Below are 57,671 nucleotides of genomic sequence, written 5' to 3'. Positions count from 1 at the left end.
TCGATTGGGATATGCAGTGGGAGTGCTCACTGGATCCAGAAACAGCAAAATCAATTCGTGCAGACCGTTCACCAGAGTTTGATGACACATGCTCAATGTGTGGAAAGTTTTGCGCAGTGCGAAGCATGAATAAGGCATTGTCTGGAGAATACATTGATATTCTAGGATAGTGGATTTTGTGGTATCATGAGTTCATAAAGAGTAATTAGAGGTGAACTCATGGAACACTACAAATTTTTTCAAAATAGGGAATGTGAATATTTCCCTTGTCATAAAACTGATAATCCAGAGGACTTTAACTGTTTATTCTGTTATTGTCCTCTTTATTGTCTTGGGGATAAATGTGGTGGAAATTTTAAATATACAGAATCAGGTGTGAAATCCTGTGTAGATTGCCTGCGACCTCATTTTCGTGAGAATTATAAAGAAATCACTGGTCAGCTTGGTGAAGTGATGAAGCTGATTGAAAAGGATAAGTCAGAAAATTTATAAACTAAATATTAAATAATTATAAATTATTAGCACTCTCTATTGACGAGTGCTAATTGCGGGTGTATAACGTAATTACAACAAGGGAAGGAAAAGAAAAGCTTCCCAAACCAACCTGGCTGGGCAGGCACAAGATAAGCTTGCAGCAGCAAAGTAACCGGGATTAAAACTATATTTCATATAATAAAGAGGAGGTAGTAATTATGTTAATGCCTAGTATTTTATCAAATGATTTTATGGATGATTTCTTCGGAGTACCACGTATGACAGGTTTTGGTCACCACTACGACAATGATTTCGCAAGAATGATGACCACAGATGTTAAGGAAAACGAGAATGACTACACTGTAGATATGAACCTTCCAGGATTTGCAAAGGAAGACATCAAAGCTGAATTGAAAGATGGTTATCTTACAATCAAGGCTGAGACAAATCAGAACAATGATGAGCAGGATGATGACGGTAAGTACATCCGCCGCGAGCGTTACACAGGCTCTTGCAGCAGAAGCTTCTACGTAGGAGATAACGTAACACAGGAAGACATTCATGCAGCCTTTAAGGACGGTGTACTTACACTTAGCATTCCTAAGAAAGAAGCACTTCCAGAGAAGGAGGAGAGTAAGTATATTGCTATTGAAGGTTAAATGATATAAAAAACTACGGGAAGGCAGCGCCCATAAATGATTGCCTTCGGCAATGGGGCGCGCCGTGGCAAACAAAAAGGACTATCAATTTGATAGTCCTTTTAATTTGCATATTAGGCAAAAAAGAATAAGTAAAAAGCCTGTGCCCAAAGAGCTACGAGTGTAGTAACGCTTACGATGATTGCGCCAACTGCTCTTGTAAGGCAGTGTGAATCTTCGATTTCAGCTGATCTCTTTGCATATGCAACGCTTGAAACAATATAATTAACGAAAAATAATGTAACTGCGGAAAAAACTACTAATACAATAAGGTTTAACATTTCTGACCTCTCCTTAAAACAAATAATAATTGCTTGATACCGAAGGGTATTTTACAAGGTCAGAGATGATAACACAATAGTTATAATTAACATAAATATTCAATATGCACAATTTATTATAATGATTATGTACAATATGGCAAATTAGCCAAGCAATCATCTACTTATTCAGATAATCGAAAGTACTTAAATCATAGTGTGTGGAATACATATCTTCCAGAGATTCAATCTGGAGAGTGCCACTAAACAAAAGCTTATCAAAGGAATCATTGAACTTTCCACCTAGATGGTCGTGGTAGCTCATGTATGCAAATACTTCCATCATAGAAGCATTTGCCTTATAGATTGTACTCAAATCAATAATATCAATATTAGGAAGGTAAGTGTTTGTGTTCAGAGAGAATGCTCTGACAGAAACAATTGGTCGTTCCTCTGTACTGCTGGCATGTAATGTGGCAGCAATTTTTACCGCCTCTGCATTGCCGCCGCCTACAACACAGCTTCCGATTTCCTGAAAGGTGTTAGGAGTATCAGCTACAAAGTAGTTGTTATAGTCCTGAAAAGAAAGAACATTTCCTACTTTTTTTTCATGTGGCTCAGCTACATGATAATTAAACTGCTCAGCGGCACTGGCAATTTTCTGAAGCTCGCTAAAAAGAGTCATATTGCCGATAGTGATGGCAGTGTGCTTGGCATAGTCTGTAAGCTCAACAAAATCATATTTCTTACCTTCTGAGAAATCTGCAGGAGCAGGCTTTACAGCGTCGATTGTGAAATCGCTATAATTGTAGTCTGGGTTATTCTCCCTGATGTATATCATTGCCTTTTTAAAGTCTGCAAAAAGACATCTGTGAAGATCAATGTGCTTTACATCTTCTATATTTAATGAGTCGTCTTCTAGCTCGTCCATGGCAGCTTGAATTTGGTAGTTTAGTTGAGTTTTAAACATAATATCATTAATAACCATAAAATTATCCTCCACTACTAGCTAAATAATAGCATATTTAGTATCGAACTAACAGAATAATCACTATATTTAGTGATAATTTATTGAAAACTACTAAAATTGAATGAGTTTTGTTATGCAGAAATGTGAAAATTCTGTGAATAACTACTCAACTGAGGTGAAATAGTGTATTATATATCTTGCCTGCGTTGACGGTCCCGAGATTACAGATGAGTTAATGGTAGAGATTGATTGATAGGAGGTAAGGGTTCATGAATAAAGATGATATACAAAGCATTTCCAAGTTGATTCACGAGTTAGATCAGAGAGCAGAGAAAGCAGTAGCTGTCAAAGATTATGATGAGGCCTTTACCATTTATCAGGAGATTCTTGGTGCCTATGAAACCTTGAGGCTGGAAAAAAGCTGCGGTCGCACTTTGCTTAACATGGCAAATGTTATGTTGCTTAAAGGTGACACAGAAAAGGCAAAGGAGTATATAGATATCGCTTCAGATATTAATGATTTGCAGAATGATTACATGGATTGTGTAAACATTCAAATCCTTAGATCTAACATGTATCTTCCATCAGCTTATCGCTGCATAGAAGTTTAATTGATAATAGAAAACATGGTGCCATATCCTAAATAAGGGTATGGCATTTTTTATACAAACAAGAAACTCATTGTGTGTGATTTAGTTTATTGTTACAATACTATTTAGTATTAAAATAGTATTGGAGAAGGTTTGTGAAAGATTTAAAGCATTTATATTATTTCGAAAAGTTATTGGAGGACTCTTATAACGACTTGTGCAGACAGGCTCAGGCTGAAGGTTATAAGGCAATCGGACACGTTTGCTTTCAGATTCCAGAGCCACTTTTAAATTTGCCAGGTTGTTTTTCTACTCGTCTTCGTGCACCTCGCACAGGTTCCATTGAAATGGGTACATACTACATGAGCTCTACTTTGTGTGAAGCATGTCGTGCTTATTTAGAAAGAGCAATTGAGGGCGGTTTTAATTTCCTGGATTGTATATTGGCGCCAGATGCTTGTGCTCAGATGAACCGCTGCGTAGAAAATATAGAAAGACTTAAGACTAATCCTAAGGATTCATTCTTTGTTACCTATGCAGATGTTCCTATGAAGTCTGATGAGACAGCACTTAAACACTATGTAAAACAGATGCGAATCAGAGTGCTTGAGCCACTGCAGAAAAACTTTGGCATCGACATTTCTGATGAGGCACTTCGTAAATCCGTGGAGGAGCAAAATGAGATTAGCAGACTGATTACTGCTATTGGAGAATATCGTAAATACGAATCACCTAGAATTACAGGATATGAGTTTGCAGTGTTATGTTTAGCAACTTACTGCTGCCCTAAATATCTTCTTAAGGAAAAGCTTCAGGAGACATTAGACGAGCTCAAAACACGTGAGCCAGACCCAGCAGGAAAATATCGTATACGCGTAGTGATGGTTGGTTCGGAGATTGATGATCCAGAATTCATTCAGCTGGCAGAAGAGTGTGGTGCTCTTGTAGTAGCTGACAGATTCTGCTTTGGCTCATTGCCAGGCAGACAGGAAATCATTTTAAATGATGAAGAAGACGTGCTTACTCAGATTTGCCGCACTTATCTTCAGTGGGGCAAGTGTCCTCGTTTCTTTAATCAGGACAAGATTATGGAACGTCGTGATTACGTGGATCAGCTGGCAAAGGAATATCATGCTGACGGTCTTATCTATGAGCAGATAAAATTCTGCGATTACTGGGGCTACGAGCGAGCTTCTGCATTCCATATTATGGAAGAGGAATATGGTTACCCAGTTCTTTCTGTAGACAGACCATATGCCGTGCGTTCCTCAGGACAGCTTCGTACTAGAATTCAGGCTTTTGTGGAGCGAGTAGAAATGAAAAAGCTTGCAGAGGCTAAGGCAGAAAGGAGGGCACAGTAATGGGTAGAGCACTTGGAAGTGAACCACTTGGAACAACTCTTTATTCAGGAAAGCGCCCTAGAAGACGTAGAGAGTGGAGAGGATTAAAAGACACCTGGTACGATTACACCAGATGGCTTTACTACTTATTTATACTTGCAAAGTTTATGATGAAGCCTAACAATTTCAAAGGCTTCTTTAGATATCGTTGGATGAGTAACTACCTGGCTGTTCCAGATTTTATGGACCGCCACACAGAGGGGTTAAGAGGTACAGCCCTTCGACTTGCCCATGAGGGAATCGGTCTTATCATTATCGACATGACCATTTCTCTCACAGATATTTTTAAAGCAGATCCAGAAATCGGAAACGACACTGAGCTTAGCAAAAAGATGGTTGTTTTCGATGAGAATATGATGAGTACTCTCATGGGTGGATTCCGTAATCTTAAGTGGGTCAGCTATGAGGTCCCTGCTATCTACACCAGCTCATTTATGTGTCAGGATGGCGTAATGCATTACGTTGATAAGACTCATGAATACGGTGTGCCAAATGATGTCTGTCCTATGCCGGCAGCAGAGCTTGGTGCAGCCCTGGAGGATGACTTGCCAAAGATTGGAGCCTGCGCTATTCAGTGCAACACTACCTGCGACGGTTCACTTATGGGTGGTGGTCTTATGGCTCGAAGCATGGGCATCCCTACATTTCAGATTGCAGCACCTATCCGTCATCGTCAGGAGAGTGTTCAGGAGTACGCTGGAGAAGAGATTCTTAATGCCATTCATTTCATTGAGGAACACACAGGTGAAAAATATGACTGGGATTACCTTTTTGAAAATATGGACCGCTTCAATCAGGAGACAAAAGAATTCTTAGAGTGGCTTGAGATTAACAAGACACCTTATCCACAGCTTCTGGGTGCCACACTTGGTTTCTACCGCTATGGTGTTTATATGGCAGCAGGTGGCCGTAGCCCAGTTTTCCTTAAGACCGATAAGAAGATTACAGCCCTTGCCACAAAGGCTTATCAGAATAAAGAAATGGCCTGTAAGGAATACAGACATCGTGCAATTCTCTGGGGTGTTCAGGCAGCATACTATACCGCATTTCCGAATTGGCTTATGAACTGTTGGGGAATCGTTCCAATCAATGATATGCTTTGCTGTGTTTCTACAGAGATGGTCAGCACCACTGATAAGCATCAGGCACTTTTGGATTTAGGTTATCTCTATGAAAATATGATTATGAGAAATCGTTCCAATGGTGGATATGAAACTGGTGTAGAGGATCTGTTCAGATTATGCGAGCAGATGAATGTAGATATGGTAATCATGTATGTTCACATCGGCTGTAAGGCCATGTCAGGTTATACAGGATTATTTGAAGAAGAAGCCCGCAAACGTGGAATCCACTGGATTTGGGTAAATCACAATCTTATGGTTCCGCTGGATGGTACCCGTCGCGACATGCGAACAGAGGTCAACAGATACATGCGTACCATCCTTAAGGAAGAGCCAGTGGATCCAAGTCTTGAAGACTTTGACGATAGTCTTTGCTGGTAAATTAAATTCCAAACAAAATATCGTGGAAGAGCATTTCGGTAGCTTCTTTGCCAAGTGCTTTTACAAACACATCAGTGGAAGGGCCGCCGTGCTCAAGTAATCCATTAATATAATATAAACTTCTGGCTTTCTTAGCCTCCTGGTCAGTTACCTGCTGAGCTGGAGTGTTAAGGAAGCTTTTTAAATGCTGGGCTGAGAGCTCATCAAAATCAGCAGAAACAGCTTTCTTGCCCTTGAAAGAAATGCTCTCAGGAAGCTTGATGTCATCATACCAATGAGCGCCAGGATCTCTAAGAGGAAGCTGCGAATAATTCTCTACTACCTTCTTTACCTCATCAAAAGAAATCTTGCTTACCATAGTGTCGTACATTTCAGTGATAAGAGTGTCGTTTCCCATAGCCATGATTCTATCGTAGGAATAGATAGGTAAATCAAGCTCTGTAGGTGTGATAATGAGTGTGTCCATTTTCATGAGACCAAAGAAACCTTTTGCACTCATTAGAGAAATGTGACCAAGCCCTTTAGCTTCAAAAGCTTTGATATCAAATTTCATGCCACTTACTTTTAAATTGTCACATGAAGATGTGTCAAGAGGAGTAAGTGAGTACTTTGCTTTTACAATATCTAATAAATCATAAAGATTAATCATTTTCATAATTCTCCCGTTTTAATTATTTTAATTTAAGGTTCCAAAGACCTGCTTTTCTAAGGCTGAGAGCGCCCCATAAAAGAAGACCCTGACCTACGATGTTTACGCCCTGAGCAATCCAGTTGTAGATGGCCAGTGAAAAGTCTTTTGTGGAAAGATATCCCATACAAAGGGACATGAAAAATGAAAGGATAAATACAAGGATTAGCATAGGCTTTTTCATTTTGATGGCAATGACGCATAAGGCATAATAAAGAAGTCCAAGCCCCAGGCACATGAATGAAACAAAGATAAGAGTGCCTGAAAAGAGAGGTGGAGCCACACTAAAAAGTGTTTTTGATGACTGGTTGTAATGAATCATCGCAACTGCGGCAACACCTGCCATTAAAAATCCAATGGACTGAACAGGGAAAAACATGTCTGAAAGTGCCTGGAAATCACAGATGCTGGCACCATATAAAAGCTTGTAAAGAGCTTTTGCAAAACCTGCAAAGACAATATCTAAGGTTCCCATAGAAAAGAGTGCGAAAGCACCCTTGCTCATTTTATTATATAAATTGCGCTGAAGTACAATTGCTGCAACAGCAAAAAAGGCAACTGGAATAAAGTCTACAAGCGCCATTATTACTGATAATTCTTTCATATATCCTCCGATAAAACTTAATTAGGATGATGTAGCTATCCCACTAGAGGGTCTTGCTTGTTTAAATGATAAATAGGAAGTAATGGAATGATGATAGGTGTTGAATTTGCATATTCATTGTATTCTTTATCATTTCCATATCTTTCCATCTGACGTTTTTCAAGGCGCTGTGCACCGTTGAACATGATATAGACAATTGAGATGTAAGCAGCGATGGCTGTAATCCACTGTCCGATACCTGTGTAAGTTGTAAGTCCAGAGATGAAAATACCAGTCCAGAAAACAATCTCGCCAAAATAATTTGGACAACGAACAATCTTGTAAAGCTTTTCTGTAGCAACCTTTTCTGGATTAATTTTTTTCTGCTCGCTCTTTTGCTTGTCAGCTACTGACTCAAGAATAATTCCTGCAAGGGAAACAATAATGCCAATTACAGGGATGACAGAATCTGTAGAACCATTTGCAAAACGGAAAAGTACAGGGCTCACCTGAGCAGTATAAAGAATGGCAACTGTGATCCAGATGGTGATGCTGACAAAAATAGGAAGCTTTTTATCGTTGCCTGTGGCTTCTCGAAGTGTCTTGCGATAAGCTGCATTCTTAATTTCTCTATAAAGAAGAAATCCTGAAAGTCTTGTTCCGTAAATGACAAAAAGTAAAGTCTGAAGTACAAGAAGCCATGTAAGCTCTCCTGACCAGCCATTTGCAAGGCTGAGAATCATAATAGTGATACCACCGCCTACAATAGCGAATCCATAACCGATGGAAAGAAAATAAACAAATCTATAGAAACCAACGGCACATAAAATAGCGCAAACTATAAATATAATAAGTAGAAAATTCCAAAACATAAAAATAACTCCTTTAGTTAGACTTAAAACTGTCTTTGATGTACTGGGCGAAGCTCATTTCACCATATTTTGTCTCACCCACCATATCGTTGGAAAGAGTGAACTTTGAAAAGCGTATGATGGCTTCCTTACCATTTTTCTTAAGCTTATTTACAAAGGCAAGAACATCAAATAACCACTCAGGAGCCTGCTTAATAACTGGCTCTTTGCCTGCTGCTTCGAAGCACATTCTGGCAATTTCTTCATATGAATATGTTTCCTTACCGCCGATTTCGTACATGGCATTTTCATCAAGCATGTGTTTTACGATAAAGTTTGCAAAATCTTCTGTGGAAATAACATTGGCATGAACAGCCTTTTTCCCAAGAAGAGTAACAGCCCCCTTTTCAATCATTGGACGGAATACTTTTATGATGTCGTAGAAGTATCCTGTTGGACGCAAAATTACATATGAAAGTCCGCTTTTTTTGAGCTCACCCTCAAAAAGATATTTTGAGTGAACCATAGGAACATCAGGAGCCATGTCAGCCTTAATAACAGAAACGTAAACAAACTGCTTTACACCGGCTGCCTTAGCTTCATTGAGCAGATTAAGATTTCCCTGATAATCAATTTCATAGTTGGAAATTGTGGCAGAACCCTTTGTGAGACCAACAGTTGTAATGACTACATCTGCATTATCACAGGTGCCTTTTAAAGTCTCAGGCTTTGTAACGTCTACCTGAGTAAAAGAATAGTTGCCTTCTATGTTGAGTTCGCGCTGCATCATATCAAGAGCAACTACTTCATGATTATTTTTTATTAATTCTTTGAAGATGTCGGCGCCAAGATTGCCATAAGCACCAGCAAGTACTATTTTCATAAGATTGTTCCTCCCTTAAATCTAATCGAAAAAAATACATCAAAAAGTTTAACACAATATAATACCTGTAGAAATGAATTTAGTTGCCAATAATGAGCCGTTTTTGACAGTAAATATAAAATATTTATTAATTATTAGCACTCTCGCTTGTGGAGTGCTAATTTTTGTTGTATAACATAAATATAGAAAGGCTAATAGGGGAGAAAGGAGAAGATTTATGAATATCCAGAAATTTACCCAGAAATCTATAGAGGCCATTAATGGCTGTGAAAAAATAGCAATGGAATATGGCAACCAGGAGTTGGAGCAGGAGCATCTTTTGATGGCGCTGCTTCGTCAGGAGAATGGATTGATTCCATCCCTCATTGGTAAGATGGACATTGACCTGCAGCAGTTTACAAATGCTGTGGATGCCGCTTTAAATGCAAGAGTAAAGGTTCAGGGCGGACAGCTTCGAGTGGGACAGCAGCTTAATTATGTTCTTACATATGCTGAGGATGAAGCTAAGGCTATGCGAGACAGCTATGTTTCAGTGGAGCATCTCATGCTTGCCATGATTAAAAAGCCAAGCACTCCTATCAAGAACATTTTCAAGCAGTTTGGAATTACAAGAGATTCATTCCTTGCAGTGCTTGCCACAGTCCGTGGAAATCAAACCGTAAATACGGATAATCCAGAGGCTACATATGACACACTTGAGAAGTATGGTTATGACCTTGTGGAGCGAGCTCGTGATAACAAACTTGATCCAGTAATTGGCCGTGATGAGGAAATCAGAAATGTAATCCGTATCCTTAGCCGAAAGACAAAGAATAATCCAGTGCTTATCGGTGAACCAGGTGTTGGTAAAACAGCAGTTGTAGAGGGCTTGGCACAGCGTATTGTCCGTGGTGATGTGCCAGATGCACTTAAGAATAAAAAGGTATTCTCACTTGAGATTGGTTCAATGATTGCAGGTGCAAAATACCAGGGTGAGTTTGAAGAGAGATTAAAAGCTGTCCTTGATGAGATTAAAAATTCCGACGGTGAAATAATTCTCTTTATCGATGAGCTTCACACTATCATCGGTGCAGGTAAAAATGGCAGTGGCGGACTTGATGCAGGCAACATGTTAAAGCCTATGCTTGCCCGTGGAGAGCTTCACTGTATCGGAGCTACCACACTTGATGAATACAGAGAATACATTGAAAAGGATGCTGCATTAGAGCGTCGTTTCCAGCCAGTAATGGTAGATGAGCCTACAGTAGAAGATACCATTTCAATACTTCGTGGACTTAAGGAGCGCTATGAGGTATTCCATGGAGTAAAGATTACTGATGGTGCGCTGGTATCTGCAGCTACGCTTTCAAACAGATACATCTCAGACAGATTCCTTCCTGATAAGGCAATTGACCTTGTGGATGAAGCCTGTGCACTTATTAAGACAGAGCTTGATTCAATGCCGGCAGAGCTGGATGAAATGAACAGACGAGTTATGCAGCTGGAGATTGAAGAGGCAGCTCTTAAAAAGGAGACAGATAAGCTTTCTCAGGATAGACTAGCTGACCTTCAGAAGGAACTCTCAGAACTTCGAGATGAGTACAACACAAAGAAGGCTGCATGGGATAACGAGAAAAAGCTAGTAGAGGATGTTACAAAAATCCGCGAGGAGCTTGATGATGTTCAGGGACAGATAAAGATTGCCCAACAGAAATATGACTTAGAGGAAGCAGCAAAGCTTCAATATGGAAGACTTCCTGAATTGGAAGCTCAGCTTGCTGACGCCGAAGAAAGACTTAAGAGCAGAGATGCAAATTTGGTTCATGAGAATGTTTCTGAGGACGAGATTGCCAGAATCATTTCTAGATGGACAGGCATTCCTGTTGCGAAATTAAATGAGACAGAGCGAAGTAAGACTCTTCATCTTGATGAGGAATTACATAAGAGAGTAATGGGACAGGATGATGCAGTAAAGCTTGTTTCAGAAGCAATCATTCGATCAAAGGCTGGTATCAAAGATCCAAGCAAGCCAATCGGTTCATTCTTATTCTTAGGACCTACAGGTGTAGGTAAAACAGAGCTTGCAAAGACGCTTGCTCAGGCACTTTTCGATGATGAAAATGCAATGGTTCGTCTTGATATGTCCGAGTACATGGAGAAGTTTAGCGTATCTAGACTTATCGGAGCGCCTCCAGGATATGTAGGCTACGATGAGGGTGGCCAATTGACAGAAGCGGTGAGACGTAAGCCATATTCTGTAGTACTTTTCGATGAGGTTGAAAAGGCTCATCCAGATGTATTCAACGTACTTTTACAGGTACTTGATGATGGTCGTATCACAGACTCTCAGGGACGTACAGTTGATTTCAAAAATACAATTATTATCATGACTTCTAATCTTGGCTCACAGTACTTATTAGAAGGTATTGATGAGGCAACAGGTGAAATCACTGAAGCTACAAATGAGCTTGTAATGAATGAGCTTAGAAATTCATTCAGACCAGAGTTCCTGAATCGACTTGATGAGATTATCATGTTCAAGCCTCTTACAAAGGATAACATTGGTGGCATCGTAGACCTTATTTTTGAAGAGCTTAACAACCGACTTGAAGACAGACAGCTTAAGATTGAACTTACACCAGCTGCTAAAAAATTTGTAATAGATCAGGGTTATGATCCAGTATATGGAGCCCGTCCACTTCGTAGATTTATTCAAAAAAATGTGGAAACTATGGCTGCAAAAATCATCCTTGGTGGAGATATTCATGAGGGAAGTACCATTACAATTGATAGCGATGGAACTCAGCTAACAGCGAAATAGTGACAATTTGACAAATATAATCAATGGACTCTGTGGATATTTTACCACAGAGTCTATTTTTATGTAGATAAGGCAATAATTGATAAATAGACCGCAAGAATTGATAATGTGTGGAATTGTTAAATATGTTACGATATTATTACAAGCAGGGGAGAGAGTTAAATAATATTTCATGGGGGATAATGAAATGAAGAAAAAATTGTTAAAGAGTTTCGCATCGAAACTCCTTGCTGTCGCATGCGCTTTTACAATGCTTGCCACAGCACCAAGCCTTACTGCAAATGCAGCACAGGCAACACTCCTTAATACCTATGGAAGCACATATGGTTATTCAGGAACATGTATTAACCTGTATCAGCTTAGAGATGCAGGTCAGCTTAATTTCTTAAAGCAGCATTACAACAGTATTACTCTTGAAAACGAGATGAAGCCAGATGCTTTACTTGGTGGTTCAGCAAGACTTATCTCAGTTTCACAGGCTAAGAATCAGGGCTACTATATCCCAGATAATTACAGAGAACAGTATGTTCCACAGATTAACTTCAGCACAGTTGATGAAGTTATGAAGATTTGCTACAACAACGGCCTTAAGATGAGAGCTCATACATTAGTATGGCATTCACAGACACCTTCTTGGTTCTTCCGTAGCAACTATAGCGGTGGAGCAGGTTTTGTTAATTCATCTGTTATGGATGCACGTCTTGAAATGTATGTAAAGACAGTTATGAACCATGTATACACAAACCAGTATGGTAGTGTTGTTTATGCATGGGACGTAGCAAATGAGATTTTACATGCAAATAACTCAGGTTGGGAAGCAGTTTATGGAAATAACAGAAAGAATGCTTCTTATGTAAAGAAGGCTTTCAACTATGCTTACGACACACTTGAGTATTTCAAGCTTACAGATTCTGTAAAGCTTTTCTACAACGATTACAACACATATATGGAAGTTAATGATGTAATCACACTTGTGAACTATATCAACCAGGGCAGAAAGGTTTGTGCAGGTGTAGGTATGCAGTCTCACCTTGGAACAGGCTTCCCTTCAGTTGATTACTATACAACAGCTCTTAACTCATTCTTAAGAGCAGGTTTCGAAGTTCAGATTACTGAGATGGATATTACTAACAAGGGTGATAATGATATGGCAAATTATGCTTATCAGCTCTTCAAAAATATCAACACAGCTAAGAAGAACGGTGGCAAGATTACAAGTATTACTTGGTGGGGACTTTCTGATCAGACAACATGGATTAGCAATTCTGCTCCATTATTGTTCTCTAGACCAGGTCAGGCTAAGCAGTCTTACAACAGTGTAATCAAGGCTTACACAGATGTAATTGGTCAGCCAGGTTCAAACCCAGGTACTAGACCAACACCAACACCAACTCCAAAGCCACAGCCAACACCAACTCCATCACAGAATGTAGATAAGAACTCTACAGCAAATATTGCAGATGGATGGTACTACCTCAAGAATACACTTTCACAGAAGTACCTTACAGTTGAAGGTAACACAGCTAAGGCTGCTACAAACGTATGCATTTCAAAGGGCACTGGCGTTGATGGTCAGAAGTGGTATGTTCAGAATCTTGGAAATGGATACATCTCACTTAAGTCTGGTCTTGGCGATTTCATGCTTGATGTAGCTAATGGCAAGGATGAGGATGGTGCAAACCTTCAGATTTACAATGCTTACGCTCATGATCCACAGCAGTTTATCGTAAAGAATACAAACAAGAGCGGCGTATACACAATCGCTACAAAGACATCTAATGGTTCTAAGTATGTTGATGTTTACGAGCACAAGACAGCTGATGGCACAAACGTATGCCAGTGGACATATTATGGAAATCCAAATCAGCAGTGGCAGTTTGAGAAGGTAAATGGTGGATCACAGGCTCAGCCAACACCAACACCAACTCCAAATCCACAGCCAACACCAACTCCAGCACCACAGCCTTCAACAGGAGCAGGCCTTACAGCAAAGGCTACAATCAACAGCTGGGGCAGCGGTTACACAGCAAACATTAAGGTTTCTAACAACACAGGAAAGACTGTAAATGGTTGGACACTTAAGCTTAAGAAGAGCGAAGTAAAGATGGATTCTAGCTGGAATGTAAATGTAAAGGAATCAGGTGATTCTTATGTACTTACACCAGTTGATTGGAACTCATCTATTCCTAACGGTGGAAGCGTAGAATTCGGCTTCAACGGCTCAGGAAATGTTGGAAGCATTAGCGTTGATGTTCAGTAATAAATAATAGTAACTAGATAATTAGTATCTTCCCTGCTTGTACTAACTATTAAATAATTGTGATATCGTGAGGGATATTGTATGAATAAATTTATTAAGAAGTTCTTTTGCCTTGCGATTACTGGCACAATGCTTTTCAGTACAGCGGTTAGTGCTGAAGCAGCTACTGTAATCAACGGCAGCTATGTTAAAGGAGATAATGAGAATAATCCTCTTGTAACTCAGAACTATGGAGCAGATCCAGCAGTTTTGGTATACAACAATAGGATTTACGTTTATACAACAAACGATAGCCAGGAGTATGATGCTACTCATGGCAAAAATACATATGGAAAAATTAACCAGTTAAACTGCTATTCTTCATCAGATATGGTTAACTGGACTGACCATGGTCAGATTAACGTTGCAGGACGCGACGGCGCAGCAAAATGGGCAAGCAATTCATGGGCTCCAACAATTTGCTGCAAGAAGATAAATGGCAGAGATAAGTTCTTCTTATACTTTGCAAACAATGCAAGCTCTATCGGCGTACTTACAGCTGATAGCCCTACAGGTCCATGGAGAGATCCATTGGGACGTGCATTCATCACAAAGTCTACTCCAAACTGTAATGTAGAGTGGCTTTTTGATCCAGCAGTTTTAGTAGATAGCAATGGAACAGGATATCTTTACTTTGGTGGTGGCGTTCCAGCAGGACAGGCTGCTCACCCAAGAACAGCAAGAGTTATCAAGCTTGGAGGCGATATGATTAGCACATCAGGCACAGCTGCTATGATTGATGCTCCATATCTCTTCGAGGATTCTGGAATTAACAAGATTGGTAACACATATTATTATTCATATTGTACAAACTGGAATTGCAGCAACGGATATCGCAATGCTACAATCCACGTTATGACAAGCTCTAACCCAATGGGACCATTCACACATCAGGGTGAAATCATGGCAAACCCAGGTGAATTCTTCAGTGGTTCAACAGGTAATAACCATCACCAGATTTTTGAGTTTAAGGGGAACTACTACATTGCATACCATACAATGACAGTACAGAATAAGGTTATGAGCAACCTTGGTTACAGAACAACTCAGATTGATAGGGTTAATGTATCAAATGGAAGAATTCAGCCAATCAAGGAGACAATGTCAGGTGTACCTATGAACCCTTCAGTAGACCCATATAGCTGGGTACAGGCTGAGACAATGTTTACACAGGCTGGAATCAAGGTTCGCGGTAATGGCGATGGTTCTGCATGGGTAACAGATATTAACAATGGTGATTTCACAAAGGTTAAGGGTGTACAGTTCTCTAAGGGTGTTAAGTCTATCACAGCTACTGTTCAGAGTGGCGGAAATGGAAGCATTGAGGTAAGAGAGGGCTCACAGTCTGGTACATTACTTGGAACAATTAATGTTTCAAATACAAGTGGTTCCTTCAAGGATTTCACAGCTAACGTAAGAAATGTAAACGGAGCAAAGGATATCGTTTTTGTATTCCGTGGCTCATTTGCATTTGATAGATGGAAGGCAAACACAGATAACGGCGGAAGCGAAGCTCAGCCTACACCAACACCTACACCAACACCATCACAGAATGTAGATGCAAATACTACAGCAAACATTGCAGATGGTTGGTACTATCTCAAGAATACACTTTCACAGAAGTACCTTACAGTTGAGGGCAACTCAGCTAAGGCTGCTACAAATGTATGTATTTCAAAGGGTACAGGTGTTGATGGACAGAAGTGGTATGTTCAGAACTTAGGAAATGGTTACATTTCACTTAAGTCAGGACTTGGAGATTTCATGCTTGACGTTGCAAATGGTAAAGATGAGGATGGCGCAAATCTTCAGATTTACAATGCATATGCACACGACCCACAACAGTTTGTAGTAAAGAATACAAACAAGAGTGGTGTATACACAATCGCTACAAAGACATCAGCTGGTACAAAGTACATTGATGTTTATGAGCACAAAACAGCTGACGGCACAAACGTATGCCAGTGGACATATTATGGAAATCCAAATCAGCAGTGGCAGTTTGAGAAGGTAAATGGTGGTTCACAGGCTCAGCCAACACCTACACCAACTCCAGCTCCTACAGCACAGCCAACTACAACACCTACACCAGCACCACAGCCATCTACAGAAAGTGGTCTTACAGCTAAGGCTACTGTTAACAGCTGGGGAAGCGGCTATACAGCAAGCATTAAGGTATCTAACAATACAGGAAAAACTGTAAATGGTTGGACACTTAAGATTAAGAAGAGCGAAGTAAAGATGGATTCTAGCTGGAATGTAAATGTAAAGGAATCAGGCGATTCTTATGTACTTACACCAGTAGATTGGAACTCATCTATTCCAAATGGCGGAAGCGTAGAATTTGGATTTAACGGCTCAGGCAATGTTGGAAGCATCAGCATTGATGTTCAGTAAAAATAAGGGATAGTTACTTATTGTAATTTGTATTGTATAATGAGTGGAGGAGCGTAGTGCTCCTCCATTTTTTTGTAACTGATGAGGTGTTAAATATATGAATCTATTTGATATTATAGGTCCAGTTATGGTAGGACCATCCAGCTCTCATACAGCAGGTGCAGCCAAAATCGGCAACGTGTGCCACAAGCTTATGGGAGAAAAAATAGATAAGGCAGAGATTTATTTGCATGGTTCTTTTGCTAAGACAGGAAAAGGCCACGGTACTGATAAAGCACTGGTTGCTGGGCTTATAGGAATGGATGTAGATGACATTCGCATTCCTGACAGCTTTGAACTGGCAAAGGAATATGGTCTTGATTTTACTATTAGTACAATCGATTTAGGTGATGCCCATCCTAATTCAGCCAAGATAGTTATGCAGGGCGCTAGCGGGCCAGTGGTAGAGGTAATTGCTGCATCCCTGGGTGGTGGACGAATCGAGGTTTGTCAGCTGGATGGCGTGGATGTCAGCTTCTCAGGTGAAAGCCCTACCCTTATCGTCCATAATATTGATCTACCAGGCTACATTACTGAGGTTACAAGCCTTCTTGGAAAACAGGGAATCAATATCGCTACAATGCAGCTTCACAGAAAAAATCGTGGAGGCGAGGCTGTCATGGTAATCGAATGCGATGATGAGGTCCCAGTGGAAACAAGACAGGAGCTTGAGGCCCAAGAAGGTATAATGAAAGTTTCGTATTATTCACCAAAGTAATTACAGTCCCAGCTACATTTTTGTGGTTGGGACTATTTACTTTGCACCACACAAATGCTATAGTGTCCTTCGGATGGTATTCGAAAGAAACTATACCTTTTAGCTTCTAAATTTAAAAAAGGTGCGCCCGATGGCATGCTCGTATCATTTTGAACGAGACTGTATCACCCCCGGATAAATAAGGAGGTGTTGCCCATGAAGGTTGGATTTGTAGGTGCTGGAAAAGTAGGCTGTTCTCTTGGCATGCTTTTTGAAACAACACAGCACAATCTTGCAGGCTATTACAGCCGCACGTCTTCATCCGCGGAAAGTGCAGCGGATTTTACCAAATCAAAACATTTTCAGAATTTAGAGACATTAATTGAAGAATGTGATACGGTGTTTATCACTGTTCCAGACGATTCTATTTCAACAGTTTGGGATAGCATAAAACACATGTCTATTGCTGGAAAAATGATATGTCATTGCAGCGGTTCTTTATCTTCGAACATCTTTAAGGATATTGAAGAGACTGGCGCATACGGTTTCTCGGTCCATCCACTACTGGCTGTATCAGATAGATACAGATCATACCAGGAGCTTCCAAAAGCATTATTTACAATTGAAGGAGATGCAGCCCACATCGCTGATATTAAGTCACTTTTAGAAGGAAGTGGTCTTAAATATTCAGTAATAAATGCTGATGTGAAAACACGTTACCATGGCGCAGCGGTTATGTGCTCAAACCTTGTGGTTGCACTTATACAGGCGGCAGAGGATGAATTACGCATATGCGGATTTTCAGAAGAACTATTAAGTGATGCTATTGCGCCACTTTTGACAGGTAACGTAAACAAGGTTCTAAAGGTTGGAACAAAAGATGCATTAACTGGTCCTATCGAGCGAAACGATGTGAGGACAGTGGGAAATCATCTTAATACCTTTGATAGAATCGACAGGCAGGTTTATAAAACGCTGTCTTTAAAGACTTTAGATGTGGCAAAGCAAAAGCATCCAGAAACAGATTATAGTGAATTGGAGCTTCTTCTTAAAAATCAGGAGGATTAGGAGAATAATGAAAAACACAGTAACAACTCTTCAGCAGATGAAGAAAGACGGAGAAAAAATAAGCATGCTTACCTGTTATGATTACTCAACAGCATGTCTTATGGAGGAATCAGGTATTAATGCCATTCTTATCGGCGATTCCCTTGGAATGACAATGATGGGATATAGTGACACTCTTCCAGTTACAGTTGATGATATTATTCATCACTGTGCTTCGGTTTCAAGAGGTCTTAAGGATACATTTCTTGTGGCAGATATGCCATTCATGTCTTATCAGACATCAGTTTATGATGCAGTAAAAAATGCAGGACGTCTTATTAAGGAAGGCCATGCACAGGCTGTAAAGCTTGAGGGCGGTGCATCAGTTTGTGAGCAGATTCGTGCTATCGTAAATGCGGATATTCCTGTTGTAGCACACATCGGTCTTACACCACAGTCTATCAACGCCTTTGGTGGCTTCAAGGTACAGGGAAAGAATGTAGAGCGTGCAATCCAGATTCTTAAGGATGCAAAGGCAGTAGAGGAGGCTGGTGCATTCATGGTTACTCTTGAGTGCGTTCCAGAGGAGCTTGCAACACTTATTTCTCAGGAGCTTACAATTCCTACAATCGGTATTGGTGCAGGAAATGGCTGTGATGGTCAGGTTCTTGTATATCAGGATATGCTTGGAATGTTCTCAGGATTTAAGCCAAAGTTTGTAAAGCATTTTGCTAATATCGGTGAGGAAATGAAGCGTGCTTTCAAGGAGTATGATTCAGAGGTTAAGTCTAAGGCGTTCCCATCAGCTGAGCACAATTTCAAGATTGATTCAGAGGTTATGGAAGAGGTTCGCAAGGCTGCAGCCACAAAGGAATTTACAGTAACACTTGAGGATGAAAGGGTAAAGGCATAATTATGATTAAGGCAGCAACAATTAAGGAAGTTAAGGATAATGTTAGAGAGTGGAAGAAGCAGGGCTTAACAATTGGTCTTGTTCCTACAATGGGGTATTTACATGAGGGGCACGCAAGCCTTATTAAGCGCGCACGTGGGGAGTGTGACAAGGTAATAGTTTCTGACTTCGTAAATCCGATACAGTTTGGACCAAAGGAAGATTTAGCTACATATCCTAGGGATTTCGACGCTGACTGTGAATTATGCGAAGGTCTTGGTACTGATTTGATTTTCCATCCAGAACCATCTGAGATGTATCTTGAGGGATTCCATTCTTATGTTGGTGTGGATACCTTATCAACAGAGCTTTGTGGAAAGAGTCGTCCTATCCACTTTAATGGAGTATGTACTGTTGTCAGCAAGCTTTTCAATATTACAGAGGCTGACAAGGCATACTTCGGACAGAAGGATGCTCAGCAGCTTGCAATCGTAAAGCGTATGGTTCGTGATCTTAACTTCAACATCGAAATCGTTGGATGTCCAATCATCCGTGAGGAAAGCGGTCTTGCAAAGAGCTCACGTAACACATATCTTTCTGAGGAAGAAAGAGAGAAGGCGCTTGTTCTTCACAAGGCTCTTACAGTAGGTGAAGAGATGGTTCGCTCAGGTGAGAAGGATGCAAACGTGGTAAAGAAGGCTGTTACAGATATTATCGAATCAGAGCCACTTGCCAGAGTTGATTATGTGGAAATCGTAGACTGGAACGAGCTTCAGAAGGTTGATAAGATTGATGGTCCTATCCTTACAGCAGTAGCTGTTTATTTTGGGGACAAGGTACGTTTGATTGACAACTTCATCGTGGAAGAAGCAGTAAAGTAAGAAAGGTATTAAGAATATGAATTTAACAATGCTTAAAGGCAAAATACACAGAGCAACAGTAACACAGGCAGAGCTTGACTACGTAGGCAGCATCACTATTGACGAGGATTTGCTTGATGCGGCAGGCATCCTTGAATATGAGATGGTACAGATTGTAGATGTAGAAAACGGAAATCGTTTTGAGACTTACACAATCGCAGGTGAGCGCGGAAGCGGTGTTATTTGTCTCAATGGTGCAGCAGCTCGTTGCGTATCAGTAAACGACCATGTAATCATCATGTGCTATTGCAGCGTAGACGCCGCTGAAGCCAAGGAGCACAAACCAAAGGTTGTTTTCGTAGACGACAAAAATAAAGCTTCTCGCATTACAAACTACGAGAAGCATGGAAAACTTGGTGAGCAGTAATTCATATACTAGATTGAATTAGCTATTTTTAAACCGGTAGGTGTGGCGGCTACGCCACCTGTGCCGGTTTCTTTTATGTCGGGATTCATGCTTTTTCCGATGGCACTCATTGCGTCAAAGACTTCGTCGGCAGGAATGCGGCTTTCGATTCCAGCCATAGTAAGCTCTGCAGATGTAACTGCATTCATGGCGCCACATACATTTCTTTTTACACAAGGAACCTCCACAAGACCTGCAACTGGATCGCAGGCAAGTCCCAAAAGATTCTTGAGGGCAAGGGCTGCCGCGTTGGCACATTGTCTGCCAGAGCCTCCCTTTAGATAAACAAGGCCGGCTGCTGCCATAGCGGAAGCTGAGCCAATTTCGGCCTGACAGCCGCTTTCTGCACCTGCAAGGGATGCACGTTTTGCAATGACTGCACCTACACCGGCTGTAACAAAAAGTGCTTCGGTCATTTTTTCATCTGATAGGCCAAGCTTTTCCTGTGCGGCTATAAAAACTGCAGGAACAACACCGCAGGAACCTGCTGTTGGTGCAGCAACGATACGCTTCATACAGGCATTGCCCTCGGCTACACGAAGTGCAAGCTCCATAACACGCCCTGTGAATTCTCCAACTAAAGGCTGACCTTCATCTAAATATTTTCTAAGAAGTCCAGCTTCGCCTCCTACGAGTCCACTGTTACTTCGTATATGCGAATCATAGTTTAAGGCAGATTCCTTCATGGCTGTGTACATAGCCTTCATAGCCTGAAAAGATTCCTCCAAGGAAACGGCACGCTCCTTGCAATCATCCTCCTGAACTATTTTCCAAAAAGGAATATGAGATTCCTCTTCAATTTTGCAAATATCTTCTATTGAATCAAACATAAGTAAAGCTCCTATTATCATTAAGTTTTTGTGAGTCGGTAGAAAACCAGACTACAAAAAACAGTTCTTCCATTGTATCACATAATTATCTAGATGAATCCCTGTAAATAATATCAGTTTCGATATATGTTTTCTTAAAAGGAATATGTGGATTAGCAATACGTGAAAGTAGTAGCTCTGCAGCAGTATAGCCCATAGAACTGCTGTGGATTTTTACAGTGGTAAGACTAGGCTCTGTAAGAGTGGACTCTGGTGCATCATCAAATCCGCATATACGAACTTCCTCTGGAACATTTTTACCAAGTAAACGAAGTGCCTTAAGCACTGACATAGCAAGGAAATCGTTTGCACAGAAAAATAAATCTGGCATAGAAGGCAGGGCTGCAATCTGTTCGCTTAGCCAGTTGGCATCAGAATATGGTGCGCTGTCTTCGGCAAGAATGCAACAATCAGTATCTAATGTAAGTCCTCTGTCTGCAAGGACAGAAACATAGGCCTGCCATCTTTCGTAGAAGGACTGGCAGTGGAAACGATCACCTACAAAGGATATTTTTTTGTTGCCTGTTTCCACCAAGGAATCCAACATATGGTATACACTTGAAAGATTTTCCATCAGCAAAACATCTGCATCTATAGAACATTTTTGCACGATAGGCGTATCTACAAAAAGAAGTGGAATACCCTGTTTGCATAGAAACTCACTGTATTCAGTTGAAAATAATTCCATACAGATTATGCCTGCGATGTTTTCTAAATTTATATTTGCTGGGAAGCATAGATTACTTATTTCGTAATCACGAATTATGTTTATAGAAAGCTTGTAGCCTAATGCATCAATTTTGTGATGGAAGGCTTCTAGCATTTTTGTTCCAGAATGGGAATTACCTGGAAATGCCTGTGTGAATAAAGCAATTTCAGATTTGGCACCAGGTGTAAGGCTTGGTGATTCTGAAAGTGGTGCAATTGAATCGGCTGATACAAACTGCTTGTAGCCCATAGCAAGTGCGGCCTGGCAGATTTTATTTCTGGTGTTGGCAGATACATTGCCTGTGTTATTTAAAGCTCTTGAAACAGTATTTCTTGATAGTCCAAGTGAATCTGCAATTTCCTGAAGGGTAACACGGTTACTCATTATATTCTCCTAAGTATTTTTAGTTACATTTATAGTACAGGAATATCAAAAATGTGTCAAATGCACCATTCTGAAAAATACTAGTGTGCATTTTATACAAAATCAAACCTTGAAAAATCAATGGTTTCTACAAAAATGTGATACATTTGCACAAACTAATTGATACATATGCACCATAATGATAGTATAAATGTAACATTCGAAGGTGCAGTAGCACCAAAAGGAGGGTATATGAGGAGAATAATCGTTATGCTTTTGCTTGGCACCCTTAGCCTAAGCTGTATTGGCTGTTCTGCAGGGACATCAGAAGCAAAACAGGAATCGGAGGAACAGTATTTGGGAGAGAGCATAGATAACCATGTAGTTTTTCCTGCATCAGTCGAGGGATTCGTAGGTGATACAATGCCATTTTATGATGATGGTACCTACAATATTTTTTACCTGGCAGATCAAAGAAATGGTAAGCAGGGATATCATCCTTGGGCAATGATGCAGACAAAGGATTTTGTTAATTATGATGACAAGGGAGTTGTAATTAATTACGGAGAGACTATTAAGGACCAGGATATTGCACTTGGTACAGGTAGTGTAATCAAAGATAAAAATGGAAAGTATCACGCTTTCTATACAGGTCACAATGATGCATATGAACCAAAGGAAGCTGTGATGCATGCCATTAGCGATGACCTTGAAAATTGGGAGAAGGTACCTGAGGATACTTTCTACGCAAACGAGAATTATGCAAAAAATGATTTCAGAGATCCATACGTTTTATATATGGAGGATGAGGATTGTTACTGGATGCTTGTTACTACCAGAAGCAACAATACTGGTGTAATTGCAAAGTACACTTCAAAGGATTTAAAGACCTGGAATGATGATGGCGTATTCTTTGAAAACGATATGGATACAGATTCAAATATGGAGTGCCCAACACTTCTTAAATATAAGAATAAATGGTATCTTTCATTCTCTGATCAGTGGCCAAACAGAATTGTTCACTACAGATTTACAGATGATTTAAAGGCTGGCTTTAAGAAGCCACAAAGAGATTTCTTTGATGGAAATGGTTTCTATGCCGGAAGAATGGAAACAGATGGTGAGAGACTTTTTGTTGTTGGCTGGAACGGCACAAAGGTAGGACATGCTGATGATGCTGAATACGACTGGGGCGGCAACATGGTTACACATGAATTGATTCAGGCCAAGGATGGAAGTCTTAGCCCTGTTATGGTAAATGAAGTGGAAGCCAGCATGACAAATAGTCTTGCAGTAGCTCCTGAAAAGATGACTGAGTCAATAAAGTCTGATGATAATACTTTAAATTTTGCCGGAGAAGAATACGAGGTGGCAGGCTTCAAGAGACTTCTTGGAAGCTACATCGTTAGTGGCAAATTTAAGAACTTTGATGAAAACGGAATGTTTGGATTTGCCTTTAATTTAGATAGCGAAAATGTAGGCAAGCTTAATATCGTTTTCAATGCTGCAAACAAGCGTATCGAATTTTACAACACAGACAATATCATGGCCGAGGTTCCACAATCATATGTTGATTATGATTTTGGAAAAATGGATGAGCTTGATGTAAAAATGGTTATCGCCGATGGTGTTGTTTCAATGTATGTAAATAACGATATCGTATTTACGGAGCGAATGTATCTTTCACAGGGAATGGAATGGGGCATCTTTAGTGTAAAATCAAAGGTTTCTGTGGAGGATTTGAAGGTATATAAGTAAGGGGGGATTGAAATGGTTAATAATGTGGTTAAAAAGCTAATCACAAAAAAGACGCTTATAGCTTTGGCTGGTGTCGCTGTTGTAGGAGGCGGCGCAGCAGCGGGAATACATTTGGCAGGGAATCTTAGCGAAGATGGAATGCTAGAGGAAACAGGACTTACATTTTTATCCGCAAAATGGCCAGAGGTTTTTGATGTAGAAGGATATGTTGAGCCAGAATTTGTGGATGTTCCAAATCGTACAAATAACGCATTCAACGTAAGTGATTTTGGCGAGCAGGGAAAGAATGGCTGGTTTTATCGATATGGTTCTGCTCAAAATCCTAGTCGCTCACAGCGCCTGGAAAATTTTGATGGAGAGAAATATTCACAGCGCGGTGTAAGTGGACTTGAGGTTAAAAATAATTTCATCCATACTTCTGAAGCTGCTGCTCCTATTTTAGAGTGGCGCGCTGCAAAGGATGGAAAAGTAAATGTTAGTCTTACATATGTAAAATCTGTAAATGGCGATAAGAATCCATCATATCCTGACGGCGTTACCGTATATGCGTATAAAGGTGACGAGATGTTGGGAAGATATGATGTGGATGTCAGCACAGAAACAGAAAAAGTTCTTGAGCAAAAGCTTGAGGCGCTAGATGTAAAAGAGCTTGAAAGCCTTTATTTTGTAGTAGATGCAAAGGCAAATAATGCTTATGATGGTGGCTCACTTTATGTATCAATAAATGATGTTGATAATAAGGGATTACAGGCAACTGTTGACAATGAAAGAAAAAATAATAATGCTAATAATTTTGAGGACTTTGGTGCTGAGGGCCATAGAGGCTGGACATATCTTCACGGTAAGAGCGTTAAAGATGCAAGCCTTGTTTCTACATTTAATGGTAAAGAATATTTAAATGCTACATCACCAAATCTCACAATGAGTGAGGGCTTCATTCATCCTTCTATCAATGACAATGCAATTCTTTGCTGGCAGCCAGCTGTGGATGGAGATATAGAGCTTAGGATGAAATATTCAAAGTTCGAGCAGAACGATGGAAATCCTAAGTATCCAGATGGTGTTACCGTCTCTGTTTATAAGAATGGGGAGAATTTATATACAAAGAAAGTAGCTGCTCCTTCATCAGGAACTAATGAAATCAAGTTCCGTGATAAGGACATAAAAGTAACGACTGCGGATAAGTTATATTTTATGGTGTCAGCTGACGGTAATGCATCCTATGATGGTGGTGCCTTTGATATTAACATTTTAGATAGAAAAGGCATCTCCACCGAGAAGGATGTGGCAATTGATGAAACCGAAACAAGGCAGAATTTTGCCGATGTAAAATACGATTTCGGTGAGCAGGGCAATAATGGTTGGTTCTATCAGGAAGGCTACGAGGATGACCCAACAGACACTCTGAATATGACAAACTTCGAAAAAGACGAAGAAAGATATTTTGATGAAAGCTATCTTGAAATTAAGCGTGATTTTGTAAATACAGGTAAGGGACGTTCCGCTGTAATCAAGTGGAAGGTGGCTCAAACAGGAAAGGTTAAAATCGATGCTTCTTACACAAAGTTTAAGAACGAAGATAAGAATCCTAGCTGGCCTGATGGAACAAAGGTAACTATTTTCCATAATGATACACCTCTTGTTTCAGAGGAATTTGCACCAGATCGTATAAACGAAGTGACAAAGCGTTTGGATGTTGCAGAGGTTGCTGTAGCAAAAGATGATTTCATCACAATGGTTGTAAATCCAAAAGAAAACAATGCTTATGATGCTGGTAAGTTTGAATTTTCAATTAAGGGAATCACTCCACTTACCGGTAAAACAGAAAAGGATGTTGTTTCTTATTCAGATAGCAGAAGCAACAACTGCTCAACAGTTGAAGATTTTGGTTCACAGGGAGCAAACGGATTGTGCTATCAGTCGGGATATTATCTTGATCCTGGCTATGCAGTAAATCTTGAAACCTATGCCAAGAATGAAAAGTACACAACAAAAGATGGTGTAGAAATTAAGCGTGACTACATCATGCCTGGCAACAAGGGGCGCTCAGCCATCGTAAAATGGGTTGCAAAAGAAGAGGGCAGTGTCGATGTATTAACTACATATACAAAGCACAAGAATCTTGATAAAAATCCTGAGTGGCCTGATGGTGTAAATGTTTTCCTGATGAAGAACGGACAGGTTCTCAAAAAGGAAGAGTTTGCTCCTGAAGTATCAAAGGAAGTTACAAAAGATTTGAGCTATGAAGGTCTTTGGGTTAAGGCTGGAGATTGCATTTCACTTATGGTAGATGGCAAGGAAAACACTGCGTACGATGGTGGAAATTACACATTCGTTGTTGAGGATGCTGATTACAAGACCACAAAAATGGTGAATAATAGTGGTAGCAACTATGCAAACCTCAAGGTTGATTTTGGTGAGCAGGGCAACAATGGCTGGTATTACTTAGAAGGACCTTCTATTAAAAAGGCAGAAATACTTACAAAGAAAACTGACGATGGAAGCGGTTATGTTTCGCGAAAGGCAAAATGGCTCGAAGTAAAGAGAGATTATGTACAGCCTAGATTAAACGCTCATGCAATGTATAAGTGGGTAGTAGCTGTTGATGGAAATATCGATATCAACGGAAGCTATGCAAAACATGGTAACGAAGATCCAAACATGGATTGGCCAGATGGTGTTGTTGTTTCGGTTTACAAAAATGACAGCGAGCTTCTAAAAGAGGTTGTGACTTGTCCAAGAGGTGAGAAGAATAGAACTGTTAAAAACATTCAGTTCAACAAGCTTGCTGTAAAGGCTGGCGATATCCTTACCTTTGATATTGGCTGCAATAAAAACAGTGCATGGGACGGCGGTTGTCTTGATATCGATATAGCAGATTCTGATGTGCTTAGAGTGACAGTTGGAGATGAGGAGCGTTCAAACAACACATCACTTGGTGCGCTTACAACACCACTTGCACAGGGCCAGGATGGCTGGTGGTTCCTTGAAGGAAAGAGTATTGATTCAGCCAGATGCTTGATGAAGACAAATGATGACAGCTCAGCATTCCTTTCATCAAAGAATGAAGGACTGGAGATGAAGAAGGACTATGTACATCCAGCAAAGGATGCAGCAGCAATTTATCAGTGGGTTGTCTATGAGGATGGCAAAATAGACGTTCTTGGAAACTATGTGAAGTACGGACAGAACGATGGCAATCCAAGCTGGCCAGATGGTGTAAAGGTTCTTGTTTATGTAAATGATACTGTTCTTGTAACAGAGGATGTAGAGGTATTCCAGGGAGATGGAAATGACAACTCTGTAAACTTTATGTTAGAGGGACTTAATGTATCTAGAGGAGACAAGATTTCCTTTGTAATTGATGCTAAGGATAATAATGCCTGGGATGCCGGTAGATTATCTGTAAACATTTACGATGCAAGCGATATTCCAGAAGAGGAAGCTAGAGAAAACAATACAACTCTTGCAGATGACTTTAGCGGCGTTCAGGGAGAAAACGGCTGGTACTATGGTATGTGCGATTGGGATGGAAAGAATTTTGAAAGACTTCCATTTGATGAGGAAAACAATCGTTACTACAATAACGGAAAGCCAGAACTCAAGCCTGATTTTGTAGAGCCAGGAAATGGCAGAAATGCAGCCTATATGTGGATGGCTGCCAAAAATGGAAGAATTGTTGTGGATGGAAGCTACACTAAATTTGCAAACAGCGCAGATCCAAATGCAAATGGTGTTTGCATGAGAATCTTCATTAATGGAGAGGAAAAGAAGTGGATAGGTGGCGATATCCAGGGTAACTTTGGCGAGGAACGTACAGTTTCCTTCAAGGAAATTTATACTGTTCATAAGGGTGACTCTGTAATGTTTGCAATCGACCCTGATGGTAACGACAGCTATGACGGTGGACGTCTGGAAGTAAAGATTTATGATGCAGACGTGCCTGAGGAATCAGAAGAAAATACTTCTGAGGAAAATGAACCAGGCACTCCTGATTCAGATGATTCTGATAAGAAGTCTGAGGATGAGTCTGAGGAAGAATCTGAGGGTGAGTCAGACGGTGAGTCAGAGGAAGAATCTGGCGAAGAATCCCAAGATAATACTAATGAGGATTCTGAGGATAAGGCTGAAGAAGAATAGTATTTATAGTAAAAGAATTTACAATGCTTTGAGGGCAGCCTTGAAGCATTGTATTTTTTTTGTATGGGAACTTCAGAAAAGGTGGACCGTTCCAGTGACAAAACTTTCACGAATTTGACGTATGATTACGTAAAAAATCGGCCTTGTGGAGATATTTGAAAAAATGCTTCCACAAGGCTTTTTTTATACGCAGAAAAAAGATATAGTAGATAATATGTTTTTTAGGAGGAACGAAGTGATATGAAGGTTGAACGCGACATTGAAACCCCAAGAATGATTATTAGATCGTATCAGGACGATGATAGAGCGTTTTGTATTTCTCTATGGTGTGACCCAGTAAATGGAAAATATATGAGTGACCCGTCTGTAGATTGTTTGAATGAAAAATATATTAAATGTTTTGACGGTATGGAAGATGAAGACGATGCTTATTATTTAATCGCAACTGATAAAGAAACAGGAGCGGCGATAGGAACTTGTTGCCTGTTTCCAGAAGAAGATAATTATGATATTGGGTATTGTATAAGCAAGCACCTTTGGAGGAAAGGTCTTGGTAGTGAGTTAATTCAAGCTATTATAGAGTTTGCCAGGGAGTTAGGGGGACGAACTTTGACTGCTGAGGTGGCAGATGAAAATATAGCTTCAGTTAAGTTACTTAAGAAGTTTGATTTTGAATCGTACAAGGTTGCAAGTTACAAAAAATGGAACAGTGAAGTAGTATTTGATTCACAGTTTTATAAATTGGCTTTATAAGCTTAAGAAGGAGTAGACATAATGTTAGATAATAAAGGATTTGATTTATGGGCAGATGGTTATGATAAAGCAGTAGGCATCTCAGAGGAGGCAAATGCATATCCATTTGCTGGATACAAGGACATTCTTGGTGGGATTTTTCAAGAGATATTGTCCATTGAAAAAGCAAAGGTTTTAGATATTGGCTTTGGTACAGGAACTCTTACCACAAAGCTTTATGAGAACGGTTGTGAAATATATGGTCAGGATTTCTCTAATAGAATGATAGAACTTGCAAAAGCAAAAATGCCAAATGCAAACTTATATCAAGGCGACTTTAACAAGGGCTTGGTACCTGAATTGAGTACCTGCAAGTTTGACTATGTAATTGGGACTTATTCTTTACATCATTTATCAGATGAACAAAAGAAGGTCTTTTTTTCAAATTTATTAAATCAACTAAATGAAGGCGGCAAGCTAATCATTGGTGATGTAGCTTTTAATACTAGAGATGAACTTGAAAAATGTAAATTAGAAGCAGGCGACGATTGGGATGATGATGAAATATATTTCGTAGTTGATGAACTAAGAAAAACATTTCCAACTCTTTCTTTTGAGCAAAAGTCTTATTGCTCAGGAATCATTTCCATCCAGAAGTCCTAGGCAGATAACTTGATATCATACAAACAACCTCTATCCCATGATGAATGGATGGAGGTTGTTTTTTCTTACGGTTATGTTCGTGGAGTTATACCGAGAATTTGGGGGTTGTTTGGAGTAGCAATGCTGTGAAAAGATTGTGGAGTGTACAGATTAGTCACAATGTGATGCTATAATTCATCTACAAAAAATAGCTGGGTTTTAGAGGAATTCACATGCTAGATGCAAAAAGATGGATGATTGTCATCAAAGATGAAATCAAAACCAATCAAATCGCGAATTACAATTGGAATAAAGCAACGAATAAACATGACATTACCTTTTCAAATGGAAAGACTTTTTCATATTTGCCGGGTAATGTTATTGTTATGCGCGAACCTAAAGTTTTAAAGCCAGAAAACTTTATCATATGGACAACTGATGGTCAGGAACTCTTTGATATTGATTGGATTTACGAATTTTCTGATGGCAACGATAAGTACTGGCATATAGAATTTAAGACCTATGAATATAGTTATAAAAAATCAGATTTAATTGTTAGGGAAAACTGTTTAGCAACTCCAAAAACTGCAAGAGTATTTGATTATTTAAAAGATGTGTCCGGTCTCAGTAAGCTTCCAGGCAGTGAGGGCGAGGGGAAAATACTTAAAAAGTACTACGAGAATATTAATTTCGTAAGTGATTCATCTGCGCTTTACTATTATCTGAATGGAGATAATAATCTTAATAAATATAACGTGGAGCATATCATATTTCCGTTTGGCTGTAATAAGAGTCAATACAAGGCAGTTAGGAATGCTCTTGAAAATCAGATTAGTGTTATTCAAGGCCCGCCAGGCACAGGAAAAACTCAAACAATTCTAAATATCATTGCCAATTTGTTGTTGGCAAATAAATCAATAATTGTCGTTTCAAATAATAATTCTGCAACAGCCAATGTTTTAGAGAAGCTTGCTAAAGAAAAGTACGGTATGGATTTTTTAGTTGCTGCTCTTGGAAGTGTAGAGAATAAGACTGCTTTTATAGAGAGCCAGACTGGTAGGTATCCTGATTTGTCTTCATGGAGAAAAGATGTATCAGATAGAAATTTGTTGCGCGAGATAGATTTTATTGCTACGCAGCTTCAGAAAGTCTATCAGTTAAAAGAGGATATAGCTAATCTCAAGTTAGAAAAGCACGATGTTGAGTTAGAGGCAAAGCATTTTGAAGAATTCTACGATGAGAATGTAGATGATTTCAATGCTATAAAAATACGCGGGAATATTCCTTCTGAAAAGGTTATGATGCTGTGGCTTGAGATTCAAGACAGAGCAGATAGAGGAAAGAATCTGTCATTATTCCAGAAGTTAAGAAGTGTTTTTGTTTATGGAATTGCTAATTGGGATTTTTACAAGCAGGATTTATCTAAAATCATTTCTGTTCTTCAGAGGCTATATTACAAAAACAAACTAATAGAGTTAGAAAACGAACTGAGCAATATAGAACGTGAACTAGAAAATTCAAATGCTGCTGATGAAAATATTTTAGAGAAACAGTCATTAGAATATCTAAAATCATTTATTGAAAAGAAGTACGACTGGAAGAAAGCGCGTGTTCAGTTTGATTCCGATGATTTGTATAAGAACTCGGAGAGTGTACTGAGAGAGTACCCAATTGTGCTTAGCACGACATTTTCGGCTAGGAATAGCTTGAATTCTAGAACCACTGAGTATGATTATGTGATAATGGATGAGGCATCGCAGGTAGATGTTGCGACAGGTGCCTTAGCGTTATCGTGCGCAAAAAATGCGGTAATTGTCGGGGATCTTAAGCAATTATCCAATGTCGTAACTCCAGAGGTTAGCAAACAATCAGATGTAATTTTCGAAGGTTATTCTATCAATGAAGCATATGATTTTGGAAAAAACAGTTTTCTGAAGTCCGTTACAAGATTGTTGAAAAATGTACCTTCGACGCTTCTAAGAGAACACTATAGGTGTAATCCATTAATCATAGAATTTTGTAATCGTAAATTCTATGATAATGAGCTGGTAATCATGACTGAAGATAATGGAGCTAGAAAGCCTTTAAAGGTTTATAAAACTACTCCTGGTAATCATACAAGAGAAGGTGGATTGCTCAATGAACGTCAAATAGATGTAATCAAAGAAGAGGTTCTTCCTGAACTGAACATGGATTTAAAAGATATTGGTGTAGTGGCTCCTTATAATAAACAGGTAGATGCTTTGAAGGCAGCTATACCTGGTATTGATGCGGCAACAGTGCATAAATATCAAGGTAGAGAAAAAGATGCCATTATTATTTGTGTAGTTGATGATTATAATCAGGGATTTATGGAAGATTCAGATCTTCTGAATGTTGCTATTTCTAGAGCAAAAGATAATCTTGCGATTGTTATTTCTGGAAACACAATGCCAAAGACGGGAAATATACCTGACTTGGTTTCGTATATTCAGTACAACAATATGGAAGTAGTAGAGAGCAAGGTCTATTCGGTATTTGATTATTTATATAAGCAATATGCTGAGCAGAGATGGCAATACTTAAAGAATCGAAGGAAAATATCACAGTATGATTCTGAAAATCTCATGTATGCTTTGCTGCAGGATATTTTAAAGGATTATACTTTCTTAGATGTTAGCTGCTTTACTCATCTTTATACGGTTATTAAAGATATTTCAAAACTCACAGATGATGAGGCTAGATATGCTTTTAATCCAGGAACTCATCTTGATTTTTTATTATATAAAAAGCTAGGCAAAGAACCTTTCCTTGCAATTGAAGTTGATGGTTTTAATTATCATAAAGTAGGTACAGCTCAGCATGAGAGAGATCTCAAGAAGAATTCTATTCTTGAGAAATGCGATTTGCCATTACTTAGATTACCTACAAATGGAAGTGGGGAACGTGAAAAGATTATAGCGGCTATAGAAGTGGGAATGTCTTAGAGATGGTAAGTCATATAAAAGAATAATAGATGTGTGATAACACCTAATCTTAGTAATAAGGTTGAGAGAGCTGATAATGTGATAACAATACAAAACGACCTATGTTTGAGTCGCTATGCAAAAGAGCAGGACATAGAATATCTGGTTGAGTTTACAGAAGAGAAGTCTGCAAAGAATTTTACTGAGAGACCTCAGTTCCAGAAGCTGGATAGAGCAGAGCGGCAGCGCTTATATATTTCCAAAGCAATCAAGGATGGTATTGCTGCAAGTAATAAACGTAGTGGAAGAAAGCTTGGGCAGTTTGATAAGCTCACACCTGAGCTAAAAGCAGATATTCAAGCATACCTGCATGACCGTTCAATTAAGCAGGTTGATTTGATGAAAAAATATGGGATTTCTAGGAATACACTGAAGAAATATATTGAGAGTGAACAGAAGCACTAGGATTCCTAGTGCTTCAAATTTGTATTCACATTTAGAATTTACAATTCTAATCTATATTATTTAAAAAGCTTTCTTGTAAATTTTAATACGAAGTCTTTTGTCTCATCGTATGGTATAGCATCTGTTATCAATTTCAACGTAGTAAGCTCATAATCAGATTTATAAAAATCTTTATCACAGTATTCTTTGATTAAATCTGGAATACTGTATTTAATATCAGCTGAAGGGGCTAAATTATTTTTCATCTGTAATCTGTGTTTACGCACCTCTGGAATCAACGCTTTAAACGAATCATCGATTTCAACATGCTGCGCCAATTTATAGATATCATAAAGATGACGAGAATTTCTGGCAGCTTTACCTTGAAGATAATAGTCACAAGTGGCAAAGATTTTGTCTATTAAAGTTCGCTTTAGCGATTGCACCTGCATAGAAAAAGGTGCCAGGTCGTAATCTGCGATAAGTTCTGGTTCATCATCTTTTAAAGCATCGTAGATATAATTACTTAACATTTGTTCTTCTGTAGGGAACGCATAGGACATGAGAGCTGTTTCAAGTTTCACAAAAGGAGTCAAAAATGAGTCCTCAACAATTGATTCATAGCCATAATCATAATGGTTATATTCTTTGTTGCTCTCGATGTCATCCCAGTTAAGAATTTTCAAGCCAAGTTTATCTGCCAAAGGTCCAAGAATCTCATATTTTAATTTCTTTCTTCTGGCAACACCTATGTGCTCAGTGAATGTGATATCAATATCCTCAGAAAAGCGGTCAATTACACCATAGGCTTTAGATAACGAGGTGCCGCCCTTGAAACAAATTGGATAATCGCTTTCTGAAAGTTCTTTAAGAATGATTGTTACATAATAGTCTTTTTCAATAATATCCTGAGCCTGCCCGGTTCTCTCAGCAGTGAGAGCGATAACATCTGCAAATAGTTCTTTATCTTCATGCAAGTACATTGTCTAACCTCAATTCATAATAGTATTTAAATGTTGTAAGTGGATAGTTTCTAATATATTTATCAATATCGCTCCGCTTGATATTATGAGCTTCTATAAACTTTATGAAACACTTCCTAGCTTCTTCGTAATCGTAATCTAAGTAAGAATCTAATTCTGAAAGAAGATCAAGCATTTGAAGAACATAAACATTGCTTTCATCTATTGAAACTATAGGCTTTTTTACGCTAAATTTTCTGCTGCCAATGGTGACTGTCCTAGGGGCAGAGTTGGTATTGTTACTAACAATTTCGACCACGTATGGAACCTGTGTCGAAATACCTATCTGATTTGCAAAGGTATTCCCTGCATAAAAGCCATCAATCTTTCCATTCTTCATAATGAACCTGTATTTAGCAACAGTATCAGCAGTAGGACCTACAGCTGATTTCAGTCTTGTCTTTTTAGGAATATAATAAATGCCATTGTCATACTTAGCCAACATTCCTTTCTTACAAAGAGTGGCTAGCTGTTGAGTCAAAGCAGGCTTTGAAATAGTTCCATCGTAAATGTCTGAGAAGAAGATTGGTTCTCCTTCTTTATAATGTTCAGTTAAGTATGTGTATATCATATAATCACCGCCTTAACAAAATAATATATCTCATATAATCTGTTAAGTATATTTTAGCATGGATTAATTATGTAATCAAGCAATTGACTAATGTTTCCAAATAAGAAAATATATTTATTCGAAACTAGAAAAATAGTATATTATATAATAGTAGAGAGGTTTCTATAATGCTATTATCAGGAGAAAGTAATTGGAGGAATGCATTATGGAAACACAGGGAAAAATCAGTTACTTAACAGTTTTAAAGCAAACAAATATAAGACGATTGCTAATTTCATCTGTAATCAATCGATTTGGTGATTGTGTAGATGCTATTGCTTTTACATGGCTAGTGTATCAGATTACGGGAAGCGCTACTTGGACTGCCGTAATATTTGCAATGAATCAATTGCCTGGAGTGGTGCTTTTGCCCTTTGCAGGAGCGTGGGTAGAAAGTAGAAACAAGAAAAAGATTATTGTATATACGGATTTTATTAGGGGCCTTATAATAGCAGGATTTGTCTGTTTGTTTTTTCTTGGCAAAGCTAATCCGTATTTGATGATTTTATTTACTGTGCTAATTACCACAGTTGAGTCTATAAATCAACCAGCAGAATCAGCCTTCGTACGAGAGCTTGTATGTCGAGAATACTATCCTACTGTGCAGAGTTTAAGAATGGTGGCGGGCCAAATGGCTACAATCATGTCAACAGCGAGTGCAGGCGTTATAATTGCGAAGCTTGGCGTAAATGTTGCAATGCTAATAGATGTTGCCACATTTTACATCTGTGGATTTATCATCCTTTTCATCCAATATCAGCAGAGAGAATTTGATGATGAAAGTATCAATGAGCAAAGCTATATGACTAAGCTGGCGGAAGGGCTTAAGTACATTAAGAGAAAAAAGATGGTTATCTATTTGTGTGTTGTTGCAGTGGCATATAATTTTTTCTTGTCGCCATATAATTGTTTGCTTACACCACACATAATTGATTTCTATAAAAGAGATGCGGATTTTCAAAGCTTTTGTTTGAGTTGGAATTGGACTGCGGCGATAGTTGGTTCGTTAATTGTTGCAAAGGTAGCAAAGAAATATCGTTTTAAAATAGTGAATGCCATAAGCGGGGAGTTTATTGGAGCTGCGCTAGTTTTATTTGCCATTGGAGGAAGTGTAGGGGTAGGAAGATTATCACCATTTGTTTTTGCATTGACGTCCATGGTTTTGATTGGAACCTTTGGTTCAATTACATCAGGAGTGCTTAATATAGAATTTGCGACTAATGTTGAGCAGGATTATGTGGCCAGGGTCTCATCAGTATTTAATGCATTTGCATGCGCATCAATGCCAATAGGTTCAGGGATAGTCAGCCTTTTTACATTAAAATTCAATTCTTTACAAATTATAGAGTTTTCAGGAATTGCTTGTGGAATGTTTTTTGGAGGCTTGCTGGTTTTGGCGTACATAGAGAAAAATAAGGAGAAGAATTATGCAACATCGATTACCAGAGAATATCAAATCATGCAGAAAGAAAATGGGGTTAACTCAGGAGCAGTTGGCTGAGACAATGGGAGTTACAGTTGGCACAGTTTCAAAATGGGAAAATGGAAACTGTATTCCAGATATAAATATGATTATGGATTTGGCTGATTTTTTTAATCTTTCTATGGATACTTTGGTAGGGTATGACTTGTCCTCTAAAAAAGTAGATGATATTTTGACAAGCATTCAGGAAGAGCTAAGCAACCATAATAATGAGGTAGCCTTGGATATGGCGGAGAAGGCGGCAAGAAGATATCCCTTAAATGTGAAGCTTTTGCAGAAGTGCGCATTGATATGCAAAATAATGTACATGGATGACAAGGATGATTTATATAGACTGAATGCGATTGAATATTTAGAGAAGGCCCTGGAGGTCGTAAAGAATTCGCCAGATAACAGGAGAGAGGAAAGTGAAATTATCCTGGAAATGGCAAACCTTCAGAAGGATGACGAGAAGGCCCTTTGGCTACTACAATCAATAAATGTAAAAGGTGTATTTAATGATTTGGTGGGTGATAGACTTTATAGTCTGGGGAGAAAAGATGAAGCACTGGACTATTATGATAAGGCAATCAATTTGGGCGTGTTTGATATTTATAGTGCAGTAGCCCAATTAAATGGGCATTTGATAAAAATGAAAAAATATGGCGATTCAATAGAATTACTATCATGGCTGGTTTCAATAATCAAGGGGATGATAAAAGGTAATAGTGTGTGTTATTTTCATCGCACACTGGCAATGATGCATTTGCAAACAGCTCTCGACTATTGTTTGCTAAAAGATAAAGAAAACATGATTTCTTCTTTGGAACAGGCAAAACAATACGCTAAGCTATTTGACTCAAATCCTGTTTTTGAAATATATACAGGCACAAAGTTTGTATATGGTCCGATGAGTGATAAGCCTGTTGCATATGATGACATAGGTGGTGTTAGCATCTTGAATGGACTTCAAACAATAATTATGAACTATGTACAAAGCGATAATATGGATTTTGATAAATCGGAAAAAGAATCAATTAGTAAGATGCTAGATTACTTTAAATAAAAGATAAATTACTAAGTCTCACAGAGCCTATAAAATAAGGCTTTTTGGGAAGTAGGATTTGATGGGATATTTTAAAGTGAAAATTCCTTAAATTCTACTTGGTTGCCACCTTCAAAATAATGAAGGGCAGCACCGCCACTACCGCCTAAAGTAACAAAAAAGGTTGATCACTATCAAGTGGACAACCTTTTTTGTTATGTGAATATTAATCTTTAGTGGAACCTCTTAAAATAAGATTTGCCTCCGTATATACGGTACGATAGTTCAAATCTGGCTGCTCAATTCTTGATACTAAAAGATTTGCAGCAGTAAATCCCATAATCTGGGAATGAATGTGGCAGGTGGTGAGTGCAGGAGTCATAACTTTTGATTCTGCAGAATCATCGAAGCCACAAATCATAACATCCTCTGGGTATGAATGCTTTTGGATCTTGAGACAGTTTACAAGATCGATAGCAACGAAATCATTTGCGCAGATAAATAGCTCTGGTAATTTCTCGAGCTTTGATAGCTTTTCGAAAAGACAAGCAAAGTATTCTGGTCCATGCGTATGGATATCTGTGAGACAGTATTTCTCGTCAATCTCAAGACCATTTAAAAACATGGCGTTTCTAAAGGCTACATATCTTTCAAAGAAAGATCGACAGTGATTTGATTCTCCTATGAATCCTATTTCTTTTACACCGCGTTTTTTCATCTCAGAGATGAGAGTGAAGATGCCAGTGGTGTTGTCCATAAGAAGAACATCACCAGCAAGCTGATGGGTGTAGCTTCCTACGGGAGCATCTACAAATAATATAGGAATGTTTAACTCGCAAAGCATTTCACAGTACTTTTGATTAAACATTTCGACACAGATGATGCCTTGAGTTCTTTCCTTATTAAAGCTAGCTGGTAAACTAAGTGCCTCAACATTCTCAGGTGTGATTCTCTGCATTGTAAGTCCATAGCCAAGTTGTGTTATTTCATATTGAAATTTATCAAGCATAGTAGATGCAAAATGTGAATTGTCTAGAAATGAGCCACTGAAAAAAGCAATATCTCCAGTTGCTAAAGGTTTTTTTGCTGAGGCCTTATCTAGGAAATCTTCCATAGAATTAGCATATGAGAATTGCTTATATCCCATCTCAACAGCTTTTGCCAAAACCTTTTCTCTGGTGGCATCTGCTAAGATACCTGTATTATTGATAGCCTTTGAAACTGTATTTCTAGATACCCCGAGGGCATCTGCAATATCTTGAATGGTGACTTTATTCGCCATAATAATCCCCCAAACGTAGTTGATTTTTATTGTCCTAACTATCATAAAATGTAAAAATCATTTTGTCAAATGTAAAAATGTGAAAAAATTATGATACATTTGAACAAAAGTAAACAGGCCATTCTGTATACTTTACACAAACATGAAATAACAATTGCGACATATGTAAAAATGTGCTATATTTAACACATCGAAAAACTTGTGCAAATGCACAAATGCACAAACAAGTGCAACATAAGGAGGAGAAATGAAGACGAAGGCGAAAATGCATAACACTTGGTTGTATGTGATGCATCATTGGAGATTATATGTGTTCTTTTTAGGACCAGCATTATTACTGACTATAATTTTCAGATACTTACCAATGGGTGGTATATTGATTGCTTTTGAAAAGTACAGTCCATTCAAAGGATTCTTAAATAGTGAGTGGGTTGGTTTTGAATATTTCAAGCAATTTCTTACATCACCAGATTTTATGACATATCTGGTAAACACTTTGAAGCTTAGTGTGTTCGGATTATTGTGGGGATTCCCAGTACCAATTATCTTAGCACTATTACTTAATAGAATAGAGAGCGCACGAATCAAACAGAAGATTCAGTTGGTACTCTATATGCCAAACTTTATCTCAGTTATCGTACTTTGCGGTATGGTTAGAATTTTCCTTTCAGTAACAGGACCACTTAATATGTTACTTGGAACTACAATCAATTTCCTAACATTACCAGAAGCGTTCAGACCAATTTACATTATATCTGGTATCTGGCAGGGTGCAGGTTGGGCATCAATTATGTACACTGCAGCACTTGCAAATGCCAGCCAGGAACTTAAAGAAGCTGCTCAGATTGATGGAGCAAACATCTTCCAGCAGATCAAAGCAGTTGAGTGGCCAGCAATTAAAGATATGGTAGTTATCCAGTTTATTCTTCAGGCCGGAAACATCATGAGCCTTGGCTTTGAAAAGGCATACGCATTACAGACAGATTTGAACTTAGGTGCATCAGAAATCATTGCTACCTATGTATATAAGAAAGGTCTTTTGGATGGAAACTATAGTTATTCAACAGCCGTTGGTTTGTTCAACACTGTTATCAACCTTATCTTATTAATCGTTGTTAATAAGGTGGTTGAAAAGATGAATGACGGACAGGGACTTTAATTGGAGGTTATGATGGAAACAAAGAAGAAAAAAAGTAAATTCGCCAAGTATTCACTAGGCGATAAGACATTCTTACTTATTGGATATATACTTTTGGGTCTATTCGTTCTTGCGATTATTGTACCTATGATTTACATCGTTATCGCATCATTTATGGATCCAATCACTCTTCAGAACAAGGGTCTTACATTTGATTTAGAAAAATGGACACTTACCGCTTATGAAAGAGTAATTTCAAATGCACAGATTTGGGTTGGATTTAAAAACTCAATTCTATATTCAGTTTTATTTACATTTTTATCTGTGTTTATCACAATGCTTTGTGCTTATCCAATGTCATTGGAGGAGTTCAAGGGAAGAAAATTCTTTAACACCATTTTTATGATTACTATGTTCTTTGGTGGTGGATTGATTCCTACATATTTGTTGATAAGCAAAATGGGCTTGCTTGATAGCATGTGGGCAGTAATCCTTCCTGGAACATTTTCAGTTTGGAATATGATTATTGCCAGAACATATTATAGAGGTATTCCTTCAGAGTTAAGAGAAGCTGCAGAAGTAGACGGAGCTAATGAACTAACCTTTTTCTTCAAAATCCTTTTGCCAGTTTGTGCTCCTGTAATTGCTGTTCTCTGTCTATGGCAGTTCGTTGGAATGTGGAATAGTTATTTCGACGCTATGATATATCTTAATTCTGCTTCAAAACAACCTTTGCAGTTGGTTTTAAGATCTATACTGATTCAAAATCAGCCAGATCCGGGAATGATTGCTGATATGCAGTCGACAGCTCAGAGAGCACAATTGGCAGAACTACTTAAGTACGCAACCATCATTATTTCAAGTTTACCACTTTTAGTAATGTATCCATTCTTCCAGAAGTACTTCGATGCAGGTATCATGGTTGGTTCAGTAAAGGGTTAATAAGTAAATAGCAGCAAAAGCTGTTATATAAATTAGGAGGAGAACAAGAAAATGAAGAAGAGAAATGCAAAACGTATTGTAGCTGCAGCTCTTGCGATGACAATGGCTTCATCAATGTTTGTCGGCTGTGGCAAGGGTGGCAACGGTGCCAGCAATGCAGATAAGGTAGATGCAAGCAACATCACTTGGCCACTTGCAGAGCAGGTAACAATCACAGGAACAATCAGCTATCCTGTAGGAACAGAGGAGAATCCTAACAACCGTACAATCTTCAAGAGACTTGAGGAAGAGACAAACGTACATGTTGATTGGACAGCAATCTCATCTGATCAGTGGGGTGATAAGATTTCCCTCAATATGTCAAATGTAAACACACTTACAGATATGGTATTTAACGCTGGTTTTGGCGACAACGACTTAATCAGATATGCAGATCAGGGCGTTATCGTTCCAGTTGAAGAGTACATTGACAACAACATGCCAAATCTTAAGGCAGTATTTGATAAGTACCCAGAGTACAGAACAATGTGCGAGGATGAGGATGGACACATTTGGGCACTTCCTTGGATCGAGCAGCTTGGTAGCGAAAAGACAGCTATCCAGACAGTTGGTAACAACATGACATTCATCAACCAGAAGTGGCTTGACTTCCTTGGACTTGAGACACCTACAACAGTTGATGAGTTCGAGCAGGTACTTTTAGCATTCCAGGAGCACGCTTCAGAGCTTCAGAAGGAATTCGGTATTGATGGTGACATCATTCCTATGTCTTGCATCGTAAACGATCAGGATCCAAACCTTCTTACAAACGGTTTTGGCGATGGTATCGGTGATGTAGATATGGGTCAGCATATTGCAGTAACAGATGACAAGAAGGTTATTTGTACAGCAACAACAGATGGTTTCAGAAAGGGTACAGAATGGCTCCACAAGCTTTACGCTGAAGGCCTCATCGACCCAGAGTGCTTTACTCAGGACTGGGCTACATACGTAGCAAAGGGTAAGTCACACAGATATGGTGTTTGCTTCTCTTGGGATGTTGCTAACATCGATAACATTACAGACTATGTACCACTTAAGGCTTTAAAGGCTGATACAGTAAACGTTACACCACAGAACGGTTCATTCACATCAGGTTTCGACAGAGGTCGTTGCGTAATCACAAGTGTATGTAAGAATCCTGCATTCGTTTGCGCTTGGCTTGACAAGATGTACGATCCATTCCAGTCTCCACAGAACAACTGGGGAACATATGGTGAGGACGATGATTTCGATATCTTTGAATTAGGCGAGAACGCTGATGGCGAGAAGATGCTTAAGCATGCACCACTTGGCGATGCTTCTCCAGTAGAAGTACGTGAGGCTGAGTGTGTTGGTGGTCCTCTTGCAATCTTAGATGAGTACTACGGAAAGTATGTAACTTGCCCAGATGATGCTCAGTATCGTCTTGATTGGATTAAGGATTACTATACAGATGATATGCACGGCAAGTATGTATACCCACGTGTATTTATGAACTCTGAAGATACAGAGAAGCTTTCAGCAATCCAGGCAGACTTAGTAAGCTACCTTAACTCAAGCAAGGCTGAGTTCATCAGAGATGGTATCACAGATGATTCTTGGAATGCTTACCTCAAGCAGGTAGATGATTATGGTGTAGCAGAGTACCTTGATATTTATCAGAAGTACTTTGACGATTTCTACGCTAACTAAAAGTATTTTGTGGGCGCTTTTATAAGTTGCCCACAAAGTTTTTATAAACAAGCTATAACTTAGGAAGGAATTTAATTAACTATGAACAGTCAGACTCTTCGCGAAGCAAGAAAATACGAAGAAGCACAGGAAAAACTTATTGCAAAAGAAACCCGACCAAAGTTTCATTTAACACCACGTGTTGGTTGGATGAATGATCCAAATGGTCTTTGCTATTATGAAGGCAAATATCACATGTTTTATCAGTATCATCCATATGATGCCCACTGGGGCCCAATGCACTGGGGTCATGCAGTAAGTACTGATTTACTTCATTGGGAGTTCCTTCCTGCAGCTTTAGCTCCAGACGAATTCTATGATAAGGATGGAGTATTTTCTGGAAGCGCTATTACACTTGAGGATGGTAGACATCTTCTTATGTACACAGGTGTTATGAAGCGCACAGTAGAAAATGGACAGATGAAAGAATTCCAGACACAGTGTGTTGCTGTTGGTGATGGAATTGATTATGAAAAATACGAAAACAACCCAGTTATTAATGCTGATTTGATTCCAGAGGGATCTAGCAAAACTGATTTCAGAGATCCAAAGATTTGGAAGAAAAAAGATGGCACATACAGAGTATTAGTTGCTAACCGTGCAGCAGATGGCAGCGGACAGCTCTTATTATTCAAGAGTAACGATTGCTTTAAATGGGAATTTGAAAAGGTTTTCGCGTCTAATAAGGGGAGATATGGTCTTATGTGGGAATGCCCTGATTTCTTTGAATTAGATGGCAAGGGGGTTCTTCTTACAAGCCCACAGGATATGCTTCCAGAAGGCTTCGAATTCCATAATGGTAATGGAAATATCTGCATTATTGGTGGATATGATGATGCTACCGATTCCTTTACAGAGGAAAAGGTTCAGGCTGTAGATTATGGTATCGATTATTACGCTATGCAGACTGTTGAAATGGTAGATGGCAGACGTGTAATGATTGGTTGGATGCAGAACTGGGATACAGCAGGTGCTCACGACGCCAGAGAGCCTTGGTTCGGACAGATGGCTCTTCCAAGAGAAATCTCTATCAAAGATGGAAGATTACGCCAGTGGCCAATCAAAGAATTAGAGGACATGAGAAGCGGCAAGGTTGAGTACAAAGACTTTGAAATTTCTGCAACAACAGATTTGAAGGACAGAGATAGTGAGTCAATTGACGGAGCAATTTCTCTTGAAGGAATCAATGGTCGTTGTGTAGATTTAGAGCTTGAAGTAAGACCAAAAGATGTTGATGCAATGTTTGACAAGTTTGTCATTTCTATTGCAGCAGATGAAAAATATCATACCGATATTGTTCTTAGACCTAAGGAGAATATCGCAAAAATCGATAGAAAGTTCTCTGGTAGCAGACGAGCAATAGTGCACCAGCGTAGAGCTCATATTCCTTGGAATAAGGATTCTATCAAGCTTAGAATTGTTATGGATAGATACAGTATGGAAGTATTTTTTGAGGATGGTCTTTATGTAATGACAGCTTCACTTCCTACAGATGTATCATGCGATGGAATCTTCTTCAATACAAATGAAGATGCAATTCTTAACATTGTTAAATACGATTTATAAAAAGCGCTTAGGGAGATTAATAAATGGTTGATGTAGTTGCATTAGGAGAGCTATTAATAGACTTTACTGAAAATGGCATAAGTGAGCATGGAAATCCACTGTTGGAGGCAAATCCAGGTGGAGCTCCTTGTAATGTGCTTGCAATGCTCCAAAATTATGGCAAGTCCACAGCCTTTATAGGTAAGGTTGGAGATGATAATTTTGGTCATATGCTTTCAAATACTGTAGCAGGTCTTGGCATTAATGTAAGTGGATTAAAGTATGACAAGGATGTTCATACTACTCTTGCATTTGTTCATACCTATGAGGATGGTGACAGGGACTTTTCTTTCTATAGAAATCCCGGTGCAGATGTTATGCTTTCAGCTGAAGAGGTAGATACTGACCTTATTAAGAGTGCCAAGATTTTCCATTTCGGTACCCTTTCTATGACACACAAGACTGTGGAAGAAGCAACTATTAAGGCTTTGGATACTGCAAAAGAAAGCGGTATCTTAGTAAGCTTTGACCCTAATCTTAGACCACCACTTTGGTCAGATTTAGAAATCGCTAAAGAAAAAATGGATTTTGGATTCCGTAAATGCGATATTCTTAAAATCTCTGATAATGAAATAGAGTTCTTTACTGGAGAGACAGATATCCTTAAAGGGGCTCAGATTATTAAGGAAAAATATGGAATAAAGCTTGTATGTGCCACACTTGGTAAAGATGGCAGCTATGCCTTGTATGGTGATACTGTTGTAGAGTGTGCTCCATTTTTAAATCCTAATACTATTGAAACAACAGGTGCAGGAGATACATTCATGGGGTCAGTTATCAATTCTGTTCTTGAGGTTGGAATAGACAATTATGATGAGGCTTCTCTTAAAGAGATGTTAACAACAGCAAATGCAGCTGCTTCTCTTATTACTACGCGACGAGGAGCTCTTAGGGTTATGCCTTCAGTAGAGGAAATACATAACTATATAAAAGATGCAAAATAGAATTATTAGAGATGAAAATTTGTGCACTACGGACAAATGTCTCCCGGGGACAAACTTTTTATTGTAATATGGATTGAATTATAGTATAGTATCAAAGGTGATTACTTTAGCTTACTAAAGTGAAAGCTTTTGATACTATTTTTATTTTATGAATAGAACGTTTGTGCTATAATGTTTGTGCTAATAATTCGAAAAAATAGGAAGGTATCACATGGATCTTTTTGATTATATGAGGCAGGAAGCCAAGAAAAAGGAGTCGCCACTTGCAGCTCGTCTTCGACCTACCACACTTGATGAGGTAGTAGGCCAGCAGCACATCATTGGCAAGGATAAGCTCCTATATCGTGCCATCAAGGCAGACAAGCTTTCTTCTATCATATTTTATGGGCCTCCTGGCACAGGCAAGACTACTCTTGCTCAGGTTATTGCCCATACTACAGCAGCGGAATTTACATCTATAAATGCCACCACATCGGGAAAGAAGGACATGGAGGCCGTGGTGGAGGCCGCAAAGCAAACGCTCGGGGCTTACGGCAAAAAGACCATCTTGTTTATAGATGAGATTCATAGATTCAACAAGGGGCAGCAGGACTACCTGCTTCCATTTGTTGAAGATGGCACCATCATCCTTATTGGTGCCACCACAGAAAACCCTTATTTCGAGGTTAACGGAGCTCTTCTATCAAGGTCTATCATCTTCGAACTGAAGCCACTTGAGGCAGATGACATTAAGACTTTGATAATGCGAGCAATCACCGACAGCGAAAAGGGACTGGGAAGCTATGATGCAGTCATTGATGATGATGCACTTGATTTCTTGGCAGACATTGCCAATGGCGATGCCAGAAGTGCCCTTACAGCAATCGAGCTTGGTGTGCTCACTACAGACAGAGCCGAAGATGGAAAAATTCATATTACAATAGATGTGGCCAGCGAATGTATTCAGAGAAGAGTTATAAAATACGACAAAGATGGCGATAACCATTATGACACCATCTCTGCTTTTATAAAGAGTATGAGAGGCTCGGATCCTGATGCAGCAGTTTATTATCTAGCTAGAATGCTATACGCAGGAGAGGATCCAAAGTTTATTGCCAGACGTATTTGCATCTGCGCATCTGAGGATGTAGGAAATGCAGATCCTATGGCGCTTGTAGTTGCTACAAATGCGTTTCTGGCAGTTGAGAGAATCGGAATGCCAGAATCACGTATTATTCTTTCACACGCAGCCACATATGTAGCCTGCGCACCAAAGTCAAATTCAGCCTACGGAGCTATTGATTTGGCTATGGCAGAGGTGAAGAATAATACCACGCGACCAATACCTACTCACCTTCAGGATGCTCACTACAAATCAGCTGGAAAGCTGGGGCACGGCATTGGCTACGAATATGCACACGATTTTCCAAATCACTTTTCACATCAACGTTACTTACCTGAAGGTTTGGAAATCGGTGATTTCTATCGACCAGGAAATCTGGGATATGAACAGATTATCAATGAGTACTTGGATAAAGTACGTAATGATAAATAAATTAGGTAATAAAGGAAGGACCATGCAATGAAAAAGTACAGCGAAATGTCATTACAGGAATTAGAAGCAGAGAAGGAGCAGCTCTTTAGTCAGTACAAAGACTGGCAGCGAAAAGGCCTTAAGCTCGATATGAGTAGAGGGAAGCCATCAACAGAGCAGCTTAATCTTTCTATGCCTCTTTTAGATATTCTCGACGGCAAGTCTCTTATGAAGTGCATGAACGGAGTAGAGACTAGAAATTACGGACAGCTTGAGGGCATCGTTGAAGCACAGCATCTTATGGCAGAGATTATGGATTGCCAGCCAGAGCAGGTTATCGTAGGAGGAAACTCATCACTTAATCTTATGTTTGATGCAGTGGCTCGCGGTTACATGTTTGGTTTCGGTGGATGTACACCATGGTGCAAGCTTGAAAGAGTAAGATGGTTATGCCCAGTACCAGGTTATGACAGACATTTCGCTATTACACAGCATTTTGGTTTTGATATGATTAACGTCCCAATGAACGAGGACGGTCCAGATATGGATGTTGTAGAAGGCTTAGTTGCAGCAGACGACAGCATCAAGGGTATCTGGTGTGTACCTAAGTATTCTAATCCACAGGGTATCGTATATTCTGATGAGGTTGTTAGACGTATGGCTAATCTTAAGCCTGCAGCTAAGGACTTCAGAGTATTCTGGGATAACGCATATGCGGTACATCACTTATATAAGGAAAAGAAGAAGATTTTAAATATTCTTCACGAGTGTGAGGAAGCAGATAATCCAGACTTAGTATTTGAGTTTGCATCTACTTCAAAGATTACATTTGCAGGGGCTGGAATCGCTGCTATCGCTTGCAATCATAGAAATCGTGAGGAGCTTAAGAAGACACTTACAGTTCAGACAATTGGATTCGATAAGGTAAATATGATTCGTCACGCAAGATATTTTGCAGATGTAGAATCAGTTGATAAGCACATGGAGAAGCATGCTAAGATTCTTCGTCCTAAGTTTGAGCTTGTAATCAAGACAATGGAAAGAGATTTGGCTGAGCCAGAGTGTGGTAGCTGGATTTCACCAAAGGGTGGATACTTCATCACATTTGAGGCTCCAAAGGGTACAGCTACTCGTATCGTAGATTTGGCTAAGGAGGCAGGCGTTGTTCTTACACCAGCAGGCGCTCCATTCCCATATCACATGGACCCTAACGATTCAATCATCCGCTTCGCTCCATCACTTCCACCAATCGAAGAGCTTGAGCAGGCAGCAGATGTATTTACAGTTTGCGCACGTATCGCATATCTTGAGAAGCTTATCAATATGAAGGCTGTATAAGGTGTTGCTATGAAAGAAGTCACATTAGGACGCACTGGTATTAAGGTTCCACAGAATGGTTTTGGGGCACTTCCAATCCAAAGAGTTTCTGTGGAAGAAGCAGTAAGGATTCTCAGAAAAGCTTATGATGGAGGTATGCGATTTTTCGATACAGCCAGAGCATATAGCGATAGCGAGATAAAGCTGGGAGAGGCCTTTGGAACAGGCTTTGTTAAAAGGGAAGAAATCGTAATTGCTACAAAAACAGCAGCAAAGACTCCAGATGATTTTTGGAAGGATTTGGATACATCCCTTACAAATCTTAAAACTGATTACATTGATATTTATCAGTTTCATATGATGGGACAGTGCTACAAGCCTGGAGATGGAACTGGTATGTATGAGTGTATGGAAGAGGCTAAGCGCCAGGGAAAGATACGCCATATTGCTGGAACTGCACATAAGCTTGGTGTTGCCAAAGAGCTTATTGAGTCTGGATTATATGAAACAGTTCAATACCCTATGAGCTATCTTGCATCAGATAAGGAGATAGAGCTTCTAAAGCTTTGTAATGAAAACAATGTGGGCTTCATTGGGATGAAGGGCTTGGCTGGAGGATTAATTACAAATTCTAAGGCTGCTATGGCTTTCATCAGCCAGTTTGACGGAGCAGTTCCAATCTGGGGAATACAAAAGGAATCTGAGCTGGATGAATGGCTATCATATATGGATAATACACCAGAATATGATTCTGAAATAGCTAAGTTTATTGCGGATGAGAAGAATGAGCTTAGTGGAGAATTCTGTCGTGGATGTGGCTACTGCATGCCTTGCACAGTTGGTATCCAGATTAACCAGTGTAACAGAATGATTCTTATGCTTAGAAGAGCACCTAGTGCTGGATGGCTCAGCGAACACTGGCAGGCAGAAATGGAAAAAATCAACGACTGTATTGAATGCGGAAAATGCATGACACACTGCCCATATGAGCTTAATATCCCTGTACTTCTAAGAAAGAACCTGGAGGATTATAAAGAGGTTCTTGCAGGAAATAGAAAAGTGCAGTAATCAAATACGTAAGATGATGAGTTTAGTCAGCCTGTACATACAGCTGACTAAACTCTTTTTTGTCCAGGTATACAAGCATCAGTGCTGCGATGACAGCGACCATTGTCATTGCAATAGAGAAGGCCCAGGCGTAGGCAGGGCCGAAGGTGTCAAACATTCTTCCACTGCCGAACTGTGTGATGCCCTGCATAAAAGCACCGGCGAAGTTTGTCACACCAAAGATGCGACCTCTATGGCTTTCAGGTACACGTTCTGCAAGGAATGCGCCCATCATAATGGTGGTAAGGATTTCACCAAAAGTAAATAAGGCGATTGAAACATAGTAGCCGCCAATGATTCCAAATGATAATAGGAATGCTGCAAAGCTAACGACCTGAAGGAACACTCCAAAAGCAAACTTTTTGGTCAGATCTACTTTTTCAAATACCATAGTGATAATAGGTGTAAACAAAACTACTAAGAAACAGTTTACACTAGTGATAGTTCCATAAATTACTGAGCCTTTCTCCGGAAAGGCTTTTGCTATGTCTAAAGGCATAAGGTATCCAAATTGAGAGTACGCGCCCTGATAAAATGCCAACGAAATAATAAATGCAATCAATGCACCGCTATTTCTGATAATGCTCCAGATGTTTAGGCCATCGTCGGCGGATTCTTCTACATCCTCTGTAGGAGCTTCCTCCAGCTTTTCATCTTTTACGAACAGTCCAATTAATACTGTTGATACACTGATAGACAGACCACTGATTACAAAACACAGCCAGAGATAATTATTGAAAAGCAATCCAGCTAATGTAGGCGAGAGGATAAGTCCGATATTAGCTCCTAAATATAATAAAGAAAATGCTTTTTCTCTTTTTTCTGCAGGTGTAATATCAGCAACCAGAGCCTGATATGCAGGGCTTTCCAAAGTCTGGAAAAAAGCGCCTACCAACAGTACGCAGATGGAGAATATTGAAAGAGGCAGGAAACCACTGATGACAAATAAAACAATAGACACAATGTCACAGTAAATAATGACATGCTTCTTATTGAACCTGTCAGCCACATGTCCACCCAAAAGATTTGCAGGTAAAAATAAAATGCCAGAGAAAATAGTAAAAAGCGCAGTTTCAGTGGCATTGAACCCAATTTTCTTATTAAGAATAAGTGTTAGCATAGGCCAAATCATGGCACCCATATTGGTGACAATTCGACCTATAAATAATATGTAGTTGGCCCTATTTAAACCCTTATATTGGCTGAATAATTTCATCTTGTCTCCTATTTGCGCTTCGTATTTACGATATTTATTGGATTATATCTGATAAAAAGCTTGATTACAAGTAGTGCCAGTGGGGGAGCAAGAATATAAAAGATATTCAATAACATCGCCAATTTCACCTGATCTCTGGAATCCAAAAGTGGTGTTACCATTAGTACCAATGATTGCATTCCAATTTTTGGATGGAAATTTTATATATTTTGCTACTTGATTTGCTCTACTACCTACAAAACCGCGGGATTTTCTAGGTAGTAAATATTGTCCCATTATACTACCAGCAGCCATGAAACAAGGAAAAATGAATGTACAGAATAATTCTAAAATGATACACTTAGTGTGTTGTTATAGGGCTTTTTTGATTGCAAGGAGGAAAACATGAAGATAGGTTTTATTGGTGCTGGAAACATGGGTAGTTCCATGATGGGAGGAATCATCTCATCAGGTACAGTTGAGGCACAGGACATAATGGCAAGTGATATTTTCCAGGCTACATTGGATGAGCTTAGTGGTGAGCTTGGTGTAAATACAAGTATCAGTAATAGGGACGTTGTAGATTTTTCTGACATCATTATTATTGCAGTAAAACCACAGTATCTTCCTGATGCAATTGGTGGAATAAAGGATATGGATTTTAGTGACAAGGTTGTTGTTAGTATTGCTGCAGGACAGTCACTTGCACGTTTGAAAGAATTATTTGGCAAGGATTTAAAGCTAATTCGTGTTATGCCTAACACACCAGCTCTTGTTGGAGAGGCAATGAGTGCTTTAAGCCCAAACGAGCTAGTAACTGAAGAGGATATTGAAATAGTTGTTGAGCTTTTTGAATCCTTTGGAAAGGCTGAGATTGTTCCTGAAAAATTGCAGGATGCAGTTGTTGGTATCAGCGGATCATCTCCAGCTTATGTATATATGTTTATTGAGGCACTTGCAGATGGTGCAGTTGCAGAGGGCATGCCAAGAGCACAGGCTTATAAGTTCGCGGCTCAGGCAGTTCTTGGTTCTGCAAAGATGGTTCTTGAAACAGGAGAGCATCCAGGAGTGCTAAAGGATAATGTTTGCTCACCAGGTGGCACCACTATAGAGGCTGTTGCAGCTCTTGAGGCCCTTGGTTTCAGAAATGCAGTAATCGAAGCAGAGCGTGTCTGCATAGAAAAATCCAGAGACTTGTAGTATTATAAGGCTTGGCCATGTGCCAAGCCTTAAATTTTGGAGTATAAATAAATGGAAGCAGTAAAAAACTTTATAAGAAATGAAATAGTATTAGTGGTAGCCTTTGTTTTGGCAGTGGTGTCCAGCTTTGTTGTACACCCAGATAACAAGTACATAGATTACATTGATTTTAGAACATTAAGCATTTTACTTGCCTTGATGATTACCATGGCAGGGCTTCAGCGTCTTCAGGTATTCAGACAGATAGGAGAATTGCTTGTGGCAAAGATGAGCTCTATCAGAGGAGTTGTGCTTGTGTTGATAGGTCTTTGCTTTTTCTCTGCAATGTTTATCACAAATGATGTGGCACTTCTTACCTTTGTGCCATTTTCAATTGTTACTTTGTCTATTTCCAATCGCAGAGATTTATACATTATTGTAATTGTTCTTGAGACAATCGCTGCAAACCTTGGCAGCATGCTTACACCTCTTGGAAATCCGCAAAATTTATATTTGTATTCTCTGACAGGCATGAGTCTTGGTGCATTCATAAAGCTCATGTTGCCATACAGCATAGTAGCTCTTATTCTTTTGATTATCTGTGGATTTGTATTTGTGAAGGCTGCTCCAGTTACGTTGGCGGAAAAGCATATATATGAGCGTACCAAGCGCGACAGGAATATGATAGCTATGTACGTATTTACGTTTTTAGTATCTATCCTTGTAGTAGCCAGAGCCTTAGATTATAGAATTGGATTAGCGATAGTGGTGGTGCTTACTTTGGTATTTGATAGACGTGTACTTAGAAAGCCGGATTACTCACTTTTGTTTACATTTATTTTCTTATTTATTTTTATAGGAAACATTAAGCGAATCCCAGCGTTATCCGATGCTATAGGTAGCTTTTTACAGATTAACGAGGTGGGAGTATCCATTTTCCTAAGCCAGTTCATCAGCAATGTCCCAGCAGCAATTCTCTGTTCAGGATTCACAAATAATGTTGATAAGTTGATTATTGGAACGAATCTTGGTGGACTTGGTACGCTGATTGCATCCATGGCCAGCCTGATTTCTTTTAAACAGTACAGCTATATTGACGGAGCTGATAAGAAAAAATATATGGGTGTTTTCACATTGGCAAATATCATTTTCTTAATTGTGATGTGTTTAATCTATATTTTATTGTAAATTAATAAAAAATAATTATTATCAGGGACTTCCTCGGAAGTCCCTATTTTACTGGGAAAAATGGAAATTGTCAGAAAAATATATTACAAAAAAGTTCATATTTATAACAAAAATATTACAAAAATGTTTACATTCATGGAGGCTTATGTTATAGTGTACTCGCAAGCGAAAATAAACAGTTTTTTATAAATTGTTTATTAATAATCAGAAAGGGCAGAATATGTAATGAAAAGAAGAGTAAGACTTATTACTTCATGCGCATTAGCTATGGCATTGGGGGTTAGCGGGCCCGCCTCCATTTCAAATGTTAATGCTGCAAACGTTACAGTACAGGCGAACACCGTGTCTAAAGCTCAGACTCCGGTTGGACAGCATGGTACATTATCAGTAAAAAAGACAAATGGTTATGCTGCACCAACTATCGTAGACAAGAATGGTAAGCCGGTACAGTTGCATGGAATTAGTACACACGGTGTACAATGGTTTCCACAGTACATAAGCAAGGATAGCTTTAGGAGCCTGAGGGATGATTGGGGAATCGACACTGTAAGACTTGCAGTATATGCCAGGGAGAATGGCTATACTCAGGGAAATAAGGACTTAATGGACAAGAAAATCGATGAAGCTGTTTCAGCAGCTAAGGATTTAGGAATGTATGTAATCATCGATTGGCACGTTTTAAGTTATAACCCTAATGAGGACATTGATGCTGCAAAGACATTCTTTACTAAATATGCGGTAAAGTACAAGAATGTTGACAATGTAATCTTCGAGATTGCAAATGAGCCTACTGGTACAAACTGGTATGACGGCAGTGGAAAAGATTTATACACATACAGCAAGACAATTGCTGGCATCATCAGAGGTACAGGTGCTAAGAACATCATCATCTGTGGTACAAATGACTGGTCTCAGAGAGTAGATCAGGTTGCGGATAAGCCACTTAAGAATGATGGTTTTGAGAACATCATGTACACAGTTCATTTCTACGCGGCAACACATTATGACAATATTAAAGAAAACGTAAGAAAGGCCGTTAAGGCAGGCACACCAGTTATCTGTACAGAGTTTGGTGTATGCGATGCTTCTGGAAACGGTGGATACGATTTCAGCAATGCTGATGATTGGATGAAGCTCTTCAAAGAGAACAACATCAGTTTTGCATTATGGAGCTTATGTAATAAGAATGAGTCTGCTTCAGTTATTTCATCATCATGTAACAAAACAAGCAACTGGACAGAATCAGATCTTACAGAGGCGGGTAAGTGGCTCGTAAAGACATGTAAGGCACTTAATGGAAACAGTGGTAGCGTAAACCCAACCCCTACCCCTACTCCAAAGCCTACACCAACACCTACCCCTAAGCCTACAGTTAAGCCAACACCAAAGCCAACCCCAACACCTACCTCAAAACCTACCCCTACTCCTACTCCTGAGGCAGGACAGACAACAGGTGGAAGTGTTACCTTTGACATTCCATCTGATTGGGGCACAGGCTTTTCAGCAAATAATACAGTAAACAATAACACAAACAAAACCCTTAATGGATGGACAGTAGAGTTCGATAGTGATGTTGAAATCACAGCAATCTGGAATGCTAAGATTTCTTCACACAAGGGTAAGCACTACGTACTTACGAACGAATCTTATAATGGTACAGTAGAAGCTGGCTCATCTGTTTCATTCGGCTTTAATGGAACTAAGAAAGATGGTTCCAAAGCTACATTCACAAATGTTAAATTACGTTAATGTTTGTATAACTTCGTAAAACCCAACCTTTTTCATATTTTTATACTCCCTAATATATATAGAAGGTCGCAATGGCGTAAGCTGTTGCGACCTCTTCGTTATTTTTCTTGCATTTTTTGATTTTAGGGTGTATTATATGCTGGCAATTAAAAAATAGAAGTTCACTCATATGAGTGAGGGACAGTTCATTAGTACCATCCTGTCCATAAACAAAACCAGGACTCACATTAGTTATTTACGTAATTTTGAGGCTGCTGGACGCAGTCTTTTTTATTTCTTTGGTATATCAGGTCCTGGGTTCATAGGAGATTTTCAATGTATTATTTAACTGCAGAAGCTTCATTTGATGGAGCACACTTTTTAGCTGGCTATGAAGGAAAGTGTTCTAATTTACATGGTCATCGCTGGAGAGTAATTTTAAAGATTAAGACAGATAAGCTGCAGAAAGAAGGTCAGCAGCGCGGAATGGTAGTAGATTTCGGCGATGTGAAGAATGCTCTTAAAAAGGAGACAGACTTTTTCGACCACAGCTTTATATATGAAGAAGGTTCTCTTAAAGAGGCTACAGTAGCGGCTTTAACGGCAGAGGACTTCGAGATGCATGCAGTGCCTTTTAGACCTACAGCAGAGAATTTTGCAAAGTACTTTTTTGATAAGTTTAAGGAATACGGTTTTACAGTTGCAGAAGTGACAGTATATGAGACTCCAAATAACTGTGCAAGCTATTCGGAGGATTAATTATGTCAGTATTTTTTGTAGTAGAAAAGTTCGTCAGTATTAATGGCGAGGGGCAGCACGCAGGTGAATTAGCAGTATTCATCAGACTTCGCGGTTGTAATTTGGCATGTAGCTATTGCGATACAAGATGGGCATGTAGCTATGAGGCTCCAGCTGAGCAGATGACTGAAACTGAAATTATAGATTATGTAAAATCAACAGGTATTAACCGTGTCACACTTACAGGTGGAGAGCCACTTAAGGCTAGAGATATTAAGGATCTTTTGAGAGCTTTCGCAGCAGAGCCAGACCTTAAGGTGGAGATTGAGACAAATGGAAGTGTTAACATAGTTCCATTTGCAGCTATTCCAAATGCACCTGCATTTACACTTGATTATAAACTGGCAGGCTCAGGTATGGAGGACAAGATGGATTTATCCAACTTCGCATTCCTTCAGCCTAAGGACACTGTTAAGTTCGTATGCTCAGACGTAAGTGAGCTTGATAAGGTATGTGAGCTTGTTGATACATACGGTCTGGCAATGAAATGCACAGTTCTAATCAGCCCAGTTTTCGGACGTATTGACCCAGCTGATATGGTCAATTATTTAATCGAACACAAGCGTAATGATATTCGATTACAGCTCCAGCTTCACAAATTTATCTGGGATCCAGATAAGCGCGGAGTGTAAGAAAGAGGACAGTATGGCAATTAATAAGGAATTAATTAAGGAAAGCGTTAGAAATATAATTATCGCTCTTGGTGACGACCCTGACAGAGCAGGTCTTATTGAGACTCCAGACAGAGTTGCCCGCATGTACGAGGAGGTTTTCGAGGGAATGAATTACAGCAATCAGGAGATTGCTGATATGTTTAACAAGACCTTTGACGAGGACTATTATGATGAGAACAGCCAGGACCTTGTATTCGTAAAGGATATCGAGGTGTTCAGCTACTGCGAGCATCATCTTGCCCTTATGTATGACATGAAGGTCAGCGTGGCATATATTCCAAATGGAAAGGTTATCGGCCTTAGCAAAATTGCACGTATCGCTGATATGGCTGCAAAGCGTCTTCAGCTTCAGGAGCGTATCGGAAATGATATTGCTGAGATTCTTCAGATGGTTACAGGTTCTGAGGATGTGGCTGTATTTATCGAAGCAAGCCACTCTTGCATGACAGCTCGTGGCATCAAGAATGCAGGAGCCCGCACTCAGACCCAGACTTTACGTGGAAAGTTTAAGACAGATAGAGATTTATTAGCGAGATTATTTTAGGAGATATTTATGAAAGCATTAGTTTTAGTCAGTGGTGGTGTAGATTCCACCACTTGCCTTGGAATGGCAGTAAAAGAATACGGAAGCGAGAATGTAGTAGGTCTTTCAATCTTCTACGGACAGCGTCATGATAAGGAGATAAAGGCAGCAGATGCTGTTTGCGAGCACTATAATGTAGAGCACATCACTCTTGATTTATCTACAATGTTCCAGTTCAGTGACTGCACACTTTTACAGCACTCAGATGGAGAGATTCCAGAGGAGTCATATGCTGAGCAGCTTGCAAAGACAGAAGGAAAGCTAGTGAGCACTTATGTGCCATTTAGAAATGGTCTTTTCCTTTCAAGTGCCAGCGCCATTGCCCTTTCAAAGGGATGTTCAAAGATTTACTATGGAGCACACAGCGATGATGCAGCAGGCAATGCTTACCCAGATTGCTCGGAGGCATTCAACAATGCCATGAACACAGCTATTTATGAGGGTAGTGGAAAGCAGCTCGAAATTGTTGCTCCATTTATAAGCCTTACAAAGTCACAGGTAGTGAAGAAGGGACTTGAGATTGGTGTTCCTTATGAGCTCACATGGAGCTGCTACGAGGGGCACGAGAAGGCCTGTGGCAAGTGTGGCACATGTATTGACAGAAAGGCGGCATTTGAGTTAAACGGGGTTACAGACCCAATTGAATACGAAAACTAATTATCGTATATACGAATTGAAATATGGAGGTAAATAATTATGGCAGATAGAAAAGACGAGGGAACATTAACCCTTCTAGGAAACAAGAACAACACATATCCAGATAACTACGCACCAGAGATGCTTCAGACATTCTTAAACAAGCATCCTGAGAACGATTACTTTGTAAAGTTTAACTGTCCAGAGTTTACATCACTTTGCCCAATCACTGGTCAGCCAGATTTTGCAAACATCATCATCTCTTATGTTCCAGGTGAGAAGATGGTAGAGAGCAAGTCACTAAAGCTTTACCTTTTCAGCTTCAGAAATCACGGTGATTTCCATGAGGATTGCGTAAACATCATAATGAAGGATCTTATCAAGCTTATGGATCCAAAGTACATCGAGGTATGGGGAAAATTCACTCCAAGAGGAGGCATTTCAATCGACCCATATTGCAACTATGGCAAGCCAGGCACAAAGTGGGAAGAGGTAGCCTTCAACCGCATGGCAAATCATGATATGTATCCTGAGAAAGTGGATAATAGATAAAGATGAGTTTATCTGATTAAGAGAAGTCGATATTTACCGGCTTCTCTTTTTATTTGTTTCAACCTGCTTGAAACTGGGACTGTGGCAAGTCACAACCTCTAACCAAGGTCCCTTAAGATTGCTTTATCAATTTGTAAGCTATAAACCAAGTGTTTTCGCTTGTCATTGATAAAATAACTAAGCTTGAGATGTCTAAATCATAATATTTATCAATGGAGCTTCTACTAATCGCATAAACACGTTATCTATTGATAATAATCGAAATTTTAATATTGCAATCAATAAATAATTATCAATAGAAAACGAAAGTATCAGAGTTACATACTTGTAAATTGATAAAGCCTGTCTTGAAAACTATATATAAGAAAAGTTTTGTCAGAAGTATAGCTTTAAAAGGCTTG

50 protein-coding genes (1 of these 50 running past the window's edge) are annotated in these 57,671 nt (G+C 39.3%); 38 read left to right on the top strand and 12 right to left on the bottom strand.

Going from position 1 to position 57,671, the window contains the following annotated elements:
* The 3 genes from thiC to G592_RS0100820 form a co-directional block, all read left to right on the top strand.
* Positions 1–170 carry the final stretch of a phosphomethylpyrimidine synthase ThiC gene (gene thiC / locus G592_RS0100830; RefSeq protein ID WP_028246143.1) on the top strand. The gene continues 1,138 nt to the left of window position 1, outside the view, so the window shows 170 of its 1,308 coding nt (coding positions 1,139–1,308); its start codon lies off the left edge, out of view; its stop codon occupies positions 168–170.
* A gap of 49 nt (positions 171–219) precedes the next feature.
* On the top strand, positions 220–492 hold the full coding sequence (locus tag G592_RS0100825; protein ID WP_028246142.1) for a cysteine-rich small domain-containing protein: 273 nt from the start codon (positions 220–222) through the stop codon (positions 490–492).
* A 200-nt stretch (positions 493–692) separates the two neighbouring features.
* Positions 693–1,133, top strand: a complete 441-nt coding sequence (locus tag G592_RS0100820; RefSeq protein ID WP_028246141.1) for an Hsp20/alpha crystallin family protein — start codon at positions 693–695, stop codon at positions 1,131–1,133.
* A 113-nt stretch (positions 1,134–1,246) separates the two neighbouring features.
* Here the strand turns inward: G592_RS0100820 and G592_RS0100815 are convergent, their stop codons facing one another.
* Entirely contained in the window at positions 1,247–1,453 is a 207-nt protein-coding gene (locus tag G592_RS0100815; RefSeq protein WP_028246140.1) for a hypothetical protein, read from the bottom strand.
* 160 nt (positions 1,454–1,613) lie between these two features.
* Positions 1,614–2,420, bottom strand: coding sequence for a hypothetical protein (locus G592_RS0100810; protein WP_028246139.1), 807 nt, complete (start codon positions 2,418–2,420; stop codon positions 1,614–1,616).
* Between the two features lie 251 nt (positions 2,421–2,671).
* Between G592_RS0100810 and G592_RS0100805 the strand changes: the two genes are divergently transcribed.
* The 3 genes from G592_RS0100805 to G592_RS0100795 all read left to right on the top strand — a co-directional run bounded on the left by G592_RS0100805 (position 2,672) and on the right by G592_RS0100795 (position 5,894).
* Positions 2,672–3,013 (top strand): tetratricopeptide repeat protein, encoded by a 342-nt coding sequence (locus G592_RS0100805; protein WP_028246138.1) that lies wholly within the window; start codon positions 2,672–2,674, stop codon positions 3,011–3,013.
* A 134-nt stretch (positions 3,014–3,147) separates the two neighbouring features.
* Entirely contained in the window at positions 3,148–4,353 is a 1,206-nt protein-coding gene (locus G592_RS0100800) for a 2-hydroxyacyl-CoA dehydratase family protein (protein WP_028246137.1), read from the top strand.
* A complete protein-coding gene (locus G592_RS0100795) occupies positions 4,353–5,894 on the top strand; it encodes a 2-hydroxyacyl-CoA dehydratase family protein (RefSeq protein WP_028246136.1) in 1,542 nt (513 codons plus the stop codon). The genes G592_RS0100800 and G592_RS0100795 overlap by 1 nt, the downstream gene beginning before the upstream one ends.
* 1 nt (position 5,895) lies before the next feature.
* Here G592_RS0100795 and G592_RS0100790 read toward each other — a convergent pair whose 3' ends face one another.
* The 4 genes from G592_RS0100790 to G592_RS0100775 are packed head-to-tail and all read right to left on the bottom strand — an operon-like array spanning position 5,896 to position 8,899.
* A complete protein-coding gene (locus tag G592_RS0100790) occupies positions 5,896–6,543 on the bottom strand; it encodes a hypothetical protein (protein WP_028246135.1) in 648 nt (215 codons plus the stop codon).
* Between the two features lie 22 nt (positions 6,544–6,565).
* Entirely contained in the window at positions 6,566–7,186 is a 621-nt protein-coding gene (locus tag G592_RS0100785; protein WP_028246134.1) for a hypothetical protein, read from the bottom strand.
* Between the two features lie 35 nt (positions 7,187–7,221).
* Positions 7,222–8,037 (bottom strand): DUF1295 domain-containing protein, encoded by an 816-nt coding sequence (locus G592_RS0100780; RefSeq protein ID WP_036951382.1) that lies wholly within the window; start codon positions 8,035–8,037, stop codon positions 7,222–7,224.
* Positions 8,038–8,050: 13 nt separating this feature from the next.
* Complete coding sequence (locus G592_RS0100775; RefSeq protein ID WP_028246132.1) at positions 8,051–8,899, bottom strand: SDR family oxidoreductase; 849 nt, start codon at positions 8,897–8,899, stop codon at positions 8,051–8,053.
* Positions 8,900–9,116: 217 nt separating this feature from the next.
* Here G592_RS0100775 and clpB point away from each other — a divergent pair, with 217 nt between their 5' ends.
* The 8 genes from clpB to panD all read left to right on the top strand — a co-directional run bounded on the left by clpB (position 9,117) and on the right by panD (position 20,357).
* Positions 9,117–11,699 (top strand): ATP-dependent chaperone ClpB, encoded by a 2,583-nt coding sequence (gene clpB / locus G592_RS0100770; RefSeq protein WP_028246131.1) that lies wholly within the window; start codon positions 9,117–9,119, stop codon positions 11,697–11,699.
* A gap of 187 nt (positions 11,700–11,886) precedes the next feature.
* Positions 11,887–13,959, top strand: a complete 2,073-nt coding sequence (locus G592_RS0100765; RefSeq protein ID WP_028246130.1) for an endo-1,4-beta-xylanase — start codon at positions 11,887–11,889, stop codon at positions 13,957–13,959.
* An 81-nt stretch (positions 13,960–14,040) separates the two neighbouring features.
* Positions 14,041–16,395, top strand: a complete 2,355-nt coding sequence (locus tag G592_RS0100760; protein ID WP_028246129.1) for a family 43 glycosylhydrolase — start codon at positions 14,041–14,043, stop codon at positions 16,393–16,395.
* A gap of 97 nt (positions 16,396–16,492) precedes the next feature.
* Entirely contained in the window at positions 16,493–17,152 is a 660-nt protein-coding gene (gene sdaAB / locus G592_RS0100755; protein WP_028246128.1) for an L-serine ammonia-lyase, iron-sulfur-dependent subunit beta, read from the top strand.
* 195 nt (positions 17,153–17,347) lie between these two features.
* Positions 17,348–18,199, top strand: a complete 852-nt coding sequence (locus G592_RS0100750; RefSeq protein WP_028246127.1) for a Rossmann-like and DUF2520 domain-containing protein — start codon at positions 17,348–17,350, stop codon at positions 18,197–18,199.
* A gap of 7 nt (positions 18,200–18,206) precedes the next feature.
* Positions 18,207–19,091: a 3-methyl-2-oxobutanoate hydroxymethyltransferase gene (gene panB, locus G592_RS15215; protein WP_081660270.1), complete on the top strand. Its 885-nt coding sequence runs from the start codon at positions 18,207–18,209 to the stop codon at positions 19,089–19,091.
* Between the two features lie 2 nt (positions 19,092–19,093).
* Complete coding sequence (gene panC / locus G592_RS0100740) at positions 19,094–19,951, top strand: pantoate--beta-alanine ligase (RefSeq protein ID WP_028246126.1); 858 nt, start codon at positions 19,094–19,096, stop codon at positions 19,949–19,951.
* Positions 19,952–19,967: 16 nt separating this feature from the next.
* Positions 19,968–20,357: an aspartate 1-decarboxylase gene (gene panD / locus G592_RS0100735; RefSeq protein WP_015550108.1), complete on the top strand. Its 390-nt coding sequence runs from the start codon at positions 19,968–19,970 to the stop codon at positions 20,355–20,357.
* Positions 20,358–20,365: 8 nt separating this feature from the next.
* Here panD and sdaAA read toward each other — a convergent pair whose 3' ends face one another.
* Positions 20,366–21,226 carry an L-serine ammonia-lyase, iron-sulfur-dependent, subunit alpha gene (gene sdaAA, locus G592_RS0100730; RefSeq protein ID WP_028246125.1) on the bottom strand — a complete coding sequence of 287 codons (861 nt, stop codon included), beginning with the start codon at positions 21,224–21,226 and terminating at the stop codon, positions 20,366–20,368.
* Positions 21,227–21,311: 85 nt separating this feature from the next.
* Positions 21,312–22,358 (bottom strand): LacI family DNA-binding transcriptional regulator, encoded by a 1,047-nt coding sequence (locus tag G592_RS0100725; RefSeq protein ID WP_028246124.1) that lies wholly within the window; start codon positions 22,356–22,358, stop codon positions 21,312–21,314.
* Between the two features lie 231 nt (positions 22,359–22,589).
* Here G592_RS0100725 and G592_RS0100720 point away from each other — a divergent pair, with 231 nt between their 5' ends.
* The 6 genes from G592_RS0100720 to G592_RS15210 all read left to right on the top strand — a co-directional run bounded on the left by G592_RS0100720 (position 22,590) and on the right by G592_RS15210 (position 33,019).
* Positions 22,590–24,095, top strand: coding sequence for a DUF4975 domain-containing protein (locus G592_RS0100720; protein WP_028246123.1), 1,506 nt, complete (start codon positions 22,590–22,592; stop codon positions 24,093–24,095).
* A 12-nt stretch (positions 24,096–24,107) separates the two neighbouring features.
* A complete protein-coding gene (locus G592_RS0100715) occupies positions 24,108–28,235 on the top strand; it encodes a hypothetical protein (protein WP_028246122.1) in 4,128 nt (1,375 codons plus the stop codon).
* 240 nt (positions 28,236–28,475) lie between these two features.
* Positions 28,476–28,988: a GNAT family N-acetyltransferase gene (locus G592_RS0100705; protein WP_028246121.1), complete on the top strand. Its 513-nt coding sequence runs from the start codon at positions 28,476–28,478 to the stop codon at positions 28,986–28,988.
* A 21-nt stretch (positions 28,989–29,009) separates the two neighbouring features.
* On the top strand, positions 29,010–29,630 hold the full coding sequence (locus G592_RS0100700; RefSeq protein ID WP_028246120.1) for a class I SAM-dependent methyltransferase: 621 nt from the start codon (positions 29,010–29,012) through the stop codon (positions 29,628–29,630).
* Positions 29,631–29,842: 212 nt separating this feature from the next.
* Positions 29,843–32,575: an AAA domain-containing protein gene (locus tag G592_RS0100695; protein WP_036951377.1), complete on the top strand. Its 2,733-nt coding sequence runs from the start codon at positions 29,843–29,845 to the stop codon at positions 32,573–32,575.
* 78 nt (positions 32,576–32,653) lie between these two features.
* Positions 32,654–33,019, top strand: coding sequence for a helix-turn-helix domain-containing protein (locus tag G592_RS15210; protein WP_155942129.1), 366 nt, complete (start codon positions 32,654–32,656; stop codon positions 33,017–33,019).
* Positions 33,020–33,075: 56 nt separating this feature from the next.
* Here G592_RS15210 and G592_RS0100685 read toward each other — a convergent pair whose 3' ends face one another.
* Complete coding sequence (locus G592_RS0100685; protein ID WP_028246117.1) at positions 33,076–33,981, bottom strand: nucleotidyl transferase AbiEii/AbiGii toxin family protein; 906 nt, start codon at positions 33,979–33,981, stop codon at positions 33,076–33,078.
* Entirely contained in the window at positions 33,968–34,591 is a 624-nt protein-coding gene (locus tag G592_RS0100680) for a DUF6088 family protein (RefSeq protein ID WP_028246116.1), read from the bottom strand. The genes G592_RS0100685 and G592_RS0100680 overlap by 14 nt, the downstream gene beginning before the upstream one ends.
* Positions 34,592–34,796: 205 nt before the next feature.
* On the opposite strand from G592_RS0100680, the gene G592_RS0100675 reads away from it, so the two are divergent.
* Entirely contained in the window at positions 34,797–36,131 is a 1,335-nt protein-coding gene (locus G592_RS0100675; protein ID WP_028246115.1) for an MFS transporter, read from the top strand.
* A 4-nt stretch (positions 36,132–36,135) separates the two neighbouring features.
* Complete coding sequence (locus G592_RS16785) at positions 36,136–37,158, top strand: helix-turn-helix domain-containing protein (RefSeq protein ID WP_242830128.1); 1,023 nt, start codon at positions 36,136–36,138, stop codon at positions 37,156–37,158.
* Positions 37,159–37,363: 205 nt separating this feature from the next.
* Here G592_RS16785 and G592_RS0100665 read toward each other — a convergent pair whose 3' ends face one another.
* Entirely contained in the window at positions 37,364–38,419 is a 1,056-nt protein-coding gene (locus G592_RS0100665) for a LacI family DNA-binding transcriptional regulator (RefSeq protein WP_028246114.1), read from the bottom strand.
* Between the two features lie 247 nt (positions 38,420–38,666).
* Between G592_RS0100665 and G592_RS0100660 the strand changes: the two genes are divergently transcribed.
* The 8 genes from G592_RS0100660 to G592_RS0100625 all read left to right on the top strand — a co-directional run bounded on the left by G592_RS0100660 (position 38,667) and on the right by G592_RS0100625 (position 48,698).
* A complete protein-coding gene (locus G592_RS0100660) occupies positions 38,667–39,578 on the top strand; it encodes an ABC transporter permease (protein WP_028246113.1) in 912 nt (303 codons plus the stop codon).
* 12 nt (positions 39,579–39,590) lie between these two features.
* The gene (locus G592_RS0100655) at positions 39,591–40,499 is read left to right on the top strand and encodes a carbohydrate ABC transporter permease (RefSeq protein ID WP_028246112.1); all 909 of its coding nucleotides are present in this window, start codon (positions 39,591–39,593) and stop codon (positions 40,497–40,499) included.
* A gap of 51 nt (positions 40,500–40,550) precedes the next feature.
* Complete coding sequence (locus G592_RS0100650) at positions 40,551–42,212, top strand: ABC transporter substrate-binding protein (protein ID WP_028246111.1); 1,662 nt, start codon at positions 40,551–40,553, stop codon at positions 42,210–42,212.
* Between the two features lie 81 nt (positions 42,213–42,293).
* Positions 42,294–43,817 (top strand): glycoside hydrolase family 32 protein, encoded by a 1,524-nt coding sequence (locus G592_RS0100645; RefSeq protein WP_028246110.1) that lies wholly within the window; start codon positions 42,294–42,296, stop codon positions 43,815–43,817.
* A gap of 23 nt (positions 43,818–43,840) precedes the next feature.
* Complete coding sequence (locus G592_RS0100640) at positions 43,841–44,800, top strand: carbohydrate kinase family protein (RefSeq protein ID WP_028246109.1); 960 nt, start codon at positions 43,841–43,843, stop codon at positions 44,798–44,800.
* A gap of 211 nt (positions 44,801–45,011) precedes the next feature.
* Positions 45,012–46,334, top strand: coding sequence for a replication-associated recombination protein A (locus G592_RS0100635; protein WP_028246108.1), 1,323 nt, complete (start codon positions 45,012–45,014; stop codon positions 46,332–46,334).
* Positions 46,335–46,361: 27 nt separating this feature from the next.
* Complete coding sequence (locus G592_RS0100630) at positions 46,362–47,651, top strand: aminotransferase (protein WP_028246107.1); 1,290 nt, start codon at positions 46,362–46,364, stop codon at positions 47,649–47,651.
* 9 nt (positions 47,652–47,660) lie between these two features.
* Complete coding sequence (locus G592_RS0100625; protein WP_028246106.1) at positions 47,661–48,698, top strand: aldo/keto reductase; 1,038 nt, start codon at positions 47,661–47,663, stop codon at positions 48,696–48,698.
* A gap of 22 nt (positions 48,699–48,720) precedes the next feature.
* On the opposite strand, the gene G592_RS15200 is transcribed toward G592_RS0100625, so the two are convergent.
* Positions 48,721–49,953 (bottom strand): MFS transporter, encoded by a 1,233-nt coding sequence (locus G592_RS15200; protein WP_051194686.1) that lies wholly within the window; start codon positions 49,951–49,953, stop codon positions 48,721–48,723.
* A gap of 384 nt (positions 49,954–50,337) precedes the next feature.
* Between G592_RS15200 and proC the strand changes: the two genes are divergently transcribed.
* The 8 genes from proC (at position 50,338) to queF (ending at position 57,270) form a co-directional block, all read left to right on the top strand.
* Positions 50,338–51,132, top strand: coding sequence for a pyrroline-5-carboxylate reductase (gene proC / locus G592_RS0100615; RefSeq protein ID WP_028246105.1), 795 nt, complete (start codon positions 50,338–50,340; stop codon positions 51,130–51,132).
* A gap of 51 nt (positions 51,133–51,183) precedes the next feature.
* Positions 51,184–52,299: an SLC13 family permease gene (locus G592_RS0100610; protein ID WP_028246104.1), complete on the top strand. Its 1,116-nt coding sequence runs from the start codon at positions 51,184–51,186 to the stop codon at positions 52,297–52,299.
* 225 nt (positions 52,300–52,524) lie between these two features.
* On the top strand, positions 52,525–54,048 hold the full coding sequence (locus G592_RS15195; RefSeq protein ID WP_051194685.1) for a cellulase family glycosylhydrolase: 1,524 nt from the start codon (positions 52,525–52,527) through the stop codon (positions 54,046–54,048).
* Positions 54,049–54,363: 315 nt separating this feature from the next.
* On the top strand, positions 54,364–54,786 hold the full coding sequence (locus tag G592_RS0100600; protein WP_028246103.1) for a 6-pyruvoyl trahydropterin synthase family protein: 423 nt from the start codon (positions 54,364–54,366) through the stop codon (positions 54,784–54,786).
* 2 nt (positions 54,787–54,788) lie between these two features.
* Positions 54,789–55,457, top strand: coding sequence for a putative 7-carboxy-7-deazaguanine synthase QueE (gene queE, locus G592_RS0100595; RefSeq protein ID WP_028246102.1), 669 nt, complete (start codon positions 54,789–54,791; stop codon positions 55,455–55,457).
* 13 nt (positions 55,458–55,470) lie between these two features.
* The gene (gene folE, locus G592_RS0100590; RefSeq protein WP_028246101.1) at positions 55,471–56,043 is read left to right on the top strand and encodes a GTP cyclohydrolase I FolE; all 573 of its coding nucleotides are present in this window, start codon (positions 55,471–55,473) and stop codon (positions 56,041–56,043) included.
* A gap of 9 nt (positions 56,044–56,052) precedes the next feature.
* A complete protein-coding gene (gene queC / locus G592_RS0100585) occupies positions 56,053–56,739 on the top strand; it encodes a 7-cyano-7-deazaguanine synthase QueC (protein ID WP_028246100.1) in 687 nt (228 codons plus the stop codon).
* 39 nt (positions 56,740–56,778) lie between these two features.
* Positions 56,779–57,270: a preQ(1) synthase gene (gene queF, locus G592_RS0100580; protein WP_028246099.1), complete on the top strand. Its 492-nt coding sequence runs from the start codon at positions 56,779–56,781 to the stop codon at positions 57,268–57,270.
* Positions 57,271–57,671: the final 401 nt, after the last annotated feature.

The organism is Pseudobutyrivibrio ruminis CF1b, from assembly GCF_000424005.1.
Taxonomy (GTDB): domain Bacteria; phylum Bacillota; class Clostridia; order Lachnospirales; family Lachnospiraceae; genus Pseudobutyrivibrio; species Pseudobutyrivibrio ruminis_C.
Note: the sequence above shows the minus strand (reverse complement) of the source record. Positions and strands in the feature narration are given on the sequence as shown.

What these genes read in the sequence shown, in the direction of transcription:
- G592_RS0100825 (WP_028246142.1), top strand. Translation starts at nt 220, where the DNA reads ATGGAACACTACAAATTTTTTCAAAATAGGGAATGTGAATATTTCCCT.
- G592_RS0100820 (WP_028246141.1), top strand. Translation starts at nt 693, where the DNA reads ATGTTAATGCCTAGTATTTTATCAAATGATTTTATGGATGATTTCTTC.
- G592_RS0100815 (WP_028246140.1), bottom strand. Translation starts at nt 1,453, where the DNA reads ATGTTAAACCTTATTGTATTAGTAGTTTTTTCCGCAGTTACATTATTT.
- G592_RS0100810 (WP_028246139.1), bottom strand. Translation starts at nt 2,420, where the DNA reads ATGGTTATTAATGATATTATGTTTAAAACTCAACTAAACTACCAAATT.
- G592_RS0100805 (WP_028246138.1), top strand. Translation starts at nt 2,672, where the DNA reads ATGAATAAAGATGATATACAAAGCATTTCCAAGTTGATTCACGAGTTA.
- G592_RS0100795 (WP_028246136.1), top strand. Translation starts at nt 4,353, where the DNA reads ATGGGTAGAGCACTTGGAAGTGAACCACTTGGAACAACTCTTTATTCA.
- G592_RS0100790 (WP_028246135.1), bottom strand. Translation starts at nt 6,543, where the DNA reads ATGATTAATCTTTATGATTTATTAGATATTGTAAAAGCAAAGTACTCA.
- G592_RS0100785 (WP_028246134.1), bottom strand. Translation starts at nt 7,186, where the DNA reads ATGAAAGAATTATCAGTAATAATGGCGCTTGTAGACTTTATTCCAGTT.
- G592_RS0100780 (WP_036951382.1), bottom strand. Translation starts at nt 8,037, where the DNA reads ATGTTTTGGAATTTTCTACTTATTATATTTATAGTTTGCGCTATTTTA.
- G592_RS0100775 (WP_028246132.1), bottom strand. Translation starts at nt 8,899, where the DNA reads ATGAAAATAGTACTTGCTGGTGCTTATGGCAATCTTGGCGCCGACATC.
- clpB (WP_028246131.1), top strand. Translation starts at nt 9,117, where the DNA reads ATGAATATCCAGAAATTTACCCAGAAATCTATAGAGGCCATTAATGGC.
- G592_RS0100765 (WP_028246130.1), top strand. Translation starts at nt 11,887, where the DNA reads ATGAAGAAAAAATTGTTAAAGAGTTTCGCATCGAAACTCCTTGCTGTC.
- G592_RS0100760 (WP_028246129.1), top strand. Translation starts at nt 14,041, where the DNA reads ATGAATAAATTTATTAAGAAGTTCTTTTGCCTTGCGATTACTGGCACA.
- sdaAB (WP_028246128.1), top strand. Translation starts at nt 16,493, where the DNA reads ATGAATCTATTTGATATTATAGGTCCAGTTATGGTAGGACCATCCAGC.
- G592_RS0100750 (WP_028246127.1), top strand. Translation starts at nt 17,348, where the DNA reads ATGAAGGTTGGATTTGTAGGTGCTGGAAAAGTAGGCTGTTCTCTTGGC.
- panB (WP_081660270.1), top strand. Translation starts at nt 18,207, where the DNA reads ATGAAAAACACAGTAACAACTCTTCAGCAGATGAAGAAAGACGGAGAA.
- panC (WP_028246126.1), top strand. Translation starts at nt 19,094, where the DNA reads ATGATTAAGGCAGCAACAATTAAGGAAGTTAAGGATAATGTTAGAGAG.
- panD (WP_015550108.1), top strand. Translation starts at nt 19,968, where the DNA reads ATGAATTTAACAATGCTTAAAGGCAAAATACACAGAGCAACAGTAACA.
- sdaAA (WP_028246125.1), bottom strand. Translation starts at nt 21,226, where the DNA reads ATGTTTGATTCAATAGAAGATATTTGCAAAATTGAAGAGGAATCTCAT.
- G592_RS0100725 (WP_028246124.1), bottom strand. Translation starts at nt 22,358, where the DNA reads ATGAGTAACCGTGTTACCCTTCAGGAAATTGCAGATTCACTTGGACTA.
- G592_RS0100720 (WP_028246123.1), top strand. Translation starts at nt 22,590, where the DNA reads ATGAGGAGAATAATCGTTATGCTTTTGCTTGGCACCCTTAGCCTAAGC.
- G592_RS0100715 (WP_028246122.1), top strand. Translation starts at nt 24,108, where the DNA reads ATGGTTAATAATGTGGTTAAAAAGCTAATCACAAAAAAGACGCTTATA.
- G592_RS0100705 (WP_028246121.1), top strand. Translation starts at nt 28,476, where the DNA reads ATGAAGGTTGAACGCGACATTGAAACCCCAAGAATGATTATTAGATCG.
- G592_RS0100700 (WP_028246120.1), top strand. Translation starts at nt 29,010, where the DNA reads ATGTTAGATAATAAAGGATTTGATTTATGGGCAGATGGTTATGATAAA.
- G592_RS0100695 (WP_036951377.1), top strand. Translation starts at nt 29,843, where the DNA reads ATGCTAGATGCAAAAAGATGGATGATTGTCATCAAAGATGAAATCAAA.
- G592_RS0100685 (WP_028246117.1), bottom strand. Translation starts at nt 33,981, where the DNA reads ATGTACTTGCATGAAGATAAAGAACTATTTGCAGATGTTATCGCTCTC.
- G592_RS0100680 (WP_028246116.1), bottom strand. Translation starts at nt 34,591, where the DNA reads ATGATATACACATACTTAACTGAACATTATAAAGAAGGAGAACCAATC.
- G592_RS0100675 (WP_028246115.1), top strand. Translation starts at nt 34,797, where the DNA reads ATGGAAACACAGGGAAAAATCAGTTACTTAACAGTTTTAAAGCAAACA.
- G592_RS16785 (WP_242830128.1), top strand. Translation starts at nt 36,136, where the DNA reads ATGGGAGTTACAGTTGGCACAGTTTCAAAATGGGAAAATGGAAACTGT.
- G592_RS0100665 (WP_028246114.1), bottom strand. Translation starts at nt 38,419, where the DNA reads ATGGCGAATAAAGTCACCATTCAAGATATTGCAGATGCCCTCGGGGTA.
- G592_RS0100660 (WP_028246113.1), top strand. Translation starts at nt 38,667, where the DNA reads ATGAAGACGAAGGCGAAAATGCATAACACTTGGTTGTATGTGATGCAT.
- G592_RS0100655 (WP_028246112.1), top strand. Translation starts at nt 39,591, where the DNA reads ATGGAAACAAAGAAGAAAAAAAGTAAATTCGCCAAGTATTCACTAGGC.
- G592_RS0100650 (WP_028246111.1), top strand. Translation starts at nt 40,551, where the DNA reads ATGAAGAAGAGAAATGCAAAACGTATTGTAGCTGCAGCTCTTGCGATG.
- G592_RS0100645 (WP_028246110.1), top strand. Translation starts at nt 42,294, where the DNA reads ATGAACAGTCAGACTCTTCGCGAAGCAAGAAAATACGAAGAAGCACAG.
- G592_RS0100640 (WP_028246109.1), top strand. Translation starts at nt 43,841, where the DNA reads ATGGTTGATGTAGTTGCATTAGGAGAGCTATTAATAGACTTTACTGAA.
- G592_RS0100635 (WP_028246108.1), top strand. Translation starts at nt 45,012, where the DNA reads ATGGATCTTTTTGATTATATGAGGCAGGAAGCCAAGAAAAAGGAGTCG.
- G592_RS0100630 (WP_028246107.1), top strand. Translation starts at nt 46,362, where the DNA reads ATGAAAAAGTACAGCGAAATGTCATTACAGGAATTAGAAGCAGAGAAG.
- G592_RS0100625 (WP_028246106.1), top strand. Translation starts at nt 47,661, where the DNA reads ATGAAAGAAGTCACATTAGGACGCACTGGTATTAAGGTTCCACAGAAT.
- G592_RS15200 (WP_051194686.1), bottom strand. Translation starts at nt 49,953, where the DNA reads ATGAAATTATTCAGCCAATATAAGGGTTTAAATAGGGCCAACTACATA.
- proC (WP_028246105.1), top strand. Translation starts at nt 50,338, where the DNA reads ATGAAGATAGGTTTTATTGGTGCTGGAAACATGGGTAGTTCCATGATG.
- G592_RS0100610 (WP_028246104.1), top strand. Translation starts at nt 51,184, where the DNA reads ATGGAAGCAGTAAAAAACTTTATAAGAAATGAAATAGTATTAGTGGTA.
- G592_RS15195 (WP_051194685.1), top strand. Translation starts at nt 52,525, where the DNA reads ATGAAAAGAAGAGTAAGACTTATTACTTCATGCGCATTAGCTATGGCA.
- G592_RS0100600 (WP_028246103.1), top strand. Translation starts at nt 54,364, where the DNA reads ATGTATTATTTAACTGCAGAAGCTTCATTTGATGGAGCACACTTTTTA.
- queE (WP_028246102.1), top strand. Translation starts at nt 54,789, where the DNA reads ATGTCAGTATTTTTTGTAGTAGAAAAGTTCGTCAGTATTAATGGCGAG.
- folE (WP_028246101.1), top strand. Translation starts at nt 55,471, where the DNA reads ATGGCAATTAATAAGGAATTAATTAAGGAAAGCGTTAGAAATATAATT.
- queC (WP_028246100.1), top strand. Translation starts at nt 56,053, where the DNA reads ATGAAAGCATTAGTTTTAGTCAGTGGTGGTGTAGATTCCACCACTTGC.
- queF (WP_028246099.1), top strand. Translation starts at nt 56,779, where the DNA reads ATGGCAGATAGAAAAGACGAGGGAACATTAACCCTTCTAGGAAACAAG.